The sequence below is a fragment of the Streptomyces sp. NPDC020742 genome, from assembly GCF_040641675.1.
Lineage (GTDB): Bacteria > Actinomycetota > Actinomycetes > Streptomycetales > Streptomycetaceae > Streptomyces.
In genome coordinates this window covers 397,253-454,327 of the sequence record NZ_JBFAEA010000003.1, presented here as the reverse complement: position 1 = coordinate 454,327, position 57,075 = coordinate 397,253, and the positions used below count along the sequence as shown (strand labels likewise).

The 57,075-nt window shown below is 72.2% G+C and carries 52 protein-coding genes (1 of these 52 running past the window's edge); 44 read left to right on the top strand and 8 right to left on the bottom strand.

The genetic code is table 11. The annotated features are described in order from the left end of the window. Nucleotides 1-184: 184 nt before the first annotated feature. On the bottom strand, nucleotides 185-1,414 hold the full coding sequence (locus AB0G84_RS09455; protein ID WP_361317815.1) for a DUF349 domain-containing protein: 1,230 nt from the start codon (nucleotides 1,412-1,414) through the stop codon (nucleotides 185-187). 261 nt (nucleotides 1,415-1,675) lie between these two features. Beyond that, nucleotides 1,676-2,509, bottom strand: coding sequence for a peptidylprolyl isomerase (locus tag AB0G84_RS09450; RefSeq protein ID WP_361317813.1), 834 nt, complete (start codon nucleotides 2,507-2,509; stop codon nucleotides 1,676-1,678). A gap of 161 nt (nucleotides 2,510-2,670) precedes the next feature. On the opposite strand from AB0G84_RS09450, the gene AB0G84_RS09445 reads away from it, so the two are divergent. The 4 genes from AB0G84_RS09445 (at nucleotide 2,671) to AB0G84_RS09430 (ending at nucleotide 6,959) form a co-directional block, all read left to right on the top strand. Beyond that, nucleotides 2,671-3,384 carry an MBL fold metallo-hydrolase gene (locus AB0G84_RS09445; RefSeq protein WP_361317811.1) on the top strand — a complete coding sequence of 238 codons (714 nt, stop codon included), beginning with the start codon at nucleotides 2,671-2,673 and terminating at the stop codon, nucleotides 3,382-3,384. A gap of 11 nt (nucleotides 3,385-3,395) precedes the next feature. Then, nucleotides 3,396-4,658: a histidine--tRNA ligase gene (gene hisS, locus AB0G84_RS09440; RefSeq protein ID WP_361317809.1), complete on the top strand. Its 1,263-nt coding sequence runs from the start codon at nucleotides 3,396-3,398 to the stop codon at nucleotides 4,656-4,658. A 193-nt stretch (nucleotides 4,659-4,851) separates the two neighbouring features. Continuing rightward, entirely contained in the window at nucleotides 4,852-5,493 is a 642-nt protein-coding gene (locus AB0G84_RS09435; protein ID WP_361317806.1) for a vitamin K epoxide reductase family protein, read from the top strand. Nucleotides 5,494-5,588: 95 nt separating this feature from the next. Further along, nucleotides 5,589-6,959, top strand: coding sequence for a replication-associated recombination protein A (locus AB0G84_RS09430; RefSeq protein WP_361317803.1), 1,371 nt, complete (start codon nucleotides 5,589-5,591; stop codon nucleotides 6,957-6,959). Nucleotides 6,960-7,034: 75 nt separating this feature from the next. Here AB0G84_RS09430 and AB0G84_RS09425 read toward each other — a convergent pair whose 3' ends face one another. Next, a complete protein-coding gene (locus AB0G84_RS09425) occupies nucleotides 7,035-7,787 on the bottom strand; it encodes a DUF2470 domain-containing protein (protein WP_361317800.1) in 753 nt (250 codons plus the stop codon). 185 nt (nucleotides 7,788-7,972) lie between these two features. Here AB0G84_RS09425 and rpsD point away from each other — a divergent pair, with 185 nt between their 5' ends. Then, nucleotides 7,973-8,584 carry a 30S ribosomal protein S4 gene (gene rpsD, locus AB0G84_RS09420; protein ID WP_361317797.1) on the top strand — a complete coding sequence of 204 codons (612 nt, stop codon included), beginning with the start codon at nucleotides 7,973-7,975 and terminating at the stop codon, nucleotides 8,582-8,584. Between the two features lie 24 nt (nucleotides 8,585-8,608). On the opposite strand, the gene AB0G84_RS09415 is transcribed toward rpsD, so the two are convergent. Next, nucleotides 8,609-10,795 (bottom strand): AAA family ATPase, encoded by a 2,187-nt coding sequence (locus tag AB0G84_RS09415; RefSeq protein ID WP_361317794.1) that lies wholly within the window; start codon nucleotides 10,793-10,795, stop codon nucleotides 8,609-8,611. Nucleotides 10,796-10,973: 178 nt separating this feature from the next. On the opposite strand from AB0G84_RS09415, the gene AB0G84_RS09410 reads away from it, so the two are divergent. The 14 genes from AB0G84_RS09410 (at nucleotide 10,974) to nusB (ending at nucleotide 24,594) form a co-directional block, all read left to right on the top strand. After that, nucleotides 10,974-11,420, top strand: a complete 447-nt coding sequence (locus tag AB0G84_RS09410) for a DUF948 domain-containing protein (protein ID WP_361317791.1) — start codon at nucleotides 10,974-10,976, stop codon at nucleotides 11,418-11,420. 8 nt (nucleotides 11,421-11,428) lie between these two features. Further along, nucleotides 11,429-11,770, top strand: a complete 342-nt coding sequence (locus AB0G84_RS09405) for a DUF6167 family protein (protein ID WP_361317788.1) — start codon at nucleotides 11,429-11,431, stop codon at nucleotides 11,768-11,770. Next, complete coding sequence (alaS, locus tag AB0G84_RS09400; RefSeq protein WP_361317785.1) at nucleotides 11,770-14,439, top strand: alanine--tRNA ligase; 2,670 nt, start codon at nucleotides 11,770-11,772, stop codon at nucleotides 14,437-14,439. The genes AB0G84_RS09405 and alaS overlap by 1 nt, the downstream gene beginning before the upstream one ends. Before the next feature lie 14 nt (nucleotides 14,440-14,453). Beyond that, nucleotides 14,454-14,918 carry a Holliday junction resolvase RuvX gene (gene ruvX / locus AB0G84_RS09395; RefSeq protein ID WP_361317869.1) on the top strand — a complete coding sequence of 155 codons (465 nt, stop codon included), beginning with the start codon at nucleotides 14,454-14,456 and terminating at the stop codon, nucleotides 14,916-14,918. A gap of 128 nt (nucleotides 14,919-15,046) precedes the next feature. Next, the gene (gene mltG / locus AB0G84_RS09390) at nucleotides 15,047-16,858 is read left to right on the top strand and encodes an endolytic transglycosylase MltG (protein WP_361317783.1); all 1,812 of its coding nucleotides are present in this window, start codon (nucleotides 15,047-15,049) and stop codon (nucleotides 16,856-16,858) included. 10 nt (nucleotides 16,859-16,868) lie between these two features. Beyond that, nucleotides 16,869-17,696, top strand: coding sequence for a shikimate dehydrogenase (locus AB0G84_RS09385; protein WP_361317780.1), 828 nt, complete (start codon nucleotides 16,869-16,871; stop codon nucleotides 17,694-17,696). 218 nt (nucleotides 17,697-17,914) lie between these two features. After that, a complete protein-coding gene (gene aroC, locus AB0G84_RS09380) occupies nucleotides 17,915-19,099 on the top strand; it encodes a chorismate synthase (RefSeq protein ID WP_361317777.1) in 1,185 nt (394 codons plus the stop codon). Then, a complete protein-coding gene (locus AB0G84_RS09375; protein WP_361317775.1) occupies nucleotides 19,096-19,653 on the top strand; it encodes a shikimate kinase in 558 nt (185 codons plus the stop codon). Before aroC ends, AB0G84_RS09375 begins: the two co-directional genes overlap by 4 nt. Continuing rightward, entirely contained in the window at nucleotides 19,650-20,741 is a 1,092-nt protein-coding gene (gene aroB, locus AB0G84_RS09370) for a 3-dehydroquinate synthase (protein WP_361317772.1), read from the top strand. Before AB0G84_RS09375 ends, aroB begins: the two co-directional genes overlap by 4 nt. After that, on the top strand, nucleotides 20,738-21,229 hold the full coding sequence (aroQ, locus tag AB0G84_RS09365; RefSeq protein WP_361317769.1) for a type II 3-dehydroquinate dehydratase: 492 nt from the start codon (nucleotides 20,738-20,740) through the stop codon (nucleotides 21,227-21,229). Before aroB ends, aroQ begins: the two co-directional genes overlap by 4 nt. Nucleotides 21,230-21,470: 241 nt before the next feature. Then, complete coding sequence (locus AB0G84_RS09360) at nucleotides 21,471-22,340, top strand: Pro-rich N-terminal domain-containing protein (protein WP_361317766.1); 870 nt, start codon at nucleotides 21,471-21,473, stop codon at nucleotides 22,338-22,340. Between the two features lie 79 nt (nucleotides 22,341-22,419). Continuing rightward, the gene (locus AB0G84_RS09355) at nucleotides 22,420-23,526 is read left to right on the top strand and encodes an aminopeptidase P family protein (protein WP_361317764.1); all 1,107 of its coding nucleotides are present in this window, start codon (nucleotides 22,420-22,422) and stop codon (nucleotides 23,524-23,526) included. Nucleotides 23,527-23,590: 64 nt separating this feature from the next. Then, nucleotides 23,591-24,157 (top strand): elongation factor P, encoded by a 567-nt coding sequence (efp, locus tag AB0G84_RS09350; protein WP_361317761.1) that lies wholly within the window; start codon nucleotides 23,591-23,593, stop codon nucleotides 24,155-24,157. A gap of 2 nt (nucleotides 24,158-24,159) precedes the next feature. After that, the gene (gene nusB, locus AB0G84_RS09345; protein WP_361317759.1) at nucleotides 24,160-24,594 is read left to right on the top strand and encodes a transcription antitermination factor NusB; all 435 of its coding nucleotides are present in this window, start codon (nucleotides 24,160-24,162) and stop codon (nucleotides 24,592-24,594) included. A 281-nt stretch (nucleotides 24,595-24,875) separates the two neighbouring features. On the opposite strand, the gene bldD is transcribed toward nusB, so the two are convergent. Then, complete coding sequence (gene bldD, locus AB0G84_RS09340) at nucleotides 24,876-25,376, bottom strand: transcriptional regulator BldD (protein WP_361317756.1); 501 nt, start codon at nucleotides 25,374-25,376, stop codon at nucleotides 24,876-24,878. Between the two features lie 219 nt (nucleotides 25,377-25,595). On the opposite strand from bldD, the gene pyrR reads away from it, so the two are divergent. The 14 genes from pyrR to AB0G84_RS09270 all read left to right on the top strand — a co-directional run bounded on the left by pyrR (nucleotide 25,596) and on the right by AB0G84_RS09270 (nucleotide 42,444). Continuing rightward, the gene (gene pyrR / locus AB0G84_RS09335; RefSeq protein ID WP_361317754.1) at nucleotides 25,596-26,186 is read left to right on the top strand and encodes a bifunctional pyr operon transcriptional regulator/uracil phosphoribosyltransferase PyrR; all 591 of its coding nucleotides are present in this window, start codon (nucleotides 25,596-25,598) and stop codon (nucleotides 26,184-26,186) included. A gap of 93 nt (nucleotides 26,187-26,279) precedes the next feature. After that, entirely contained in the window at nucleotides 26,280-27,302 is a 1,023-nt protein-coding gene (locus AB0G84_RS09330; protein ID WP_361317751.1) for an aspartate carbamoyltransferase catalytic subunit, read from the top strand. 5 nt (nucleotides 27,303-27,307) lie between these two features. After that, nucleotides 27,308-28,594, top strand: a complete 1,287-nt coding sequence (locus tag AB0G84_RS09325; protein ID WP_361317749.1) for a dihydroorotase — start codon at nucleotides 27,308-27,310, stop codon at nucleotides 28,592-28,594. Beyond that, nucleotides 28,591-29,241, top strand: a complete 651-nt coding sequence (locus tag AB0G84_RS09320) for a hypothetical protein (RefSeq protein ID WP_361317746.1) — start codon at nucleotides 28,591-28,593, stop codon at nucleotides 29,239-29,241. The genes AB0G84_RS09325 and AB0G84_RS09320 overlap by 4 nt, the downstream gene beginning before the upstream one ends. Further along, a complete protein-coding gene (gene carA / locus AB0G84_RS09315; RefSeq protein WP_361317743.1) occupies nucleotides 29,238-30,392 on the top strand; it encodes a glutamine-hydrolyzing carbamoyl-phosphate synthase small subunit in 1,155 nt (384 codons plus the stop codon). Before AB0G84_RS09320 ends, carA begins: the two co-directional genes overlap by 4 nt. Then, on the top strand, nucleotides 30,385-33,693 hold the full coding sequence (gene carB / locus AB0G84_RS09310) for a carbamoyl-phosphate synthase large subunit (protein ID WP_361317740.1): 3,309 nt from the start codon (nucleotides 30,385-30,387) through the stop codon (nucleotides 33,691-33,693). Before carA ends, carB begins: the two co-directional genes overlap by 8 nt. Nucleotides 33,694-33,757: 64 nt before the next feature. Then, nucleotides 33,758-34,867: a quinone-dependent dihydroorotate dehydrogenase gene (locus AB0G84_RS09305; protein ID WP_361317738.1), complete on the top strand. Its 1,110-nt coding sequence runs from the start codon at nucleotides 33,758-33,760 to the stop codon at nucleotides 34,865-34,867. After that, complete coding sequence (pyrF, locus tag AB0G84_RS09300) at nucleotides 34,864-35,745, top strand: orotidine-5'-phosphate decarboxylase (protein WP_361317736.1); 882 nt, start codon at nucleotides 34,864-34,866, stop codon at nucleotides 35,743-35,745. Before AB0G84_RS09305 ends, pyrF begins: the two co-directional genes overlap by 4 nt. 206 nt (nucleotides 35,746-35,951) lie before the next feature. After that, complete coding sequence (locus tag AB0G84_RS09295) at nucleotides 35,952-36,275, top strand: integration host factor (RefSeq protein WP_361317733.1); 324 nt, start codon at nucleotides 35,952-35,954, stop codon at nucleotides 36,273-36,275. A gap of 38 nt (nucleotides 36,276-36,313) precedes the next feature. Then, nucleotides 36,314-36,934 carry a guanylate kinase gene (gene gmk, locus AB0G84_RS09290; RefSeq protein ID WP_361317730.1) on the top strand — a complete coding sequence of 207 codons (621 nt, stop codon included), beginning with the start codon at nucleotides 36,314-36,316 and terminating at the stop codon, nucleotides 36,932-36,934. A gap of 105 nt (nucleotides 36,935-37,039) precedes the next feature. Then, a complete protein-coding gene (gene rpoZ, locus AB0G84_RS09285; RefSeq protein WP_005319902.1) occupies nucleotides 37,040-37,312 on the top strand; it encodes a DNA-directed RNA polymerase subunit omega in 273 nt (90 codons plus the stop codon). Nucleotides 37,313-37,454: 142 nt separating this feature from the next. Beyond that, on the top strand, nucleotides 37,455-38,678 hold the full coding sequence (coaBC, locus tag AB0G84_RS09280) for a bifunctional phosphopantothenoylcysteine decarboxylase/phosphopantothenate--cysteine ligase CoaBC (RefSeq protein WP_361317727.1): 1,224 nt from the start codon (nucleotides 37,455-37,457) through the stop codon (nucleotides 38,676-38,678). Nucleotides 38,679-38,958: 280 nt separating this feature from the next. Further along, a complete protein-coding gene (gene metK / locus AB0G84_RS09275; RefSeq protein ID WP_361317724.1) occupies nucleotides 38,959-40,167 on the top strand; it encodes a methionine adenosyltransferase in 1,209 nt (402 codons plus the stop codon). 105 nt (nucleotides 40,168-40,272) lie between these two features. Further along, a complete protein-coding gene (locus tag AB0G84_RS09270) occupies nucleotides 40,273-42,444 on the top strand; it encodes a primosomal protein N' (RefSeq protein ID WP_361317721.1) in 2,172 nt (723 codons plus the stop codon). A 246-nt stretch (nucleotides 42,445-42,690) separates the two neighbouring features. On the opposite strand, the gene AB0G84_RS09265 is transcribed toward AB0G84_RS09270, so the two are convergent. Further along, nucleotides 42,691-43,242 carry a hypothetical protein gene (locus AB0G84_RS09265; protein ID WP_361317718.1) on the bottom strand — a complete coding sequence of 184 codons (552 nt, stop codon included), beginning with the start codon at nucleotides 43,240-43,242 and terminating at the stop codon, nucleotides 42,691-42,693. Nucleotides 43,243-43,503: 261 nt separating this feature from the next. Between AB0G84_RS09265 and fmt the strand changes: the two genes are divergently transcribed. The 4 genes from fmt (at nucleotide 43,504) to AB0G84_RS09245 (ending at nucleotide 47,492) form a co-directional block, all read left to right on the top strand. Further along, complete coding sequence (gene fmt, locus AB0G84_RS09260) at nucleotides 43,504-44,442, top strand: methionyl-tRNA formyltransferase (RefSeq protein ID WP_361317716.1); 939 nt, start codon at nucleotides 43,504-43,506, stop codon at nucleotides 44,440-44,442. A gap of 117 nt (nucleotides 44,443-44,559) precedes the next feature. After that, the gene (locus AB0G84_RS09255; protein ID WP_361317713.1) at nucleotides 44,560-45,993 is read left to right on the top strand and encodes a transcription antitermination factor NusB; all 1,434 of its coding nucleotides are present in this window, start codon (nucleotides 44,560-44,562) and stop codon (nucleotides 45,991-45,993) included. Between the two features lie 43 nt (nucleotides 45,994-46,036). Next, nucleotides 46,037-46,291, top strand: coding sequence for a hypothetical protein (locus AB0G84_RS09250; protein ID WP_361317710.1), 255 nt, complete (start codon nucleotides 46,037-46,039; stop codon nucleotides 46,289-46,291). A 322-nt stretch (nucleotides 46,292-46,613) separates the two neighbouring features. Continuing rightward, nucleotides 46,614-47,492, top strand: coding sequence for a hypothetical protein (locus tag AB0G84_RS09245; protein WP_361317708.1), 879 nt, complete (start codon nucleotides 46,614-46,616; stop codon nucleotides 47,490-47,492). Nucleotides 47,493-47,636: 144 nt separating this feature from the next. On the opposite strand, the gene AB0G84_RS09240 is transcribed toward AB0G84_RS09245, so the two are convergent. Next, on the bottom strand, nucleotides 47,637-48,767 hold the full coding sequence (locus tag AB0G84_RS09240) for a pentapeptide repeat-containing protein (protein ID WP_361317705.1): 1,131 nt from the start codon (nucleotides 48,765-48,767) through the stop codon (nucleotides 47,637-47,639). A 670-nt stretch (nucleotides 48,768-49,437) separates the two neighbouring features. On the opposite strand from AB0G84_RS09240, the gene rpe reads away from it, so the two are divergent. The 7 genes from rpe to AB0G84_RS09205 all read left to right on the top strand — a co-directional run bounded on the left by rpe (nucleotide 49,438) and on the right by AB0G84_RS09205 (nucleotide 56,264). Beyond that, nucleotides 49,438-50,121 (top strand): ribulose-phosphate 3-epimerase, encoded by a 684-nt coding sequence (gene rpe, locus AB0G84_RS09235; protein ID WP_361317702.1) that lies wholly within the window; start codon nucleotides 49,438-49,440, stop codon nucleotides 50,119-50,121. Between the two features lie 218 nt (nucleotides 50,122-50,339). Further along, nucleotides 50,340-51,356, top strand: a complete 1,017-nt coding sequence (locus AB0G84_RS09230) for a sugar-binding domain-containing protein (RefSeq protein WP_361317867.1) — start codon at nucleotides 50,340-50,342, stop codon at nucleotides 51,354-51,356. 84 nt (nucleotides 51,357-51,440) lie between these two features. Then, the gene (locus AB0G84_RS09225) at nucleotides 51,441-51,905 is read left to right on the top strand and encodes a ribonuclease domain-containing protein (protein WP_361317699.1); all 465 of its coding nucleotides are present in this window, start codon (nucleotides 51,441-51,443) and stop codon (nucleotides 51,903-51,905) included. Continuing rightward, nucleotides 51,902-52,345, top strand: coding sequence for a barstar family protein (locus tag AB0G84_RS09220; protein WP_361317696.1), 444 nt, complete (start codon nucleotides 51,902-51,904; stop codon nucleotides 52,343-52,345). Before AB0G84_RS09225 ends, AB0G84_RS09220 begins: the two co-directional genes overlap by 4 nt. 119 nt (nucleotides 52,346-52,464) lie before the next feature. Continuing rightward, nucleotides 52,465-53,928: a GuaB1 family IMP dehydrogenase-related protein gene (locus tag AB0G84_RS09215; protein WP_361317693.1), complete on the top strand. Its 1,464-nt coding sequence runs from the start codon at nucleotides 52,465-52,467 to the stop codon at nucleotides 53,926-53,928. Between the two features lie 478 nt (nucleotides 53,929-54,406). Further along, complete coding sequence (locus AB0G84_RS09210; protein ID WP_361317865.1) at nucleotides 54,407-55,798, top strand: amino acid permease; 1,392 nt, start codon at nucleotides 54,407-54,409, stop codon at nucleotides 55,796-55,798. A gap of 10 nt (nucleotides 55,799-55,808) precedes the next feature. Beyond that, a complete protein-coding gene (locus tag AB0G84_RS09205) occupies nucleotides 55,809-56,264 on the top strand; it encodes an Lrp/AsnC family transcriptional regulator (protein WP_361317691.1) in 456 nt (151 codons plus the stop codon). On the opposite strand, the gene AB0G84_RS09200 is transcribed toward AB0G84_RS09205, so the two are convergent. After that, a protein-coding gene (locus AB0G84_RS09200) for an MFS transporter (protein ID WP_361317688.1) crosses the window boundary here: on the bottom strand, nucleotides 56,261-57,075 show its 3' portion. 697 nt of this gene lie beyond the right edge of the window; only the last 815 of its 1,512 coding nucleotides appear in the window; the start codon falls outside the window, past its right edge — the gene reads right to left on this strand; it ends in the stop codon at nucleotides 56,261-56,263. The genes AB0G84_RS09205 and AB0G84_RS09200 overlap by 4 nt on opposite strands.

Here is a 57,075-nt window from a genome sequence, read left to right as displayed (position 1 = left end):
CACGACCCCGAGCACCTGGCCACCGTCGCCGACCAGCTCAACCGACGCCCACGCAAAACGCTCGGCTGGGAAACCCCAGCCGAGCGCCTGCATAAACTGCTCGCGGCCTGATCAACACGACCACGTGTTGCGACGACCCCTAGAAACCGCCCGCGTACCGGGGCCCTTCCGTGCATGCGGCAGGTCAGCCGCCGAACTCCTCCAGGCCCTTCAGCGCCTGGTCCAGCAGCGCCTTGCGGCCCGCCAGCTCCTGGGCGAGCTTGTCGGCCTTGGCGTTGTTGCCGGCCGCCCGAGCCGTGTCGATCTGCTTCTCCAGCTTGTCGACGGCGTCCTGGAGCTGGCCGGTCAGCCCGGCGGCACGGGCCCGTGCCTCAGGGTTGGTCCGGCGCCACTCGGCCTCCTCGGCCTCCTGGATGGCGCGCTCGACGGCGTGCATCCGGCCCTCGATCTTGGGGCGGGCGTCCCGCGGCACATGGCCGATGGCCTCCCACCGCTCGTTGATCGAGCGGAACGCGCTCCGCGCCGCCTTCAGGTCCGAGACCGGGAGCAGCTTCTCGGCCTCGACGGCCAGCTCCTCCTTGCGGGTCAGGTTCTCCCGCTGCTCGGCGTCGCGCTCCGCGAAGACCTCGCCGCGGGCCTGGAAGAAGATGTCCTGGGCGCCACGGAAGCGGTTCCACAGGTCGTCCTCGTGCTCGCGCTGGGCGCGGCCGGCGGCCTTCCAGTCCTGCATCAGCTCGCGGTAGCGGGCCGACGTCGCGCCCCAGTCCGTCGAGTTCGACAGCGACTCGGCCTCCGCGACCAGCTTCTCCTTGGCCTTGCGGGACTCCTCGCGCTGGGCGTCCAGCGAGGCGAAGTGTGCCTTGCGCCGCTTGGAGAACGCCGAGCGGGCGTGCGAGAAGCGGTGCCACAGCTCGTCGTCGGTCTTGCGGTCCAGCCGCGGCAGGCCCTTCCAGGTGTCGACCAGCGCACGCAGCCGCTCACCGGCCGCCCGCCACTGCTCGCTGGCGGCCAACTCCTCGGCCTCGACGACCAGCTTCTCCTTGGCGTGCCGGGCCTCGTCGCTCTGCTTGGCCTTCTGCGCCTTGCGCTCCTCGCGGCGGGCCTCGACGGCCTCGACGAGCTTGTCCAGCCGCTTGCCGAGCGCCTGCAGATCGCCCACCGCGTGGTGTTCGTCGATCTGCTGGCGCAGGTGGTCGATCGCGGTCGTGGCGTCCTTCGCCGACAGGTCGGTGGTCCTGACCCGGCGTTCGAGGAGGTCGATCTCGACGACCAGGCCCTCATACTTGCGCTCGAAGTAGGCAAGGGCCTCCTCAGGGGTGCCCGCCTGCCACGATCCGACGACCTTCTCGCCATCGGCGGTACGCACGTACACGGTCCCCGTCTCATCGACGCGGCCCCACGGGTCGCTGCTCACAGCGCCTCCTCCACATGATGCCGACGAGGGCGTGCGGCCCCCCGGCATCGTCCACAGTTTCTGTCCGGCAGGGCCGCGCCCTGGCCGTCCGACGGGCGGTCTTGCGGGTGAGGGTGGCAGCCGTCGGAGCAGGCACCCTACACAACGCCAATCTAGGCGACCGGCGGTCGGCTGTCCGCATCCAGCACGACCGAAATTCCGCGGTTCGCGCGCGGGACCGCCGTGCCGGAGCACGTACCGCCCCCGCGCGCGCCGCGCCGGTCAGGACTTCCGCACGGTGGCCCGGTCGATCACGACCGTGGCGCGGGGCGCGGTGTTGTTGGTCTGCGGGTCCGCCGGCGTCGCTCCGGCGTCGGCGATCTTGCGCAGCACGTCCATACCGCCGGTGATGGTGCCGAACGGTGTGTAGTTCGGCGGCAGCTTGCTGTCCTGGTAGACGAGGAAGAACTGGCTGCCGCCGGAGTTGCGGGTCTTGTCGTTCCTGCCGTCGTAGCTGTTGGCCATCGCGACCGTCCCCGCCGGGTAGACCCCGCCCTTGAGCCGCGGGTCCTTGAGGTTCTCGTCCGGGATCGTGTAGCCGGGGGAGCCGCTGCCGGTGGCCGTCGGGTCGCCGCACTGCAGGACGTGGATCCCCTCGTCGACCAGGCGGTGGCACCTGCTGTGGTCGAAGTAGCCCTGACGGGCCAGGAAGTCGAAGGAGTTGACCGTGTGCGGCGCCTTGCCGGCGTCCAGCTTCAGCTCGATCGTGCCGCAGGTCGTCGACAGCTGCACGGCGTAGGACGCCGAGGTGTCGACCGACATCGCCGGCTCCTTCTTCCAGGTCTTCTTCGACGGGGCGCCCTGAGCGGGCCTGCCGCACGGGTCGGCGGCCCTGCTGGGCGTTCCGTCGGCGGCCCGGTCGGACGGCCGGTCGTCGCCGCCGGCGAAGCCGACCGAGGCGTACGCGGCGAGGCCCGCGGCCAGCGCGACGGCCACGACGGACGCGATGATCACGGTGCGGCGCTTGGCCTTGTGCCGGGCCACCGACCGCCGTGCCTGCTGACGCTCGAACTTCTCCCGGGCGAGCTGCCGCCGCCGCTGATCCTTGCTGACCACCGGTCGTCTCCTTGTCCGATCACCGATCGCTGTGGGTGCGCCGTGGCCGTACCGTATACGGGTTCGCCCTGCCGGGAGTCCCGCCGGTAGGCTCTGGAGCTGCCGAGATGTCCGGGAGCGGCCCTCCGGTCCGCCCGCCATACCGACCCTTAAGGACGAACGTGCTGATTGCCGGGTTCCCCGCCGGGGCCTGGGGCACCAACTGCTACTTGGTCGCCCCCGCCGCCGGCGAGGAGTGCGTCATCATCGACCCGGGCCACCAAGCGGCCCAAGGCGTCGAGGAGGCGGTCAGAAAGCATCGGCTCAAGCCCGTCGCGGTCGTCCTCACCCACGGCCACATCGACCATGTCGCCTCGGTCGTCCCCGTCTGCGGTGCGCACGACGTCCCGGCCTGGATCCACCCCGAGGACCGCTACATGATGAGCGACCCGGAGCGGGCCCTGGGCCGTTCCATCGGTCAGCAGCTCATGGGCGAGCTGACGGTGGGGGAGCCGGACGACGTCAAGGAGCTGACCGACGGCGCCGCCCTGCAGCTCGCCGGGATGGAGTTCTCCGTCGCGCACGCACCGGGCCATACCAAGGGGTCGGTGACGTTCGGGCTGCCCGAGCAGGCGGACATTCCGCCGGTCTTCTTCTCGGGCGACCTGCTGTTCGCCGGCTCCATCGGACGTACCGATCTGCCGGGCGGCGACCACGCCGAGATCCTCAAGTCGCTGGCACGCGTGTGCCTGCCGCTGGAGGACTCGACCGTGGTCCTCTCCGGCCACGGCCCCCAGACCACCATCGGCCGCGAGCGCGCCACCAACCCCTTCCTGCGGGAAGTGGCCGCCGGCCGCGGAGACGGCGTCGACGCCGCTCCACGACGAGGAATGTGACGAGAGCTTCCGTGAGCACCTTCCGGGCCCCCAAGGGCACCTACGACCTGATTCCGCCGCAGTCCGCTACCTACCTCGCGGTGCGTGAGGCGATCGCCGCGCCGCTGAAGAACTCCGGGTACGGCTACGTCGAGACGCCCGGCTTCGAGAACGTCGAGCTGTTCGCGCGCGGTGTCGGCGAGTCCACCGACATCGTGACCAAGGAGATGTACGCCTTCGAGACCAAGGGCGGCGACCGGCTCGCGCTGCGCCCCGAGGGCACCGCCTCCGTCCTGCGCGCCGCGCTGGAGGCCAACCTCCACAAGGGCGGCAACCTGCCGGTCAAGCTGTGGTACTCCGGCTCGTACTACCGCTACGAGCGTCCGCAGAAGGGCCGCTACCGCCACTTCTCCCAGGTCGGTGCCGAGGCCATCGGGACCGAGGACCCGGCGCTGGACGCCGAGTTGATCATCCTGGCCGACCAGGCCTACCGCTCCCTGGGGCTGCGGAACTTCCGCCTCCTGCTGAACTCCCTGGGGGACAAGGAGTGCCGCCCCGTCTACCGGGCCGCGCTGCAGGACTTCCTGCGCGGCCTGGACCTGGACGAGGACACCCGGCGCCGGGTCGACATCAACCCGCTGCGGGTCCTGGACGACAAGCGCGAGGCCGTCCAGCAGCAGCTGACCGGGGCGCCGCTGCTGCGCGACTACCTCTGCGAGGCCTGCAAGGCCTACCACGAGCAGGTGCGCGAGCTGCTGACCGCGGCGGGCGTGGCCTTCGAGGACGACGAGAAGCTGGTGCGCGGGCTGGACTACTACACCCGCACCACCTTCGAGTTCGTCCACGACGGCCTGGGCTCGCAGTCCGCGGTCGGCGGCGGCGGGCGCTACGACGGCCTGTCGGAGATGATCGGCGGCCCGGCGCTGCCGTCCGTGGGCTGGGCGCTGGGTGTCGACCGCACGGTGCTGGCGCTGGAGGCCGAGGGCGTCACGCTCGACCTGCCCGCGGTGACCTCCGTCTTCGCGGTCCCACTGGGCGAGGAGGCCCGCCGGGTGCTGTTCGCCAAGGTCACCGAGCTGCGCCGGGTCGGTGTCGCCACCGACTTCGCGTACGGCGGCAAGGGCCTGAAGAACGCCATGAAGTCCGCCAACCGCTCTGGTGCGCGGCTGGCGCTGGTGGCCGGTGAGCGGGATCTGGCCGAGGGCGTGGTCCAGCTCAAGGACCTGCAGAGCGGCGAGCAGACCCCGGTCGCGCTGGACGCGGTGACCGACGAGGTCCGGCGCCGGCTGGTCTGAGAGCGGGTGGACGGCGCCACGATCGGGTGGCGCCGTCAACCGTCCGCAGCCAGCACGCCCCCTTCGGCTGCCGCCTCTTTATGCGCAGCGAACGGTGGGCCGTCGCCGGGTTGGGGCACAATGAAGGCCGCGCCCGCGGGACGGACCGCGGGCCCGCCAGGCGCCCCTTCCCACCCACCGACGGAACGGCCACATGACGACGACAGCGGTTGACGACGTGTCCCTCGACGACGACCACGCGAGCGGCGCGGGCACCATCGGTTCCGGCCGCGGCCTGGGCCTGCTCCTGGTGATCACCGGGGCGCTGGGCATCCTGGCCGCCTGGGTCATCACGCTGGACAAGTTCGAGCTGCTGAAGGACCCGAACTTCAAGCCGGCGTGCAGCCTGAACCCGATCATCTCCTGCGGCAGCGTCATGCAGAGCGCCCAGGCGGAGGTCTTCGGCTTCCCGAACCCGATGGCGGGCCTGGTCGGCTTCGGCGTGGTGGTCGCGATCGGCATGGCCCTGTTGGCCGGTGCCCGCTTCCGCCGCTGGTACTGGATCGGGCTGAACATCGGCACCGGACTCGCCGCGGTCTTCTGCATGTGGCTGATGGGCCAGTCGCTGTACAGCATCAACGCCCTGTGTCTGTGGTGCACGCTGACCTGGTGCGTCACCATCCTGATGTTCTGGTACACCACCGCCCACAACATCAAGCACGGCATCATCCCGGCCCCCGCGGGACTGCGGTCCGCGGTGGTGGAGTTCCACTGGGTGGTACCGGTCCTCTGGTTCGGCGTGATCGCGCTGCTGATCCTCACCCGCTGGTGGTCGTACTGGAGCGGCCTCCTGTGAGGAGCGCCCCGCATCCCGCGTGAGCGCGCCCGCGCCCCGGCCCGTCGACGACGGCGGCCGGGGCGTTGTCAGTGGGGTGGCTTAGGCTCGTGATCGTGGAGCCCGACCTGTTCACCGCCGCCGCCGAAGACCGCCAGGAGAAGGACCCCGCGCGGTCGCCGCTCGCCGTGCGGATGCGTCCGCGCACCCTCGACGAAGTCGTGGGCCAGCAGCACCTCCTCAAGCCGGGGTCGCCGCTGCGGCGGCTGGTGGGTGAGGGCGAGGGGGGCCCGGCGGGGCCGTCGTCGGTGTTCTTGTGGGGACCGCCCGGCATCGGCAAGACCACGCTGGCGTACGTCGTCAGCCAGGCGACGAACAAGCGCTTCGTGGAGCTCTCCGCGATCATCGCCGGGGTCAAGGAGGTCCGTGCGGTCATCGACGGCGCCCGGCGCGCCTCGGGCGGCTACGGCAAGGAGACCGTCCTCTTCCTCGACGAGATCCACCGCTTCAGCAAGGCTCAGCAGGACTCCCTGCTGCCGGCCGTGGAGAACCGCTGGGTCACCCTGATCGCCGCGACCACCGAGAACCCGTACTTCTCGGTGATCTCCCCGCTGCTCTCCCGCTCGCTGCTGCTGACCCTCGAACCCCTCACGGACGACGATCTGCGCGGGCTGCTGCGCCGCGCGCTGACCGATGCCCGCGGGCTGGCCGGCGCGGTCACCCTTCCCGAGGACACCGAGGGGCATCTGCTGCGGATCGCCGGCGGCGACGCCCGGCGGGCGCTGACGGCCCTGGAGGCCGGGGCAGGATCCGCGCTGGCCAAGGGGGAGAAGGAGATCACCCTCCAGACTCTGGAGGAGTCGGTCGACCGGGCGGCGGTGAAGTACGACCGGGACGGCGACCAGCACTACGACGTGGCCAGCGCGCTGATCAAGTCGATCCGCGGTTCGGACGTCGATGCCGCGCTGCACTACCTGGCGCGGATGATCGAGGCGGGGGAGGACCCACGGTTCATCGCCCGCCGGCTGATGATCTCCGCGAGCGAGGACATCGGCCTGGCGGACCCCACCGCCCTGCAGACCGCGGTCGCCGCCGCGCAGGCGGTGGCGATGATCGGCTTCCCGGAGGCCCGGATCACGCTGAGCCAGGCCACCATCGCGCTCGCCCTGGCCCCGAAGTCGAACGCCGCGTACACCGCGATCGACGCCGCCCTGGCGGACGTCCGGGCGGGCCAGGCGGGTGCGGTGCCGCCGCAGCTGCGCGACAGCCACTACAAGGGCGCCCAGAAGCTCGGCCACGGCCAGGGCTACCAGTACCCGCACGACCTCCCCGGCGGTATCGCCGCCCAGCAGTACGCACCGGACGAGGTGCACGGCAGGCGCTACTACGAGCCCACCCGGCACGGCGCCGAGGCACGCTACGCGGACGTGGCCGAGCGGGTGCGCGCCCGGCTGCGCGGCGGGGCCGGCGAGGGCGCCGCGGAGTAGCCCGGCGTCCCCGGCGTCCCCGCGGGATCCGGCCGGTCGTGCCCGCCGTCCGCGTGCGTCCGGACCGTCCGGCGGCTATTCGGCCGCCGCCTCGAAGAGCTGGTGCATCGCCCGGCGCAGCTCCGCCACGTCCCGTACCGGGTCGGGGAAGTCGAAGCGGGCGTCGAAGCAGTGCTGCTCGGCGTCGATGAAGCGGACCCGCAGGCCGAAGCGGTCCAGGCTCACCGGCACCGCCCGGTCGCCCAGCCCGCAGAACCCGCTCCGCTCGCCCAGCAGCGAGCACAGCCCGCGCACCTGGTCGCGGTGTGCCGCGTGCAGATGCTGCAGCAGCTCCGCCTCATGTGCGGCCAGCGGGTCGGGCGCGGCGGCGGCGAAGTCGTCCGGCTCGATGGACTCGGCGCCCCACAGGTCGTCCACCGCGCCCTCGCCGACCTCCAGGCGCAGCACCATCCAGGCGGGTCGCCCGAACGTGCCCGGTGTCGGGTCCGGCTGCAGCGCCTCGCCGATGCCGAGCAGCTCGCCCACGGGGTGCCGCTCGGCGAGCAGCACCGCCGCCCGGGTGCGCTGGTCATTGCGTACCGGGGTCAGCCAGCCGGCGACCCAGGCCCGTCCGCGGATGCGATGGGGCATCGAAACCGGCGCCACATCCGTGATCTCCATCACGGCTGTCAGATCGTCGTCCTGGGCGTGCGCGGCCGCTCTGGCCGCCGCAGAGTCCCCAGGAACCAGCACCAGCACGTCTCCCTCTGGTGTCACGGTCCGGCAGACCGGCGCCGAGAGCCCGGTCTCGTCGGGGTCCTCGACTCCGGGGACGCTCAGGGACGCCATAGCATGGGACTCAACGAGGGTTCGTGCGCGCTCGGCGGCGGTGGGCTGCTGGGCGTCTTCCACGGGACGCGGCTGACCCGACCCGGCGCTCTGAGCGGCACCGGGCAGGGGGATCCCAGGTCGAAACATGCGTTCTCCTCGCGCTAAGGTAAGCCTCACCTAACTTACATGGAGGAATGTTCCACGTGAACCAGTCGCGTCCCAAGGTCAAGAAGTCGCGCGCACTCGGCATCGCGCTGACGCCCAAGGCCGTCAAGTACTTCGAGGCCCGTCCCTACCCGCCCGGCGAGCACGGCCGGGGCCGGAAGCAGAGCAGTGACTACAAGGTCCGTCTGCTGGAGAAGCAGCGTCTGCGCGCTCAGTACGACATCAGCGAGCGTCAGATGGTGCGTGCCTACGACCGCGCTCGGAAGGTCGAAGGCAAGACCGGCGAAGCGCTGATCATCGAGCTTGAGCGCCGTCTGGACGCGCTCGTCCTGCGTTCGGGCCTGGCCCGGACGATCTACCAGGCCCGTCAGATGGTCGTCCACGGCCACATCTCGGTGAACGACCGCAAGGTCGACAAGCCGTCCTTCCGCGTCCGCCCCGGCGACGTGGTGATGGTCCGCGAGCGCAGCCGCGAGAAGCACCCCTTCCAGGTGGCCCGTGAGGGTGGCTACGCCCCCGACGGCGAGACCCCCCGCTACCTGGAGGTCAACCTCCAGGCGCTGGCGTTCCGCCTCGACCGGGACCCCAACCGCAAGGAGATCCCGGTGATCTGCGACGAGCAGCTCGTCGTCGAGTACTACGCCCGCTAAGCACCACCGCAGGGCAGCAGTGCTTCAGCCCGCCGTCTCCCCGCCGCTCGCGGAGGGGGAGGCGGCGGGCTCGTGCGTGGCGGGCGGGCCGATCCGCACCGCAGGGCGCCGTGCGGGCAGCACACCGCCGGACGGCAGGACCCGGGCCGCCGCCGCGTCCAGATCGAGCCCGCTGCCCACCCGCAGCGCACGCTCGTAGCCCGCATCGCCCAGCAGCCCGCGTGCCTGCTGCTCACACCGGGCGTGCGGCAGGCCGAAGTGCCGCGAGCCGAACCGCGGCAGCCCCACCGAGGGCCAGATCCGCCCCGCGGCGCCCTGCAGCACGGCCGCCTCCTCCGCATCGCCCTCGTCCAGCGCCACCAGCGCCACCAGCTCGATCGCCAGCGCCACACCCAGCAGGTCGTGGAAGGCGTGGTGGATGCCCAGGCACTCCTCCAGCAGCCCCCGCGCCCGGCCGGTCTCCCCGCCCGACCACGCCGCAAAGGCCAGCACGAAGAGCGCATACGCCCTGGTCCAGCGCTCGCCGTGGTCCTCGCACACCTCCAGCACGTCCTGGCACAGCCGGGCCGCGTCCGCTAGCTCACCGCGGAAGGCCACCGCCATCGCCAGCTCGACCTGCCCCAGCAGCACGGTGCTGTTGAGCTCACCGATCTCCCGGTAGCGGGCCAGCGCCCCGCGCAGCAGCTCCTCGGCCCGCGGCATGTCGTCCCGGACCAGTGCCAGACACCCGGTGCGGTGCAGCGCATAGGCCGCCGCGGTGGCGTTGCCGGTCCGCTCGGCCCCCTCGCTGCACTCCTGCAGCGCCGCCAGCGCGGCGACGGTGTCCCCCTGGAGCACCGCCACATAGCCGGCCACCCACAGCGCCTTCAGCCGGGCGTCGTCGTGGTCGCCCTCCAGCTCCAGGGCCCGGTCCAGCCAGTGCCGCCCCTCCGACAGTCGCCCGCAGCCCACCCAGTAGAACCACAGGGTGCCCGCCAGATACTGGCCCAAATAGGTCTCCGAGGCGCTCTCCAGGCTCTGCTCCAGCGCGATCCGCAGATTGGGCAGGTCGGCTTCCACCCGGGCGGCGATCTCGGCCTGCCGGGAGCTGAACCAGTCCAGCTCGCACCAGGTCGCCAGCCCCAGGTACCAGTCGCGGTGCCGACGTCGCAGCCGCTCACCGTCCTGCGCCGCGGCCAGCCAGTCCGCGCCGTAGGCCCGTACGGTGTCCAGCATCCGGTAGCGCACCCCGGCCGCGGTCTCCTCCCGCACCAGCACCGACTGGGCCACCAACTCCTCGATGACGTCCAGGAGTTCCTCGGCCGGTAGCTCCGGGCCCGAGCAGACGTACTCGGCCGCCTCCAGGTCGAACTGCCCCGCGAAGACCGACAGTCGCGCCCACAGCAGCCGCTCCCGTGCCGTGCACAGCTCGTGGCTCCAGCCGATCGCACAGCGCAGCGTCTGGTGGCGGGGCAGCACCCCGCGGGCGGTGCCGGTCAGTAGCCGGAAGCGGTCGTCGAGCCGGTGCAGCACTTGCTCGACCGAGAGCGCGCGCAGCCGGCCGGCGGCCAGTTCCAGCGCCAGCGGAATGCCGTCCAGGCGCCGGCAGAGCTCGCCGACCGCCTGCGCGTGGGACGGTCCGACGGTGAAACCGGCGACGACGGCCGCGGCGCGGTCGGCGAACAGCTCGGCGGCGTCGGTGGCGTTCATCGGCGCCAGCGGCACCACCTGCTCGCCGGGGACCTCCAGCGGGCGCCGGCCGGCGGCCAGCACCCGCAGCCCGGGCGCCCGGCGCAGCAGCTCCGCGACCAGCCCGGCGCAGGCGTCAACCAGGTGCTCGAAGCCGTCCAGGACGAGCAGCAGCTCCCGGCCGGCGAGGTGGTCGCCGAGCGCGGCGCGCACCGGACGGCCGCTGTGGTCGGCGACCGCCAGGGCCTCGGCGACGGCGTGGTCGAGGAGGTGCGGCTCGCGCAGGGCGGAGAGTTCGACCAACCGCACCCCATCGCAGAAGCGATCCTGCAAGATCGCTGCGCCGTGCAGGGCGAGCCGTGACTTCCCCACGCCGCCCACCCCGGTGAGGGTGACCAGTCGGGCCGATGCCAGCCGACCGGTCAGGGCGGCCAGTTCGGCCTCGCGGCCGATGAAGCGGTTGAGTTCCGAGGGGAGGGAACCCGGCGCGGCGGGTGCCGGCGGGGGACCGGAGGCGGTGCCGGAGCGCGTGAAGCGTCGCATGGCACACGGAGCGTACTCGGCAGGATGCGGACCGTACAATCACGCCTTCCGGTTCCGCCCGGCTCCGGCCCGCGGCGCCGGGAACGGGGTACGGACGGACAGTCACGGCGCGATAAGGTCAAGGTTGCCGTTCGAGCAGGACGAGAGAAGACCGAACCGGTCGGAGAGTGGAGCCAACGTGTCCGGTGGAGAGGTGGCCGGGATCCTCGTGGCCGTCTTCTGGGCGATCCTTGTGTCGTTCCTGGCCCTGGTGCTGGCGAGGCTCGCGCAGACGCTGAAGGCGACCACGAAGCTGGTGGCCGAGGTGTCCGAGCAGGCCGTTCCCCTCCTGGCCGACGCGTCCGCAACGGTCCGCTCCGCGCACAGCCAGCTGGCCCGCGTCGACGCCATCGCCGCCGACGTCCAAGAGGTCACCGCCAACGCCTCCGCGCTCTCCTCGACCGTCTCCTCCGCCTTCGGTGGACCGCTGGTCAAGGTGGCCGCGTTCGGCTACGGCGTACGCCGCGCGATCGGCAAGAAGGGCGAAGCAGACCCTGCCGCCGGGCGCGCACAGCGCACCGTCGTCGGCCGTACCCTGCCCGGCGCCCGCCGTGGCGGGCGCCGCAACCGCCGCTCCAAGGACTGATCACCGCGATGTTCCGCCGTGCCTTCTGGTTCACCACCGGCGCCGCCGCCGGCGTGTGGGCCACCAACAAGGTCCACCAGAAGCTGCGCAAGCTGCAGCCCGACAGTCTCGCCGCACAGGCCGCGGACAAGGCCGTCGAGACCGGACAGCGGCTGCGTCAATTTGCATTGGACGTACGCGCCGGAATGGCGGACCGTGAAGAGCAGCTGCACGACGCCCTCGGCCTGAGTCCGGCCGAGGTGCGCGAGCTGCCCGCACCGCGCCGCGCGGTGCTCGAACCGCAGTACCGAACCACGAGAACAACCGGACCGCACGGTCTGACCGGACCGACTGGAAAAGAGGACCACTGATGGAGTCGGCTGAAATCCGCCGCCGCTGGCTGCGCTTCTTCGAGGAGCGCGGGCACACCGTCGTGCCGTCGGCGTCGCTCATCGCGGACGACCCGACGCTGCTGCTGGTCCCCGCGGGCATGGTGCCCTTCAAGCCGTACTTCCTCGGCGAGGTCAAGCCCCCCTTCAAGACCGCCACCAGCGTGCAGAAGTGCGTGCGTACGCCGGACATCGAAGAGGTCGGCAAGACCACCCGGCACGGCACGTTCTTCCAGATGTGCGGCAACTTCTCCTTCGGCGACTACTTCAAGGAAGGCGCCATCAAGTACGCCTGGGAGCTGCTGACCGGCTCGCAGGCCGACGGCGGCTACGGCCTTGACCCGGAGCGCCTCTGGATCACCGTCTATCTGGACGACGACGAGGCCGAGCGCATCTGGCACGAGGTCATCGGCGTGCCCAAGGAGCGCATCCAGCGCCTGGGCAAGAAGGAGAACTACTGGTCCATGGGCGTCCCGGGCCCCTGCGGCCCGTGCTCCGAGATCAACTACGACCGCGGTCCCGACTTCGGCGTCGAGGGCGGCCCGGCCGTCAACGACGAGCGGTACGTGGAGATCTGGAACCTGGTCTTCATGCAGTACGAGCGCGGCGCGGGCATCGGCAAGGAGGACTTCGAGATCCTCGGCGACCTGCCCAGCAAGAACATCGACACCGGCCTCGGTCTTGAGCGCCTGGCGATGATCCTGCAGGACGTGCGCAACATGTACGAGACGGACACCCTGCGGGTCGTGATCGACAGGGCCACCGAGCTCACCGGAGTCCGCTACGGCGCCGCCGAGGGCTCCGACGTCTCGCTGCGCGTGGTCGCCGACCACATGCGGACGTCCACGATGCTGATCGGCGACGGCGTCACGCCCGGCAACGAGGGCCGCGGCTACGTCCTGCGCCGCATCATGCGCCGCGCCATCCGCAACATGCGCCTGCTCGGCGCCACCGGCCCGGTCGTCGCCGAGCTGCTGGACGTGGTCATCAAGACCATGGGCCAGCAGTACCCGGAGCTGCTGGAGGACCGCCGACGGATCGAGACCGTCGCCCTCGCCGAGGAGGCCGCCTTCCTCAAGACGCTGAAGGCCGGCACCAACATCCTCGACACCGCCGTCACGGACACCAAGGCCACGGGCTCCACGGTGCTGCCCGGCGAGAAGGCCTTCCTGCTCCACGACACCTGGGGCTTCCCGATCGACCTCACCCTCGAAATGGCCGCTGAGCAGGGCCTGTCGGTGGACGAGGACGGCTTCCGCCGCCTGATGAAGGAGCAGCGGGAGCGCGCCAAGGCCGACGCCCAGGCCAAGAAGAGCGGCCACGCCGACCTGTCCGCCTACCGCGAGGTCGCCGACCGCTCCGGCACCACGGAGTTCACCGGCTACAGCGCCACCGAGGGCGAGGCCACCCTCGTCGGCCTGGTGGTCAACGGCGTACCGGCCCCCGCCGCCCACGAGGGCGACGAGGTCGAGGTCGTCCTGGACCGCACCCCGTTCTACGCCGAGGGCGGCGGCCAGCTCGCCGACACCGGCCGGATCAAGCTGGACTCCGGCGCCGTCGTCGAGGTCCGCGACGTCCAGCAGCCGGTGCCCGGCGTCACGGTGCACAAGGGCGTCGTCCAGGTCGGCGAGGTGGTGCTGGACTCCACCGCGTACGCCACGATCGACATCGCCCGCCGGCGCGCCATCGCCCGTGCCCACAGCGCCACCCACCTCACCCACCAGGCGCTGCGCGACGCCCTGGGCCCGACGGCCGCCCAGGCCGGTTCGGAGAACTCCCCGGGCCGCTTCCGCTTCGACTTCGGCTCGCCGACCGCGGTGCCCGGTTCGGTGCTCACCGACGTCGAGCAGAAGATCAACGACGTGCTCGCCCGTGAGTTGGACGTGCACGCCGAGGTCATGAGCATGGACGAGGCCAAGAAGCAGGGCGCCATCGCCGAGTTCGGCGAGAAGTACGGCGACCGGGTCCGCGTGGTCACCATCGGGGACTTCTCCAAGGAGCTGTGTGGCGGCACTCACGTCCACAACACCGCCCAGCTGGGCCTGGTGAAGCTGCTCGGCGAGTCCTCCATCGGCTCCGGCGTCCGCCGGGTCGAGGCCCTGGTGGGCGTCGACGCCTACAAGTTCCTGGCCCGTGAGCACACCGTCGTCTCCCAGCTCACCGAGCTGGTCAAGGGGCGCCCGGAGGAGCTGCCGGAGAAGATCTCCGGTGTCCTGGCCAAGCTGAAGGACGCCGAGAAGGAGATCGAGAAGTTCCGCGCCGAGAAGGTGCTGCAGGCCGCCGCCGGGCTGGCCGAGGGCGCCAAGGACGTCCACGGCGTGGCGCTGGCCGTCGGCCAGGTCCCGGACGGCACCGCCGCCGACGACCTGCGCAAGCTCGTGCTCGACGTGCGCGGCCGGATCCAGGGCGGACGCCCCGCCGTGGTGGCCCTGTTCTCGGTGGCCAACGGCCGCCCGGTGACGGTGATCGCCACCAATGAGGCCGCCCGCGAACGCGGCATCAAGGCCGGTGACCTGGTCCGTACCGCCGCCAAGACGCTCGGTGGCGGTGGCGGCGGCAAGCCGGACGTCGCCCAGGGCGGCGGCCAGAACCCCGCCGCGGTGCCCGAGGCCATCGAGGCCGTCGAGCGCCTGGTGGCTGAGGCGGCCTGACGCACGTGAGCGAGATGCGACGTGGCCGACGCCTCGCCGTGGACGTCGGGGACGCCCGTATCGGGGTCGCCTCGTGCGACCCCGACGGGGTCCTCGCCACCCCGGTGGAGACCGTGCCGGGGCGTGACGTCCCGGCGGCGCACCGCCGGCTGAAGGCGATCGTCGAGGAGTACGAGCCGCTCGAGGTCGTGGTCGGCCTGCCCCGCTCCCTCAGTGGGGGAGAGGGGCCGGCCGCGGCCAAGGTCCGGGCCTTCGCCCAGCACATGGCACAGAACATCGCACCCGTAGGGGTCCGGCTGGTCGACGAGCGGATGTCGACGGTCACCGCGACCCAGGGCCTGCGGGCCTCCGGGGTGCGCAGCAAGAAGGGCCGTTCGGTGGTCGACCAGGCCGCCGCGGTGGTCATTCTGCAGAGCGCGTTGGAGACCGAGCGCCTCTCGGGGGAGCCGCCGGGCGAGAGCGTCGAAGTGGTCATCTGATCGCGATACGGTAACGTGCCGCGCGATGTGGCGGTGGTTCGAACAGCCGCACGTGCAAGTAGAGGCGGATCGATACAGCAAGCGCGCTGCCGGTACGGAGCGCACCGTCTCTCGGCTCTAGGGGATCGATGACCGAGTATGGCCGGGGCTACGGCTCCGAACCGTGGCACCCCGAGGACCCGCTCTACGGAGACCAGGGTCCTCACGGAGGCCAGGCCCAGCAGCCGCAGTGGGGCGACCAGCAGTCCGCCCCACAGCAGTCCGGCTATCCCCAGCAGCAGTACGACGGCAGATGGGACGGCACCGGCTCGGCACCGTCTCCGTACGACCCGTACGACCCCTATGGGCAGCAGCAGCCGGCCGACCCGTACGGGCAGCAGGGACACGACCCCTACGGTCACCAGGGCGCGTACCAGCAGCAGACCCAGCAGATGCCGCCGGTGCCCGGTCACCAGCAGGGCCAGACCCAGCAGATGCCGCCGGTGTCCGGTCACCAGCAGGGTCAGACGCAGCAGATGCCGCAGGTGTCCGGGCACCCGCAGCAGTACGCACCGCCGCAGTACGACCAGCAGCCGGCACCGCACTACGACGACGCTCCGACCGGCGACGACTGGCGGGCCGATCCGGAGCCGCGGCGCGAACCCGAGCCGGATCACCCGTTCTTCGCGGAGGAGCCGGGCGGGCCGTACGACGACGGCCGGGGCGGGCGCAAGGGCCGGGACGGCCGCGGAGGTCGCGAGGACGACTACGGCGACGACTACCCGGACGACCACGCCGACGAGGATGACGAGCGCGGCTCCGGCCGCGAGCGTCGCGGCAAGAAGGACAAGAAGAACAAAAAGAAGAAACGTCGCAGCGGGACCGCCTGTCTGGTCGTCACGCTGGTCTTCGCCGGTGCGGTCGGTGTGGTCGGCTACTTCGGCTACGACTTCTTCATGGCCCACTTCGGGTCGTCGCCCGACTACGAGGGCGAGGGTTCGGGTGCGGTCCAGGTCGAGATCCCGAACGGTTCGCCGATCGGGGAGATGGGCCAGATCCTCGCGAAGAAGGGCGTGATCAAGAGCGCCGGCGCCTTCACAGAGGCGGCCGACGGCAACAAGAAGGCCACGCTCCTCCAGCCCGGCACCTACTCGTTGCGCAAGCAGATGTCGGCGGCCGCGGCCCTCGAGCTGATGGCGGACCCCAAGAGCCGCAACGGCCTGACGATCCGCGAGGGGCTGCGGGCGGGAGCGGTCTACTCGCTCATCGACCAGAAGCTCAAGCTCAAGGCGGGCACCACCAAGGACATCGCCAAGCGACAGCTCAACTCCCTCGGGCTGCCGGACTGGGCCAACGACAGCAAGAAGATAAAGGACCCGCTCGAAGGCTTCCTCTACCCCTCGACCTACAGCGTCGGGGGCAATGCCAAGCCGGAAGACGTCCTCAAGCAAATGGTCGGGCGAGCCACTCAGGAGTACGCCAAGTACGACCTGGCGGCGAATGCGAAGAAATTCCACCTCACCTCACCGCTGCAGCTGCTGACCGTCGCCAGCCTCACCCAGGCCGAAGGCATGACGCACGACGACTTCCGCAAGATGGCCGCTGTCGTCTACAACCGTCTCGCCCCGAGCAATACGGACACCAATCAGAAGCTCGAATTCGACTCGGCCTTCAACTACCTGAAGAACCAGAGCAAAATCAACATCAGTACGCACGAGATCCGGAACTACGACGATCCGTACAACACGTACTTCTATCGGGGTCTGCCGCCGGGGCCGATCGGAAATCCTGGCGAGGACGCACTGAAGGCGACCATCAACCCCGACAACACCCGGAAGTGGCTCTACTTCATCTCGGTCGACGGGAAGAAGACGGACTTCACCACGAATCTCAACGACCATATGAAGCTCGTCCGGAAGTTCAACGAGCGCCAGAAGACGCAGAAGCAGAGCGGGAACTGAGAGAAGCACCGTGTCCGACACCAGAAGGGCAGCCGTCCTCGGCTCGCCCATCGCGCACTCCCTCTCCCCGGTCCTGCACCGTGCCGCCTATCGCGAACTCGGCCTGACCGGCTGGGAGTACGACCGGTTCGAGGTCGATGAGGCCGCGCTGCCGGCGTTCCTGGAGCAGCTCGGTCCGGAGTGGGCGGGGCTCTCCCTGACCATGCCGCTCAAGCGCGCGGTGATCCCGCTGCTCGACGAGGTCAGCCCCACCGCGGCCTCGGTGGAGGCGGTCAACACCGTCGTCCTCGCCGCGGACGGGCGGCGCCTCGGTGACAACACCGACATCCCGGGAATGCTGGCCGCGCTGCGGGAGCGGGGGGTGCAGCAGGTCGAGCGGGCCGCGGTGCTGGGCGCCGGTGCCACCGCCTCCTCGGCACTCGCCGCGCTCTCCCGCATCTGCACCGGCGAGGTCACCGCGTACGTCCGCAGCGACGCCCGCGCCGATGAGATGCGGGGCTGGGGCGAGCGGCTGGGCGTCGCGGTCCGCACCGCCCCCTGGGCGGACGCCGCCGAGGCCCTGACGGCGCCGCTGGTCATCGCCACCACCCCGGCGGGCACCACCGACGCGCTCGCCGCGGCCGTACCGGACCGGCCCGGGACGCTCTTCGACGTCCTCTACGAGCCCTGGCCGACCGCCCTGGCCACCGCCTGGGCCGAGCGCGGGGGCGCGGTGGTCGGCGGCCTGGACCTGCTCGTCCACCAGGCGGTGCTCCAGGTCGAGCAGATGACGGGGTGCGGACCGGCGCCGCTGGGCGCCATGCGCCGGGCCGGAGAGGCGGCCCTGGCCGCTCGCTGAGCCCCCTACCTCCGCTCAAGGCCCCTACGGTGCCCGGGCCCGCTGCCTGCGGCCCGGGCACCGCCGTTCACCGGACCCCCGGGCGGTCCGCGCCCGGCGGCCGGTCCGCGCCCGCCCGGCGGCCGGTCCGCTCCCTGGACTGGGCGCCGCTCCTCCCGCGCGACGTGGGAGGATCGGGGGGAGACCGTACGCGGATGAGCAGTACATGAGGAGCACCGTTGAGCAGGTTGCGCTGGCTGACGGCGGGGGAGTCGCACGGCCCCGCACTGGTGGCGACGCTGGAGGGCCTTCCGGCCGGGGTCCCGATCACCACGGAGCTGGTGGCGGACGCCCTGGCGCGCCGCCGGCTGGGCTACGGCCGCGGTGCCCGGATGAAGTTCGAGCAGGACGAGGTCACCTTCCTGGGCGGCGTGCGGCACGGCCGTTCCATGGGGTCGCCGGTCGCCGTGATGGTCGGCAACACCGAGTGGCCCAAGTGGGAGCAGGTGATGGCGGCCGACCCGGTGGACGAGGAGGAGCTCGCCGCGCTGGCCCGTAACGCGCCGCTGACCCGCCCGCGCCCCGGCCACGCCGACCTCGCCGGTATGCAGAAGTACGGCTTCGACGAGGCCCGCCCGATCCTGGAGCGCGCCTCCGCGCGGGAGACCGCGGCACGGGTGGCGCTGGGCGCGGTGGCCCGGTCGTTCCTGAAGGAGGCCGCCGGCATCGAGATCGTCTCGCACGTCGTCGAGCTGGCCGCGGCCAAGGCGCCGTACGGGGTGTACCCCAAGCCGTCCGACGTGGCGAAGCTGGACGCTGACCCGGTGCGCTGCCTGGACGCGGACGCGAGCAAGGCGATGGTCGCGGAGATCGACCAGGCGCACAAGGACGGCGACACCCTGGGCGGTGTGGTCGAGGTGCTGGCGTACGGCGTGCCGGTGGGCCTGGGTTCGCACGTCCACTGGGACCGCCGCCTCGACGCCCGGCTGGCTGCCGCGCTGATGGGCATCCAGGCGATCAAGGGCGTCGAGGTCGGCGACGGCTTCGACCTGGCCCGGGTGCCGGGGTCCAAGGCGCACGACGAGATCGTCGCTACCGACCAGGGCATTCGGCGCAGCTCGGGCCGCTCCGGCGGTACCGAGGGCGGGCTGTCCACCGGTGAGCTGCTGCGGGTACGGGCCGCGATGAAGCCGATCGCGACGGTGCCGCGGGCGCTGGCCACCGTGGACGTCACCACCGGCGAGGCGGCCAAGGCGCACCACCAGCGCTCGGACGTCTGCGCGGTCCCGGCGGCCGGCATCGTCGCCGAGGCGATGGTGGCCCTGGTGCTGGCCGACGCGGTGCTGGAGAAGTTCGGCGGCGACAACGTGGCCGAGACCCGCCGCAACGTCCAGGGCTTCCTCGACAACCTGGCGATCACATGACCTCGCCGGTCGTCGTGCTGGTCGGCCCGCCCGGCGCCGGCAAGTCCACGGTGGGGGCGCTGCTCGCCGAGCGGCTGGGCGTCGGCTACCGGGACACCGACGCCGACATCGTCGCCACGGCCGGCAAGCCGATCTCCGAGATCTTCATCGACCAGGGCGAGCCGCACTTCCGTGAGCTGGAGCGGGCGGCGGTGCGCCAGGCGCTGGAGGACCACCCGGGCGTGCTCGCGCTCGGCGGCGGCGCGGTCCTCGACGAGGGCACCCGGGCGCTGCTGACCGGGCTGCCGGTGGTCTTCCTGGACGTGGAACTGGCCGACGCGGTCAAGCGGGTGGGGCTCGACGCGCCCCGCCCGCTGCTGGCCGTCAACCCGCGCAAGCAGTGGCGCGAGCTGATGGAGCGGCGCCGCCCGCTGTACACCGAGGTCGCCCGCGCCGTGCTCGCCACGGCGGAGCGCACCCCCGCCCAGGTCGCCGAGGCGATCATGGACGCATTGGAGCTACGGCCGGCCGCGGGAAGCGCCCCGCGGGCCGCCCACAGGGAGGAACAGGCATGACGGAGCAGGTCACCCGCATCCAGGTCGGCGGCACGGCGGGCACCGACCCGTACGAGGTGCTCGTCGGGCGGCAGCTGCTCGGTGAACTCCCGGGCCTGATCGGCGAGGGCGCCAAGAGGGTCGCCGTGCTGCATCCGGAGGCGCTGGCCGCCACGGGTGAGGCGCTGCGCGAGGACCTGGCCTCCCAGGGCTACGAGGCGATCGCCGTCCAGCTCCCGAACGCCGAGGAGTCCAAGACCGCCGAGGTCGCCGCGTACTGCTGGAAGGCGCTGGGCCAGTCCGGCTTCACCCGCAGCGATGTGATCGTCGGCGTCGGCGGCGGCGCTACCACCGACCTCGCCGGGTTCGTGGCCGCGACCTGGCTGCGCGGGGTGCGCTGGATCGCCGTACCGACCACCGTGCTCGGCATGGTGGACGCCGCGGTCGGCGGCAAGACCGGCATCAACACCGCCGAGGGCAAGAACCTCGTCGGCGCGTTCCACCCGCCGGCCGGTGTGCTCTGCGACCTGGCCGCCCTGGACTCGCTGCCGGTCAACGACTACGTCTCCGGCCTGGCCGAGGTCATCAAGGCCGGCTTCATCGCCGACCCGGTGATCCTCGACCTGATCGAGTCCGACCCGGAGTCCGCCAAGCGCCCGGACGGCGCGCACACCGCCGAGCTGATCGAGCGGGCCATCCGCGTCAAGGCCGAGGTGGTCTCCGCGGACCTCAAGGAGTCCGGTCTGCGGGAGATCCTCAACTACGGCCACACCCTGGCGCACGCCATCGAGAAGAACGAGCGCTACAACTGGCGGCACGGCGCCGCCGTCTCCGTCGGCATGGTCTTCGCCGCCGAACTCGGCCGGATCGCCGGCCGCTTGGACGATGCCACCGCCGACCGGCACCGCGCCGTCCTGGCGTCCGTGGGGCTGCCGCTGACCTACCGCGGCGACCAGTGGCCCAAGCTGCTGGAGACCATGAAGGTCGACAAGAAGTCCCGCGGCGACCGGCTGCGCTTCATCGTCCTGGACGGCCTGGCCAAGCCGACCGTACTGGAGGGCCCGGACCCGGCGATGCTGCTCGCCGCGCACGCGGAGATCGCGGCATGAGCGCGGGCGGCGCGGCCGACGGGGCGCAGCCGGCGCAGCGGCCCGGCACCGCCCGGCGGGTGCTGGTCCTCAACGGCCCCAACCTCGGCCGGCTGGGCTCGCGCGAACCCGACGTCTACGGCGCCACCTCCTACGCCGGGCTGGTCGAGGAGTGCACCCGGCTCGGCAAGGAGCTGGGCTTCGCGGTCGAGGTCCGGGAGACCAACGACGAGGGGGAGATGATCCGCTGGCTGCACGAGGCCGCCGACGGATCGCTCCCGGTGGTCCTCAACCCCGGTGCCTTCACGCACTACTCGTACGGCATGCGGGACGCGGCGGCCCAGCGCACCGCCCCGCTCATCGAGGTGCACATCTCGAACCCGTACGCGCGCGAGGAATTCCGCCACAACTCGGTCATCGCGGCCATCGCCAGCGGCACGGTCGCCGGCTTCGGCATCGGCTCGTACCGCCTGGCGCTTCGGGCGCTGGCCGAGGAGCTCGGCAACTGAGGCCCCACCAGGGGCACTTCGGCCCCACCCCGACGCGTTCAGGTGGCAGGCGCCGGGGGTAGGGGCCCTCCCGGCGGTGTCCGGGCGGGTACCGTTCGCAGCGGTACCCTCACACCGACGACGGCGGTGGGGCACACCGGCCGCCCGGGGCCGGTGGGTCATGCCGCACGACGCACCGGGCAGCCGCACCCGGCGCCGCGTCACCGCACCACGTCGACCGCACGAGACGGAGAGCCACCGGATGCAGTACGCAGTGGGGGCTCCGCTGCCGCCCCACGGGCCGGCATCAGGACCCGGGGCCGGCGGCCACTGGACGCCCCAGCCGGGACAGCCCGCGCCGGCCGCCCCGCCGGCCCCGTCCGCCCCGCCACCGGCCCCCGCGCCGCCGCTCCCGCAGCCCGCCGCGCAGCAGGGCTGGCACGGGCCCGCGCCCCAGCAGGCCCCGCCCACGGGCCCCAGCACCACGGACATCACCGGCCATGTCCAGCTGCCCCCGGGCGCCCCGGTGCCGCTGCCCAGCCCGCCCGCCGACCACTCGGCGCCGGACGCCGCACACGCGGCCGTCGCGGTGCTGCTCATCGGGCCGGCCGGCGCCGGCAAGACGAGCGTCGCCCGCCACTGGGCGGACACCCGCCGGGTGCCCACCGCCCACATCAGCCTCGACGACGTCCGGGAATGGGTCCGGGCCGGCTTCGCCGATCCGCAGTCCGGCTGGAACGACCACTCCGAGGCGCAGTACCGCCTCGCCCGCCGCACCTGCGGCTTCGCGGCCCGCAACTTCCTCGCCAACGGCATCTCCTGCATCCTCGACGACGCCGTCTTCCCCGACCGCCCGGTCGTCGGCCTGGGCGGCTGGAAGCGCCATGTGGGCCCCGGCCTGCTGCCGATCGTGCTGCTGCCGGGCCTGGAGATCGTCCTGGAGCGCAACGCCCGCCGCACCGGCAACCGCCGGCTCTCCGACGAAGAGGTGGCCAGGATCCACGGCCGGATGGCCGGCTGGTACGGCTCCGGCCTGCCGATCATCGACAACTCCCAGCACGACGTCGCGACCACCGTCCGGGCCCTGGACGAGGTCGTCGCGCGCTCCATCGCCAGCCCGCCCACCTGGTAGCGACCCGCGGCCGCCGGCGGCTCCCCCGGGCGGCGGCGCTCGACCGGCCGCCTCGGTGGAGCCGCCGTACCCTGGCGATATGTCCGAGTTGTACGCGGCCCGACGCGCGCAGCTGCGCGAGCGCTGCGCCGCAACCGGAAGCACCGCCGCCCTGATCTCGCGTCCCGCGAACGTCCGCTACCTCACCGGATGCGCACCGCCGGGCGGCGCCCTGCTGCTGTCCCCGTCCGACGACGTGCTGCTGTGCGGCACCCCGCTGAGCGGCGATCCGGCCGAGGGGCGACCGGTCGACGACGTGCGGGTCTCGGTGCTGCCCACCCGCGGCGGCGACACGGTGGTGGCCGGTGCCGACCTCGCCGCGAAGGCCGGCGCAGACACCCTCGCCGTCGAGGAGCACCACCTCACCGTCACCCGGCACCGGGCGCTCGCCCAGGTCGCGCCCCGGCTGCGGCTGGCCGACCTGGCCTGCGCGGTCGAGGCGCAGCGGTTGGTCAAGGACGACGACGAGATCGCCTGCCTGCGGATCGCCGCCGAGATCGCCGACCAGGCACTGGGCGAGCTGCTGGAGTCGATCCTGGTCGGCCGCACCGAGCGGCATCTCGCGCTGGAACTGGAGCGCCGGCTGGTCGACCACGGGGCGGACGGCCCGGCCTTCCCCACCTCCGTCGCGACCGGCCCGAACGCCGGCCGTCCCGGGCACCTGCCCACCGACCGGCGGGTCGAGGAGGGCGACTTCCTCAGCGTCGGCCTGGGCGCCAACTACCGCGGCTACCGCTGCGAGATCGGCCGCACCTTCGTCATCGGCACCACCCCCGCGGACTGGCAGATCGAGCTGTACGATCTCGTCTTCGCAGCCCAGCGGGCCGGGCGGGAGGCGCTGGCGCCGGGCGTGGAGTGCCGTGAGGTGGACCGGGTGACCCGCCTGGTGCTCGACTCCGCGGGATACGGAGAGCGGCTCGGTCCGTGGACCGGGCACGGCGTTGGACTCGAAATCGACGAGGACCCGCAGTTGTCCCCGGCCGCCATGGGTAAACTGGACGCTTGCGTGCCGGTCACCGTCGAGCCGGGGGTTCACATCCCGGGCCGTGGGGGTGTCCGCATCGACGACACACTCGTCGTTCGTCCCGAGGCGGACGGCGGGCCCGAGCTACTCACGATCACGACCAAGGAGCTCCTCGCACTCTGAGCCGCAGTGCTCGGTGGGCGTCGCTCCCGGTCCCACCACCTGCAGTCCAGGAGATTCCGCAACCGTGGCATCCACGAACGACCTCAAGAACGGCATGGTGCTCAAGCTCGACGGCGGCCAGCTCTGGTCCGTCGTCGAGTTCCAGCACGTCAAGCCCGGCAAGGGCCCGGCCTTCGTCCGCACCAAGCTCAAGAACGTGCTGTCCGGCAAGGTGGTGGACAAGACCTTCAACGCCGGCGTGAAGGTCGAGACGGCCACCGTCGACAAGCGCGACATGCAGTTCTCCTACATGGACGGCGACTACTTCGTCTTCATGGACATGGAGACCTACGACCAGCTGCACATCGACCGCAAGGTCGTCGGTGACGCCGCCCACTTCCTGATCGAGGGCTTCGAGGCCACCGTCGCGCAGCACGAGGGCGAGGTGCTCTTCGTCGAGCTGGGCGCCGCCGTCGAGCTCGTCGTCCAGGAGACCGAGCCGGGCGTCCAGGGTGACCGCTCCACCGGTGGCACCAAGCCCGCCATCCTGGAGACCGGCCACCAGATCCAGGTGCCGCTCTTCATCACCACCGGCGAGAAGATCAAGGTCGACACCCGCACGAGCGACTACCTCGGCCGGGTGAACAGCTAACCGTGGCTGCCCGCACCAAGGCCCGCAAGCGCGCGTTCCAGATCCTCTTCGAGGCCGATCAGCGCGGAGCCGACGTGCAGTCCGTGCTCGCGGACTGGATGCGTCACGCCCGGACCGACCCCCGGCAGCCGCCGGTGAACGAGTACACCCTGCAGCTGGTCGAGGGGTACGCGGACCACATCGCCCGGATCGACGAGCTGATCGCCACCTACGCGGTCGACTGGGACCTGGACCGGATGCCGGCGGCCGACCGCTCGATCCTGCGGCTCGGCTCCTTCGAGCTACTGTGGATGGACGAGACGCCGGACGCGGTGGCGATCGACGAAGCCGTGCAGCTCGCCAAGGAGTTCTCCACGGACGACTCCCCGGCCTTCGTCAACGGACTGCTCGGCCGGCTCAAGGAGCTGAAGCCGGGGCTGCGCCGCGAGTCGCAGTAGACGGTCGACAGAGCGTACGAACGGGCCCGGGGTGGTGTGCAACCACCCCGGGCCCGTCGCATGCCCGCAGAGCGCCGCTCGGGGCCGCCCCCGGCCCCGAGGCGCCCCCACCCTGACCGCCCCCGTGCCGTGAGCGGCGGCTTTCGCCCCGACCGGCCCGGCCGGGGCGAAAGCCGCCGACCGGCCCGGTCGGGTCCGCTCCGGCGCTCCCGGGGCGGACAACAGAAACGCCGCCCCGGAAGTGCCGGAGCGGCGGTACGTTTCTGCAGGTGAGGCCGGAGTCAGAGCTCCTCGTGCGTCACCGCGCGGCGGGCGTCGGCGTCGAGCACGCCCCAGCTGATCAGCTGCTCGGTCAGGACCGAGGGCGACTGGTCGTAGATCACGGCGAGGGTGCGCAGGTCGTCCTGGCGGATCGAGAGCACCTTGCCGTTGTAGTCGCCGCGCTGGCTCTGGATCGTGGCGGCGTAGCGCTGCAGCGGGCCGGCCTTCTCCTGCGGGACGTGGGCCAGGCGCTCGAGGTCGAGCACCAGCTTCGGCGGCGGCTCGGCGGCTCCACCCGGCGTCGTGCCCGGCAGCAGTTCCTGCACCGGAACGCCGTAGAAGTCCGCGAGCTCGGCGAGGCGCTGCACGGTCACGGCACGGTCGCCGCGCTCGTACGAACCCACCACCACGGCCTTCCAGCGGCCCTGGGACTTCTCCTCGACGCCGTGGAGGGAGAGGCCCTGCTGGGTGCGGATGGCGCGGAGCTTGGCCCCGAGCTGTTTGGCGTATTCGCTGGACATATGGCTCCCCGGACGCTGTGTCGATATGCGGCTCAGCCGCGGGCTGGTAACTCACTGTGAGGTTACGCAGCGTAATCTGACTTCGTCAAGCGGAATGGGTCAGACCATCGCCCGTCAGGGGTGCGGACCGGCTCTGATGGGGGTGCTGCTAACCTGACTGCGTAATTTCGACGTCCTTTAAGGTCCGTCCCGTGAGGCGGAGAAGGAGGTCCGTTTCGTATGGACGCAAACAGCTCTGACGCGGGAGTGCAGCTCCCCGCGCGGCCGGTGCTCGAAGGCCCGGACATCACGCGCATGCTCACCCGTATCGCCCACGAGATCGTCGAGCGCGCCAAGGGCGCGGACGACGTGGTGCTCCTCGGAATCCCCACCCGCGGCGTCTTCCTCGCCCAGCGGCTGGCCGCCAAGCTGGAGGAAATCACCGGCCGCGCGGTCCCGGTGGGCTCGCTCGACATCACGATGTACCGCGACGACCTGCGCCTGGGCCCGGCCCGCGCACTGGCCCGTACGGACATCCCCGGTGACGGCATCGAGGGTCGACTGGTCCTGCTCGTCGACGACGTCCTCTTCTCTGGCCGGACGATCCGCGCCGCGCTGGATGCCCTCGGCGACATCGGCCGGCCGCGCGCCGTGCAGCTCGCGGTGCTGGTCGACCGCGGCCACCGCGAACTCCCGATCCGCGCCGACTACGTCGGCAAGAACCTCCCCACGTCGCTGCGGGAGACGGTCAAGGTGCAGCTCACTGAGGAGGACGGCCGGGACGCCGTGCTGCTCGGCGCCAAGGCCCCCGCCCCGGCCGGCGAGCGCTAGCGCACCGCATCCGGACCCGGTGACCCCGGGCCCGCAGGCATGCCTGCTCAACGGACATACCCGTACACCTCCATCACTCACGGAGAAAACCGGATGAAGCGTCACCTCATCTCGGCCGCCGACCTCACCCGCGACGACGCCGTCCTGATCCTCGACACCGCCGAGGAGATGGCTCGGGTCGCCGACCGGCCGATCAAGAAGCTCCCCACCCTGCGCGGACGCACGGTCTGCAACCTCTTCTTCGAGGACTCGACCCGGACCCGGATCTCCTTCGAGGCCGCCGAGAAGCGGCTCTCCGCGGACGTGATCAACTTCGCGGCGAAGGGGTCCAGCGTCTCCAAGGGCGAGTCCCTCAAGGACACCGCCCAGACCCTGGAGGCGATGGGCGTGGACGCCGTCGTCATCCGGCACAGCGCCTCCGGCGCCCCCTACCGGCTCGCCACCTCCGGCTGGATCGACGCTCCGGTCATCAACGCAGGTGACGGCACCCACCAGCACCCCACCCAGGCCCTGCTCGACGCCTTCACCATGCGCCGCCGGCTCATCGGGCCGGACGCCGGGCTCGGCCAGGACCTCGCCGGCCGGCAGATCACCCTGGTCGGCGACGTCCTGCACAGCCGGGTCGCGCGCTCCAACGTCGACCTGCTGCACACCCTGGGCGCCGAGGTCACCCTCGTCGCGCCGCCCACCCTGGTGCCGGTCGGGGTGGAGAACTGGCCGTGCGAGGTCTCCTACGACCTCGACGCGGTGCTGCCCAAGTCCGACGCCGTGATGATGCTGCGGGTGCAGCGCGAGCGGATGAACGCCGCCTTCTTCCCGACCGAGCGGGAGTACTCGCGCCGCTACGGCCTGGACGGCGAGCGGATGGCACGGATGCCCGAGCACGCCCTCGTGATGCATCCCGGCCCGATGGTCCGCGGCATGGAGATCACCGCCGAGGTCGCCGACTCCGACCGCTGCACGGTCGTCGAGCAGGTGGCCAACGGCGTCTCCATCCGGATGGCCGTCCTCTACCTGCTCCTGGGCGGCAACGAGCCCGCCCACCCGTCGCCCGCCACCACCCAGCGATCGAGGCGCTTCGCGTCGCCGTCCGATTCCCGTACCGAGGAGAAGTAAGAACCATGAGCAAGATCCTGATCCGCGGTGCCAAGGTGCTGGGTGGGGAGCCCCAGGACGTCCTGATCGACGGGGAGTTCATCGAGGCCGTCGGCACCGGGCTGAGCGCCGAGGGCGCCGAGGTCGTCGAGGCCGACGGCAAGGTCCTGCTGCCCGGGCTCGTCGACCTGCACACCCACCTGCGCGAGCCCGGCCGCGAGGACTCCGAGACGGTGCTCACCGGCACCCGGGCCGCCGCCTCCGGCGGCTACACCGCCGTGTTCGCCATGGCCAACACCTTCCCGGTCGCCGACACCGCCGGCGTCGTCGAGCAGGTCTACCGGCTCGGCAAGGAGCACGGCTACTGCGACGTGCAGCCCATCGGCGCGGTGACCGTCGGCCTGGAGGGCAAGAAGCTCGCCGAGCTGGGCGCCATGCACGAGTCCGCGGCCGGCGTCACGGTCTTCTCCGACGACGGCAAGTGCGTCGACGACGCCGTGATCATGCGCCGGGCCCTGGAGTACGTGAAGGCCTTCGGCGGGGTCGTCGCGCAGCACGCCCAGGAGCCGCGGCTGACCGAGGGCGCCCAGATGAACGAGGGCGTGGTCTCCGCCGAGCTGGGCCTCGGCGGCTGGCCGGCCGTCGCCGAGGAGTCGATCATCGCCCGCGATGTGCTGCTCGCCGAGCACGTCGGCTCGCGGGTGCACATCTGCCACCTGTCGACGGCCGGGTCCGTGGAGATCGTGCGTTGGGCCAAGTCCCGCGGCATCGACGTGACCGCCGAGGTCACCCCGCACCACCTGCTGCTGACCGACGAGATGGTGCGCAGCTACAACCCCGTCTACAAGGTCAACCCGCCGTTGCGCACCGAGCGCGACGTGCTGGCCCTGCGCGAGGCGCTGGCCGACGGCACGATCGACATCGTCGCCACCGACCACGCCCCGCACCCGCACGAGGACAAGGACTGCGAGTGGGCCGCCGCCGCCATGGGCATGGTGGGCCTGGAGACCGCGCTCTCCGTCGTCCAGCACACCATGGTCGATACCGGCCTGCTGACCTGGGCGGACGTCGCGGAGCGGATGTCCTTCGCGCCGGCCCGGATCGGTGGCGCGGCCGGTCACGGCCGCCCCGTCTCGGCTGGTGAGCCCGCCAACCTCACCCTGGTCGATTCCGCTTACCGTGGAGAGGTGGACCCCGCGGGCTTCGCCTCCCGCAGCCGTAACACCCCCTACGAGGGCCGTGAGCTGCCAGGACGCGTCACCCACACCTTCCTGCGGGGCCGGGCAACGGTCGTCGACGGGAAGCTGGCGTGACTCCTCCACTGTTCCACCTGGCCGCCGAGCAGCACTCCGCGCCGGTCACCGACTGGGCCGGGCGGATCGCCTGGGTCGTCGGGCTGCTGGTCTTCGTGGCCTTCGTCTACTGGCTGATGCGGCAGGGCTGGAAGTGGCGCGGCACGCTCCAGGGCGACCTGCCCGAGCTGCCGGCCCGGCCCGCGCCCGAGGCACTCGGCGAGCCGACCCTGACGGCCGGCACCTCGCCCGCCACCGCCCCGGGCGGAGGCGGCAATCCGCCGCTGACTCTGTCCGGCCGGTACCACGGCTCCACCACCGCCGGGCAGTGGCTCGACCGGATCGTCGCCCACGGCCTGGGCACCCGCAGCCGCGTCGAGCTGACCCTGACCGACCAGGGCCTGGACGTCGTACGGCCGGGCGCCACCGACTTCTTCGTGCCGGCCGCCGCCCTGCGCGGCGCCCGCCTCGACAAGGGCATCGCCGGCAAGGTCCTCACCGAGAACGGCCTGCTGATCGTCACCTGGCGGCACGGCGAGAAGGAGATCGACTCCGGTTTCCGCTCCGACCGGGCGGGCGAGCACGCCGCCTGGGTCGAGGCCCTCACCGCCCTGAGCACCGACAACACCACCAGCACCACCAAGCACGAAACGGAAGGCGCACGATGACGACCTCCACCAGGGGTACCGCCCACGGCACAAGGGGGCTGCCCGCCGTACTCGTCCTGGAGGACGGCCGCAGCTTCCGTGGTCGCTCCTACGGGGCCGTGGGGGAGACCTTCGGCGAAGCGGTGTTCTCCACCGGCATGACCGGCTACCAGGAGACGCTGACCGACCCCTCGTACCACCGCCAGGTCGTCGTCATGACCGCCCCGCACATCGGCAACACCGGCGTGAACGACGAGGACCCCGAGTCGCAGCGGATCTGGGTCGCCGGCTACGTGGTCCGCGACCCCGCCCGCATCCCGTCCAACTGGCGCTCGGTGCGTTCCCTGGACGAGGAGCTGGTCGCCCAGGGCATCGTCGGCATCAGCGGTGTCGACACCCGCGCGCTCACCCGCCACCTGCGCGAGCGCGGCGCGATGCGGGTCGGCATCTTCTCCGGCGACGCGCTGCCCGACGAGGGCACCATGCTCGCCAAGGTGCGCCAGACCGCCGAGATGAAGGGCGCCGACCTCTCCGCCCAGGTCGCCACGGACGAGCCGTACGTCGTCCCGGCGATCGGCGAGAAGAAGTTCACCGTCGCCGCGATCGACCTGGGCATCAAGGGCATGACCCCGCACCGCATGGCCGAGCGCGGCATCGAGGTGCATGTGCTGCCCGCCACCGCCACCGCCGAGGACGTCTACGCGGTGAACCCGGACGGGGTGTTCTTCTCCAACGGGCCGGGCGACCCGGCCACCGCCGACCACCCGGTGTCCGTGATGCGCGAGGTGCTCTCGCGGAAGACCCCGCTGTTCGGCATCTGCTTCGGCAACCAGATCCTGGGCCGCGCCCTGGGCTTCGGTACGTACAAGCTCAAGTACGGCCACCGCGGCATCAACCAGCCGGTGCAGGACCGTACGACCGGCAAGGTCGAGGTCACCGCGCACAACCATGGATTCGCCGTCGACGCCCCGCTCGACAAGGTTTCCGACACCCCCTTCGGCCGTGCCGAGGTCTCCCACGTCTGCCTGAACGACGACGTGGTGGAGGGCCTGCACCTGCTCGACCAGCCGGCCTTCAGCGTCCAGTACCACCCTGAAGCCGCCGCGGGTCCGCACGACGCCGCGTACCTCTTCGACCGCTTCGTTTCCCTGATGGAGGGCCAGCGTGCCTAAGCGCACCGATATCCAGTCCGTCCTGGTCATCGGCTCCGGCCCGATCGTCATCGGTCAGGCCGCCGAGTTCGACTACTCCGGCACCCAGGCCTGCCGGGTCCTCAAGTCCGAGGGCCTGCGCGTCATCCTGGTGAACTCCAACCCGGCGACGATCATGACCGACCCGGAGATCGCCGACGCCACGTACGTCGAGCCGATCACCCCGGACTTCGTCGAGAAGATCATCGCCAAGGAGCGCCCCGACGCGCTGCTGCCGACCCTGGGCGGCCAGACCGCGCTGAACACCGCGATCTCGCTGCACGAGGCCGGCACCCTGGACAAGTACGGCGTCGAGCTGATCGGCGCCAACGTCGAGGCGATCCACAAGGGCGAGGACCGCGACCAGTTCAAGGAGGTCGTGAAGGCCGTCAACGCCAAGATCGGGTACGGCGAGTCCGCCCGCTCGGTCATCTGCCACTCCATGGACGACGTGCTCGCCGGCGTCGAGGAGCTCGGCGGCTACCCCGTCGTCGTCCGCCCCTCCTTCACCATGGGCGGCGCCGGCTCCGGCTTCGCCCACGACGAGCAGGAGCTGCGCCGGATCGCCGGCCAGGGCCTCACGCTCTCCCCGACCACCGAGGTGCTCCTGGAGGAGTCCATCCTCGGCTGGAAGGAGTACGAGCTGGAGCTGATGCGCGACAAGAACGACAACGTCGTGGTCGTCTGCTCCATCGAGAACTTCGACCCGATGGGCGTGCACACCGGTGACTCGATCACCGTCGCCCCGTCGATGACGCTCACCGACCGGGAGTACCAGGTCCTGCGGGACATCGGCATCGCGGTGATCCGCGAGGTCGGCGTCGACACCGGCGGCTGCAACATCCAGTTCGCGGTCAACCCCGTCGACGGCCGGGTCATCGTCATCGAGATGAACCCCCGGGTCTCCCGCTCCTCCGCGCTGGCCTCCAAGGCGACCGGTTTCCCGATCGCGAAGATCGCCGCCCGGCTCGCCGTCGGCTACACCCTCGATGAGATCCCCAACGACATCACCGAGCAGACCCCGGCCTCCTTCGAGCCGACGCTCGACTACGTCGTCGTCAAGGTGCCCCGCTTCGCCTTCGAGAAGTTCCCGGCTGCCGACGCCACGCTGACCACGACCATGAAGTCGGTCGGCGAGGCCATGGCGATCGGCCGCAACTTCCCCGAGGCGCTCAACAAGGCGCTGCGCTCGCTGGAGAAGAAGGGCAGCCAGTTCGACTTCGTGGCCGAGCCGGGCGACAAGGCGGAGCTGCTGGCGCGCGCCCAGGTCCCGACGGACGGCCGGATCAACACCGTGATGGCGGCGATCCGGGCCGGCGCCACCCCGCAGGAGGTCTTCGACGCCACGAAGATCGATCCCTGGTTCGTCGACCAGCTCTTCCTGATCAAGGAGATCGCCGACGAGATCGCCGACGCGGACCAGCTCGGCCCCGACATCCTTGCGGACGCAAAGCGCTACGGCTTCTCCGACGCCCAGATCGCCGCCCTCCGCGGGCTGCGCGAGGACGTCGTCCGCGAGGTCCGGCACGCCCTCGGCGTCCGCCCCGTCTACAAGACCGTGGACACCTGCGCCGCCGAATTCGCCGCGAAGACGCCGTACTTCTACTCCTCCTACGACGAGGAGACCGAGGTCGCGCCCCGCGAGAAGCCGGCCGTGATCATCCTCGGCTCCGGCCCCAACCGCATCGGCCAGGGCATCGAGTTCGACTACTCCTGCGTCCACGCCTCGTTCGCGCTCAGCGACGCCGGCTACGAGACCGTGATGGTCAACTGCAACCCGGAGACCGTCTCCACCGACTACGACACCTCCGACCGGCTCTACTTCGAGCCGCTCACCCTGGAGGACGTGCTGGAGATCGTGCACGCCGAGACCCTGGCCGGCCCGGTCGCCGGTGTGGTCGTCCAGCTCGGTGGGCAGACCCCGCTGGGCCTGGCGCAGGCGCTCAAGGACAACGGCGTGCCGATCGTGGGCACTTCGCCCGAGGCGATCGACCTCGCCGAGGAGCGCGGCGCCTTCGGCCGGGTGCTCACCGAGGCCGGGCTGCCGGCCCCCAAGTACGGCACCGCCTTCTCCTTTGACGAGGCCAAGCGGATCGCCGCCGAGATCGGCTACCCGGTGATGGTCCGCCCGTCGTACGTCCTCGGCGGCCGCGGCATGGAGATCGTCTACGACGAGCCCTCCCTGGGCGCGTACCTGGAGCGGCACGCGGGTCTGATCTCCGAGCACCCGGTCCTGATCGACCGCTTCCTCGACGACGCCATAGAGATCGACGTCGACGCGCTCTACGACGGCCACGAGCTCTACCTCGGCGGCGTGATGGAGCACATCGAGGAGGCCGGCATCCACTCCGGCGACTCCGCCTGCGCGCTGCCCCCGATCACCCTCGGCGGCTTCGACATCAAGCGGCTGCGCGCCTCCACCGAGGCCATCGCCAAGGGCGTCGGCGTCCGCGGCCTGATCAACATCCAGTTCGCGATGGCCGGCGACATCCTCTACGTCCTGGAGGCCAACCCCCGCGCCTCCCGTACGGTGCCCTTCACCTCGAAGGCCACCGCGGTGCCGCTGGCCAAGGCCGCCGCCCGGATCTCGCTCGGCGCCACCATCGCCGAGCTGCGCGCCGAGGGCATGCTGCCCAAGGCGGGCGACGGCGGCACGCTGCCGCTGGACGCGCCGATCTCGGTCAAGGAAGCCGTGATGCCCTGGTCGCGGTTCCGCGACGCCTCCGGCCGCGGCGTGGACACCATCCTCGGCCCGGAGATGCGCTCCACCGGCGAGGTCATGGGCATCGACTCGGTCTTCGGCACCGCCTACGCCAAGTCGCAGTCCGGCGCGTACGGGGCGCTGCCCACCAAGGGCCGGGCCTTCGTCTCCGTCGCCAACCGGGACAAGCGCTCGATGATCTTCCCGGCCCGTGAGCTGGTCGCGCACGGCTTCGAGCTGCTCGCCACGTCCGGCACCGCCGAGGTGCTGCGCCGCAACGGCATCAACGCCACCGTGGTGCGCAAGCAGTCCGAGGGCGAGGGCCCGAACGGCGAGAAGACCATCGTCCAGCTGATCCACGACGGCCAGGTCGACCTGATCGTCAACACCCCCTACGGCACCGGGGGCCGGTTGGACGGCTACGACATCCGCACCGCGGCGGTGGCCCGTTCCGTACCCTGCCTGACCACGGTCCAGGCCCTCGCGGCCGCCGTCCAGGGCATCGAGGCGATGAACCGCGGCGATGTCGGCGTCAGGTCACTCCAGGAACACGCGGAACACCTGACCGCGGCCCGCGACTAGCAGCCCGTGAGGGGGACACAGCGACACGCTCGCGGTGTCCCCCTCTTCATGAGGACACCACACCATGTACCAGCTCTTCTTCCGGCTCTTCTTCACGCGCATGGACCCCGAGCGGGCCCACCACCTGGCCTTCGGCTGGATCCGGCGCGCCGCGCGCATCCCGGTGCTGCGCACCTTCCTCGCCGCCGTGCTCGCGCCGCGCTTCAAGGAGCTGCGGGTCGAGGCGTTCGGCCGCCGGATGCACGGTCCGTTCGGGCTCGCCGCGGGCTTCGACAAGAACGCCGTCGCCATCGACGGCATGACCATGCTCGGCTTCGACCACGTCGAGATCGGCACCGTCACCGCCCAGGCGCAGCCCGGCAACCCCACCAAGCGCCTGTTCCGGCTCGTACCGGACCGCGCGCTGATCAACCGGATGGGCTTCAACAACGACGGCTCGGCCTCCGTCGCGGCCCGTCTGGCGGCCCGGAACCCGGTCTTCCGTACCACCCTCGGCGTCAACATCGGCAAGACCAAGATCGTCCCGGAGTCCGAGGCGGTCGCCGACTACGTCACCTCCACCGAGCGGCTGGCCCGGCACGCCGACTACCTGGTCGTCAACGTCTCCTCCCCGAACACCCCGGGCCTGCGCAACCTCCAGGCCACCGACCACCTGCGGCCCCTGCTGACCGCCGTCCGCGCGGCGGCCGATGCGACGGTCACCGACCGTCGGGTCCCGCTCCTGGTCAAGATCGCCCCGGACCTGGCCGACGAGGACGTCGACGCGGTCGCCGACCTCGCCGTCGAGCTGGGCCTGGACGGCATCATCGCCACCAACACCACCATCGCCCGCGAGGGCCTGGGCCTGACCTCCGACCCGAAGCTGATCGCCGAGACCGGCGGCCTGTCCGGCGCGCCCGTCAAGGAGCGCTCCCTGGAGGTGCTGCGCCGCCTCTACGCCCGCGTCGGTGACCGGATCACCCTGGTCGGGGTCGGCGGCATCGAGACCGCCGAGGACGCCTGGCAGCGCATCCTCGCCGGCGCCACCCTCGTCCAGGGCTACAGCGCCTTCATCTACCAGGGCCCGTTCTGGTGCCGGGCGATCCACAAGGGTCTCGCCGCCCGGCTGCGCAACAGCCCCTACGCCACCCTCGCCGACGCCGTCGGCGCCGAGCACAAGAAGGTGACCGCATGACCGCCGGCCCCTCGCCCGACCCGCGGCCCACCGCCCCGGCCGAGCCCTTCGGCGCCCGGCTGCGCCGCGCCATGGACGAGCGCGGCCCGCTCTGCGTCGGCATCGACCCGCACGCCTCGCTGCTGGCCGACTGGGGCCTGAACGACGACGTGGCGGGCCTGGCCCGCTTCACCCGCACCGTCGTCGAGGCGCTCGGCGAGCACGTCGCCGTCTTCAAGCCACAGGCGGCGTTCTTCGAGCGCTTCGGCTCGCGCGGCCTGGCCGTCCTGGAGACTGCGGTGGCCGAGGCGCGCGAACGCGGCGCGCTGGTCGTGATGGACGCCAAGCGCGGCGACATCGGCTCGACCATGGCCGCGTACGCCGAGGCCTTCCTGCGCACCGACTCCCCGCTGTTCTCGGACGCGCTGACGGTCTCCCCGTACCTCGGCTACGGCTCGCTCCGGCCGGCCGTCGACCTCGCCCGCGAGAGCGGCGCCGGGCTCTTCGTCCTCGCCCTCACCTCCAACCCGGAGGGCGCCGAGGTCCAGCGGGCGGTGCGGGAGGACGGCCGCACCATCGCGGCGACCGTGCTGGGCCACCTCGCCGCCGAGAACGACGGCGCCGCGCCGCTGGGCTCCTTCGGCGCGGTGGTCGGCGCCACGCTCGGCGATCTCTCCTCGTTCGACCTGGCGATCAACGGCCCGCTGCTCGCCCCCGGCATCGGTGCCCAGGGCGCCACCCCCGCCGACCTGCCGACGGTCTTCGGGAACGCCGTACGCAACGTCGTCCCGAGCGTCAGCCGGGGGGTGCTGCGACACGGTCCGGACCCCTCGGCGCTGCGCGCCGCGGCGGCGCGATGCACCGACGAAGTGCGTACCGCGCTCGCTGAGGCACCGTAAGACGGGGAGTTTGGTCCTGAATTGTCCTGGTCAGCAGAGTCTGACCAGGACTTTTCGTCTGTTCTCGCTGACTCCGGCGCCCTTGGCCGCTAGTCTCCGACGAGAGCACTGCACGTAAGCGCGTTGCTCGTTGCTCCGCAGATGCGGGGCGACTAGGTTCCACACCGGTCCTTATCCGACAGTTCGACATCCGAGGTGACGTAGGCGTGGCTCTTCCGCCCCTTACCCCTGAACAGCGCGCTGCCGCGCTCGAAAAGGCCGCCGCGGCTCGCCGGGAGCGCGCCGAGGTCAAGAATCGACTCAAGCACTCCGGAGCCTCCCTCCACGAGGTCATCCAGCAGGGCCAGAAGAACGACGTCATCGGCAAGATGAAGGTCTCCGCTCTGCTGGAGTCCCTGCCCGGCGTCGGCAAGGTCCGCGCCAAGCAGCTCATGGAGCGGCTCGGGATCTCCGAGAGCCGTCGCGTGAGGGGCCTCGGCTCCAACCAGATCGCGGCGCTGGAGCGTGAGTTCGGCGGCGGCCCGGCCTGAATTTTCCGGCATCGCCGGGAAGCTGGAATAATCGCTGCATGAGTTCAGCAGTCTCCCGGGGGACGACCCCCGTGCCCTCGGCCAGACAACCGCGGCTGACCGTGCTCTCCGGCCCCTCGGGGGTCGGCAAGAGCACGGTCGTCGCGCATCTGCGCAAGGTCCATCCGGAGGTCTGGCTCTCCGTCTCGGCCACGACCCGCAAGCCGCGCCCCGGCGAGCAGCACGGCGTCCAGTACTTCTTCGTCGACGACGAGGAGTTCGACAAGCTGGTCGCCAACGGTGAGCTGCTCGAATGGGCGGAGTTCGCGGGCAACCGCTACGGCACCCCCCGCAGGGCGGTGCTGGACCGCCTGGAGTCCGGCGAGCCGGTCCTGCTGGAGATCGACCTGCAGGGCGCCCGCCAGGTCCGGGAGTCCATGGCGGAGGCCCACCTGGTGTTCCTGGCCCCGCCGAGCTGGGACGAGCTGGTCCGCCGGCTCACCGGCCGGGGCACCGAGGCGCCGGAGGTCATCGAACGCCGCCTGGAGGCCGCCAGGGTCGAGCTGGCGGCGGAGAAGGAGTTCGATGTGACGCTCGTCAACACCTCCGTCGAGGACGTCAGCCGTGAGCTGCTAGCCTTGATGCTGCATCGATCCGAGGAGCGGAACACCGGCGGCTGACCCCGCGGAGCGACCACCACCCCCGGACCTGCCACAGACTGTGCGCCTCTCCGTGCCACACCAGGCGCATCACACCAGGCTTCATCCCCTTTCGGAAGGTAGAGAGTGTCCTCTTCCATCACCGCACCCGAGGGCATCATCAACCCGCCCATTGATGAGCTTCTCGAGGCCACCGACTCGAAGTACAGCCTCGTGATCTACGCGGCCAAGCGCGCCCGCCAGATCAACGCGTACTACTCGCAGCTCGGCGAGGGCCTGCTGGAGTACGTCGGCCCGCTCGTCGACACGCATGTGCACGAGAAGCCGCTGTCGATCGCGCTCCGCGAGATCAACGCCGGTCTGCTGACCTCCGAGGCCATCGAGGGCCCCGCGCAGTAAGCGGCAGAGCACGTCACAAGGGCCCGGCGGAGCTCCCCCAGCTAACGCTGGGAGGGGCCCAGCCGGGCCCTTGGTGTGTCATAGGGGCAGGTGGGCCACCGGGCGCACCGACCGGACCGGAAGCTCGGGGAGCGGGGAAGCGATGGACAAGCGGGAGCAGCGGCGGCCCAGGGTCGTCCTGGGCGTCAGCGGCGGGATCGCCGCGTACAAGGCGTGTGAGCTGCTGCGGCGGCTGACCGAGTCCGGGCACGACGTACGGGTGGTGCCGACCGCCTCGGCGCTGCACTTCGTCGGCGAGGCCACCTGGTCGGCGCTCTCCGGCCACCCGGCCACCACCGAGGTCTGGGAGTCCGTTCACGAGGTCCCGCACGTCCGCATCGGCCAGGCCGCCGACCTGGTCGTGGTCGCCCCCGCCACCGCCGACATGCTGGCCAAGGCCGCCCACGGCCTCGCCGACGACCTGCTGACCAACACGCTGCTGACCGCCCGGTGCCCGGTGGTCTTCGCCCCGGCGATGCACACCGAGATGTGGGAGAACCCGGCCACCCAGGAGAACGTCGCCACCCTGCGGCGGCGGGGTGCGGTGGTCGTCGAGCCCGCGGTGGGCCGGCTGACCGGCGTCGACACCGGCAAGGGCCGCTTCCCCGACCCGGTGGAGGTCTTCGAGCTCTGTCGCCGGGTGCTGGCCCGCGGTGCCGAGGGCGGCACCGTCGCCGACCTGGCCGGCCGCCGGGTCGTGGTCACCGCCGGCGGCACCCGCGAGCCCCTGGACCCCGTCCGCTATCTGGGCAACCGCTCCTCCGGGAAGCAGGGCTACGCGCTGGCCGCCACCGCCGCCGCCCGGGGTGCGCAGGTCACCCTGATCGCGGGCAACACCGAACTGCCCGATCCGGCCGGGGTGGACGTGCTGCACGTCGGGACCGCCCGCCAGCTGCGGGAGGCCACGCTCAAGGCCGCGGCGGACGCCGATGCCGTGGTGATGGCCGCCGCCGTCGCCGACTTCCGTCCCGCCGCCTACGTCACCGGCAAGATCAAGAAGGTCGAGGGCCAGGAGCCGGAGCCCCTCGCCCTGGTCCGAAATCCGGACATCCTCGCCGAGCTCTCCGCCGACCGGGCCCGCCCGGGCCAGGTCGTCGTGGGATTCGCCGCCGAGACCGACGACGTGCTCGCCAACGGGCGCGCCAAACTCGCCCGCAAGGGCTGTGACCTGCTGGTCGTCAATGAGGTCGGGGAGCACAAGGCCTTCGGGTCGGCCGAGAACGAGGCGGTCATCCTCGCGGCCGACGGCAGCGAGACCCCGGTCCCGTACGGCCCCAAGGAAGCCCTGGCCGATCGGGTCTGGGACCTGGTCGCACCGCGCCTGTAGCGGGGCCGCCCCCGGCCCCGCGCGATACGGCCGAGAAACGCCCCCCGGTCACCCCTTCAGCCCGGCAAAAAGGGGCGCGTCCCCTTGACCCAGATCACAGTCAAGGTGATCGTCCTATCCGTGAGGCGTGGTGTCCCAGGTCACGAGGGGTCCAGAAATCGAGACCGCGTGCCCGAACGCCACATCCGACCGATAAACTGGCGAGTGGATCGGGCCGAGCGCAGCTCTCGGCCCTTCCGCCAATGATCAGCCAGCAGCCGCTGCAACCCCAGGGAGCGATGTGTCCCGCCGCCTGTTCACCTCGGAGTCTGTGACCGAGGGCCACCCCGACAAGATCGCTGACCAGATCAGCGACACCATCCTCGACGCGCTCCTCAAGGAGGACCCGACCTCCCGGGTCGCCGTCGAGACGCTGATCACCACCGGCCTGGTCCACGTGGCCGGTGAGGTGACGACCAAGGCGTACGCCGACATCCCCAACCTCGTCCGCAACAAGGTCCTGGACATCGGCTACGACTCGTCCAAGAAGGGCTTCGACGGCGCTTCCTGCGGCGTCTCGGTGTCCATCGGCGCGCAGTCCCCGGACATCGCCCAGGGCGTCGACACCGCCCATGAGTACCGGGTCGAGGGCGACGACGACGAGCTGGACCGGCAGGGCGCCGGCGACCAGGGCCTGATGTTCGGCTACGCGTGCGACGAGACGCCCGAGCTGATGCCGCTCCCGATCAACCTCGCGCACCGCCTGTCCAAGCGCCTGTCCGAGGTCCGCAAGAACGGCACCATCCCCTACCTCCGCCCCGACGGCAAGACCCAGGTCACCATCGAGTACGACGGCCACAAGGCCGTCCGCCTCGACACCGTCGTGGTCTCCTCCCAGCACGCCAGCGACATCGACCTCGACTCGCTGCTCGCGCCCGACATCCGCGAGTTCGTCGTCGAGCACGTCCTGGGCCAGCTCGTTGAGGACGGCATCAAGCTGGACACCGAGGGCTACCGCCTGCTGGTCAACCCGACCGGCCGCTTCGAGATCGGCGGCCCGATGGGTGACGCCGGCCTGACCGGCCGCAAGATCATCATCGACACCTACGGCGGTATGGCCCGCCACGGCGGCGGTGCCTTCTCCGGCAAGGACCCGTCCAAGGTCGACCGCTCGGCCGCCTACGCCATGCGCTGGGTCGCCAAGAACGTCGTCGCCGCCGGCCTCGCGGCCCGCTGCGAGGTCCAGGTCGCCTACGCCATCGGCAAGGCCGAGCCGGTCGGTCTCTTCGTCGAGACCTTCGGCACCGCCACCGTCGACACCGACAAGATTGAGCAGGCGATCGGCGAGGTCTTCGACCTCCGCCCGGCCGCGATCATCCGTGACCTGGACCTGCTCCGTCCGATCTACGCCCAGACCGCCGCCTACGGCCACTTCGGCCGCGAGCTGGAGGACTTCACCTGGGAGCGCACCGACCGCGTGGAGGCCCTGAAGAAGGCCGTGGGCCTGTAAGCCCCGATCCACTCGGCCAACGGCCCCGGACCGCCCGCCGCGGTCCGGGGCCGTGGCATGTGCGGACCCCGGCCGCTGTCGGTCCCATCTGCTAAGACTGGGACTGTGAGCAGGGAGAACGGGCGGCCGGAGGCGGGTGTGGGGGAGTCGGGGGCGGGGGAGCAGCTGGCGCTGATCCGGGAGGCCGTACGGGAGAAGAAGACCGGGCGGGCGAAGCCGCGGACGTGGCGGGGGGCCGAGCTGGCGGCCGGGCTGCCGGTGGCGCGGGTGCTGGTGGACAAGGGGCTGGTGCACCTCGACCGGTACTTCGACTATGCGGTGCCGGCGGCGATGGACGCCGAGGCGCAGCCGGGGGTCCGGGTGCGGGTGCGGTTCGGCGCCGGGGAGAAGGGCGGCCGGCGCGAGGGCGGCAAGTTGGTCAGCGGCTTCATCGTGGAGCGGGTGGCGGAGAGCGAGTACCGCGGGGTGCTGGCGCCGATCGCGCAGGTGCTGTCGACGGAGCGGGTGCTGACGCCGGAGCTGCTGGGGCTGTGCCGGGCGGTCGCCGACCGGTACGCGGGGACGCTGGCGGATGTGGTGCAGCTGGCGGTGCCGCCCCGGCGGGCGGCGGCCGAGGCCAAGCCATCACCGGCGCCGCTGCCGCCCAATGCCCTTCCGGATGCCGGGAGTTGGAGCCGTTACGGGGCGGGGCCCGGCTTTCTGGCGGCGCTGGCCCGGGGCGATGCGCCGCGGGCGGTGTGGACGGCGCTGCCGGGGGCGACCTGGCCGCAGGAGCTGGCCCGGGCGGCCGCGGCGGCGCTGGCCGGCGGGCGCGGCGCGCTGGTCGTGGTGCCCGACGGGCGGGCCGCGGCGCGGGTGGACGCGGCGCTGACCGAGCTGATCGGGTCGGAGCGGCATGTGCTGCTGACCGCCGATGCCGGGCCCGAGGAGCGCTACCGCCGCTGGCTGGCGGTGAGCCGGGGCTCGGTGCGGGCGGTGATCGGGACCCGGGCGGCGATGTTCGCACCGGTCGCCGATCCGGGTTTGGTGGCGCTGTGGGACGACGGGGACGGCAGCCACAGCGATCCGCACGCCCCGCAGCCGCATGCGCGGGAGGTGCTCATCCAGCGGTCGGTGACCGAGGGCGCCGGGTTCCTCCTGGGCGGACTGGGCTGCACGGTGGAGGCGGCGCAGCTGGTGGAGAGCGGTTGGGCGCGGCCGCTGACCGCCGAGCGCGAGCAGGTCCGGGCCGCGGCGCCGCTGGTGCGTACGGTCGGTGAGGGCGATGAGGCACGGGACGCCGCTGCGCGGGCCGCCCGACTGCCCACGATGGCCTGGCAGGTGGTCCGGGACGGGCTGCGGCGCGGCCCGGTGCTGGTCCAGGTGCCGCGCCGGGGATATGTGCCCCGGCTCGCGTGTGAGCGGTGCCGTACGCCGGCGCGCTGCCGGGCGTGTGCCGGTCCACTGGAGTCCCTGCGGGCGGGGGAGCTGGCCTGCGGGTGGTGCGGACGGCCGGAGCCGGACTGGCACTGCGCGGAGTGCGGCGGCGCCCGGCTGCGGGCCCAGATCGTCGGGGCGCGGCGGACGGCGGAGGAGCTGGGGCGGGCGTTCCCGGCGGTTCCGGTGCGTACGTCGGGCCGCGACCATGTGTTGGCCACCGTGCCGGACGCGCCGGCCCTCGTGGTGAGCACGCCCGGCGCGGAACCGGTGGCCGAGGGGGACGGGTACGCCGCCGCGCTGCTGCTGGACGGCTGGGCGCTGCTGGGGCGGCCGGACCTCCGGGCCGGGGAGGAGGCGCTGCGCCGCTGGCTGGGTGCCGCCGCGCTGGTCCGGGGGCAGGCGGAGGGCGGCACGGTCGCAGTGATCGCGGAGCCCACTCTGCGGCCGGTGCAGGCGCTGGTGCGCTGGGACCCGGTCGGTCATGCGGTCCGCGAGCTGGCCGAGCGGGCCGAGCTGGGCTTCCCGCCGGTGTCCCGGATGGCTTCGGTGGCCGGCCGCGGGGAGGACGTCGCGGAGCTGCTGCGGTCCGCCGAACTCCCGCCCGGAGCCGAGGTGTTGGGGCCGGTTCCGATGCCGGCGCCGGACCCCGGGCGGCCCCGTCGGCCCGGTGATCCTCCTGCGGCCTCCGGCCGGGGGAACCCCGCTCCCGGCGAGGAGTGGGAGCGCGCGCTGGTGCGGGTCCGCCCGGGGCAGGGGGCGGCGCTCGCCGCGGCGCTCAAGGCGGCGCGGGCGGCCCGGCTGGTCAAGCGCGAGGGGGAGGCGGTGCGGGTGCGGATCGATCCGCCGGACCTGGGGTGAGCGGCGCTGACGTGGGTGAGCCGCCCGAGGCGGGCGGGTCCGCGCCGGCGGGTGGCGGTGCGGCGCCGGTCCTCCGGCGTTCACGGCCCGGCCGGCATGGGCGCGTTGGACCGTCCGGCGTCCGTGGCCCGGCTGCTTCGGCGTGCGGCCGCCCAGGGACACGGCGCCGCCCCGGGGCGGTGGTCTGGCGTTCCCCGGGGCGTTGGCGAGCGGTGCACGGCGAGCCGTGCCCGGTGGGTGACGGCGTCAGCCGTTGCGGGGGCCGGGGAAGGCGCCCGGGCGGCTCGGTTCGTCGCGGGGGACCGGGGCGGGCCGGTCGGGCATGGAACGGGCGGCGGGGACGGACGGCGCTCCGGGCAGCCCGGTGGTCATCGTCACCGCGCGGCCCGCGGCAGCGTCCGACGCGCGCACCGCGCTCTCGCCGCCGCCGTCCGCGACGGGTTGGCTGGAGGCCCGGCGGGCACCGTAACGGCGGTGCACGGCCTGCTTGGTGACCCCGAGCGCCGAGCCCACCGCGTCCCAGGAGAAGCCCAGCGAACGGTCGAAGTCGACCGCCGCCGTGACGAGGGTCTCGACGCTGTCGCGCAGCTCCTGGGCGAGGCGCACGGTGGGGGCGGGCGCGCGTCCGTAGACGACGAAGCCCGCGGAGGGGCCCGTACGCCGCGGGCGGTAGACGTTGCCGAGCTGAGCGGTCAGTGTGCGCAGCGCGTCCACCTGCCGGCGGACCCGCTCGATGTCCCGCACCAGGAGATGCAGGCTGGCGCGCGCCTGGGCGTCGTGGGTTGCGTGGTCGGCCATGAAACAAGCCTCTCGAACCGGCGTGGAAAGGTATGGGTGCAGAGGTGGTGAAAGCGAGCGGGCCGCCAAGGCGGCCCGTTCCAGGTCAATGCTTTTTGACCAACGCGACAGCAGCGGCTGTGGTCACGGTATGGGGGCGCGCGAACTTCTGCAGGAGGCGCGGGGAATGTTGTGCGCCCCCTTGTTCCGCCGCCATGGCCTGGGACGGGCCCCATAGACTGGTGTGTCGTTCCGCAGCGTGTGAGAGGTAGATCGCCACCCATGAGGCTTGTCTTCGCCGGCACCCCCGAGGTCGCCGTACCCGCCCTCGATGCCCTGATCGCCTCGGAGCGGCATGACGTCGTGGCCGTCGTGACCCGGCCCGACGCGCCCGCGGGGCGTGGCCGGCGGCTGGTCGCCAGCCCCGTCGCGGAGCGCGCGGCGGAGGCCGGCATCGAGGTGCTCAAGCCCGTCCGGCCGCGTGACGAGGACTTCCAGGCCCGACTGCGGGAGATCGCGCCGGACTGCTGCCCGGTGGTCGCCTACGGCGCGCTGCTGCCGAAGTCCGCGCTGGACATCCCCGCCAGGGGCTGGGTGAATCTGCACTTCTCGCTGCTGCCCGCATGGCGTGGCGCGGCGCCCGTCCAGCACGCGGTGCTCGCCGGCGACGAGGTCACCGGAGCCTCCACCTTCCAGATCGAGCAGGGCCTGGACTCCGGCCCGGTCTACGGGGTGTTGACCGAGCAGGTCCGGCCGACCGACACCAGCGGCGATCTGCTCACCCGGCTGGCGTTCGCCGGCTCCGGGCTGCTCGTCGCCACGATGGACGGCATCGAGGACGGCACCCTCACCGCGGTGCCGCAACCGGCCGACGGCGTCACCCTCGCGCCGAAGATCGAGGTCGAGGACGCCAAGGTGGACTGGACCGCACCGGCGCTCCGCATCGACCGGCTGGTCCGCGCCTGTGCGCCGGCCCCCGGCGCCTGGACGGTCTTCCGCGGCGAGCGCCTCAAGCTGATGTCGGCGTCCCTTGCCGAGGGCCACACCGAGCCCGCCCTCGTGCCCGGCGCCCTCGCCGCCACGAAGAAGGCGGTGTACGTCGGCACCGGCAGCCACCCGCTCGAACTGGGCTGGGTGCAGCCGCAGGGCAAGAAGCCGATGAAGGCGGCGGACTGGGCCCGTGGCGTCCGCATCGAGGCGGGGGAGCGGCTGGGCGGCTGACGGTGCGGCGGGGGCCGTTGGGGCGCGCGACCGACCGTCCGGCCGTGCGCGCTCCCGTCACCGGCCCCGCGTAGGCTGGGACGGCACCCTTCCTCTCGTATCCGGAGCACCTTTTCTGTGAGCCAGCAGCCCAGCCGTCGCCCCAGCAAGCCCCATCGCCGGCCGAAGAAGGACCCGGTACGGATCCTGGCGTTCGAGGCGCTGCGGGCCGTGGACGAGCGGGACGCCTACGCGAACCTGGTCCTGCCGCCGCTGCTGCGCAAGGCGCGCCAGGCCGGCGACTTCGACAGCCGGGACGCGGCGCTGGCCACGGAGCTGGTCTACGGGTCGCTGCGACGGCAGGGCACCTATGACGCGGTCCTCGCGCAGTGCGTGGACCGCCCGCTGCGGGACGTGGACCCGCCGGTCCTGGACGTCCTGACGCTCGGCGCGCACCAGCTGCTCGGTACCCGCATCCCCAGCCACGCCGCGGTCAGCGCCACCGTCGAGCTGGCGCGGGTGGTGCTGGGCGACGGCCGGGCCAAGTTCGTCAACGCGGTGCTGCGCAAGGTCGCCGCCCATGACCTGGACGGCTGGCTGGAGCGGGTCGCGCCGGACTACGACGAGGACCCCGAGGACCACCTCGGCATCGTGCACGCCCACCCCCGCTGGGTGGTCTCCGCGCTGTGGGACGCCCTCGGCGGTGGCCGCGCCGGGATCGAGGACCTGCTGGAGGCGGACAACGAGCGCCCCGAGGTGACGCTGGTGGCGCGGCCCGGCCGGTCGACCGCCGAGGAGCTGCTGGACGCGGCCGGCGAGCAGGGCGCGCTGCCCGGGCGCTGGTCGCCGTGGGCGGTCCGGCTCGCGGAGGGCGGCGAGCCCGGTGCGCTGGACGCGGTCCGCGAGGGGCGGGCGGGCGTCCAGGACGAGGGCAGCCAACTGGTCGCCCTCGCGCTGGCGAACGCACCGGTCGACGGCTCCGACCGGCTCTGGCTCGACGGCTGTGCGGGCCCCGGCGGCAAGGCGGCGCTGCTAGGCGCCCTGGCGGCCCAGCGTGGCGCGGCCCTGTTGGCATCGGAGCGGCAGCCGCACCGCGCCCGTCTGGTGGCCCGGGCGCTGGACGGCAACCCCGGCCCGTACGCGGTGATCACCGCCGACGGCACCCGCCCGGCCTGGCGGCCCGGCAGCTTCGACCGCGTCCTGGTGGACGTCCCCTGCACCGGCCTGGGCGCGCTGCGCCGCCGCCCGGAGGCCCGCTGGCGCCGCCGCCCCGAGGACCTGGACGGCTTCGCCCCGCTCCAACGCGACCTGCTGCGCCAGGCGCTGGCCGCGGTCCGGGTCGGCGGAGTGGTCGGCTACGCCACCTGCTCCCCGCACCCGGCCGAGACCCGCGCCGTGGTCGAGGACGTCCTCAAGGGCCGAGGTGGCCCGGCGGTCGCGGCGGACTGGGTCGACGCCCGCCCCCTGATGCCCGGCGTCCCCGCCCTCGGCGACGGCCCCGACGTCCAGCTCTGGCCGCATCTGCACGGCACGGACGCGATGTACCTGGCCCTGCTCCGCCGGACGGGGTGAGCGCGGGGCCAAGGGCGGCAGCCGCACCTCACACCCGGAACTGGTGCTCTTCCAGACATGGGGCGAACATCAGGACCACGCCGAACATGATCCCTCCGGAGGCGAGCTGCTGCCCTTGGTCGAACTCGTCGACGAACGCGGCGGCGACGCCGTTCTCACCGCGCTAGACCGGATCGTCGACGAAGCCCACGCCGAGGTCATGGACTCCACCGCCCGCAAGGCTCAGGGACGGGAAGGGCCACAAGTGAAGATCGTCAATGGCTTCCCCCTCCGGGCAGGGCAGCGACGAATGCGATGAGTACGGCCGGCCCGTACCCGGGCCGGCGGGACGTCTCGGAGCCAGAGCGGCTCACGGGCGGGCTGAGCGCGATTCGCCCCCGGACAGCGGCCGGTCCCGGAGGTCTGGGGGCCGGCTTCACCCCTTCGGGGCTGTTTCGTGGCCGTGGCCGGTGGTGTTCAGGATGCGTTCAGGTTGCGGTTGGAAGCGTGGGGCGGCGTGCGACGTGATCACTGCGCGCGGTGCACCTCGTACCTGACATCTGCCGCCACTGTGCGCACTTCGTAAGGACCCGCGACACGACGTGAGGTGCTGCGGAGGCGCCACCCAGGAAGGATCGACATTGCCTGAGCCCGAAGTCCTGGCCGACATGGACGTCGCCGGCACCGACAGGTACGTGCTGCGGAAGCTGCCGGAGGTCACACTGGCCTTCTGGGTCATGAAGACCGCCGCGACGACCCTCGGTGAGACAGCAGGCGACCTCTTCGCCCAGACCCTCAAGCTCGGCTACTTCCTGACCACCATCGCGTTGTTCTTGATCTTCGTGGTCACGCTGGTCGTGCAGCTCCGGTCCCGGCGCTACAACCCGTTCTTCTACTGGACGGTCATCCTGTCCACGAGCATGGCCGGCACCACGATGTCCGACTTCATGAACCGGGACGCCAGCGCCAAGTTCCTCACCGACGGCGCGAAGTCGCTCGGCTGGGGACCGCAGGGCCTCGGGTTGGGCTACCCCACCGGGGCCGCCATCCTGATCTCGCTGCTGATCGTCATCTTCGTCATCTGGAAGTGCACCGGGCTGACGTTCGCCATCCGCGACATCGTCTCCTTCCGCGCGGAGGCCCTCTTCTGGGCGGCGATCCTCGTGTCGAACACGCTCGGCACCTCGATGGGTGACTTCCTCTCCGACAGCTCCGGACTCGGTTACGCGGGCGGCGCCCTGTTCGTGACCGGTGTACTCGCCGTACTCGTCGCCCTTATGCGGGTGCCGGCCGTGCCGAACGTGGTGCTGTTCTGGATCGCCTTCGTGCTCACCCGGCCCCTCGGGGCGACCGCCGGTGACTTCCTCACCAAGCCGCTCGCCAAGGGCGGCCTCGACCTCGGCACGGCGGGCTCGTCGGCGGTGCTCCTCGCGGTGCTGCTCTGCCTCATGGGGTACGCCCACGTTCAGGAGCGCCGGACCGATGCGTCCCGGGACAGGACCCTCACGGGCGTTTCCTGAGCACCACCGTGATCGTGGCTTTCCCCGGGGGCTTCGAGCGCGCCGGCGAGCCGACGCAGTACGCCCATGGCGTCCGCGGTTCCGAGCTGTGAGCGGCGGCGTTCGCTTCGATCGTGGAGTGTGATCTGGCCGGGGCCTGCAAGATCAGCGCGGGCCGGCGGAGGGCGGTAGTCCGCGAGCCCCGTTGGCCTTGGCTCTGGTGAGCTTGGCTCCGGTCAGCTGCGCCCCTCGCAGGTCGGCGTTGGTGAGGTTGGCTCCGGTCAGGTTCACACCGCGCAGGTCAGCGCCCGTCAGGTCGGCGCCGGTCAGGTCGGCGTTCGCCAGGTTCGCGCTGTCCGTGACGGTGCCAGAAATGACCTTGGCTTGCAGGGACTTGTCGGCCGCGCTGAGCTGTGCGCCGTGTAGGTGCGCCCCGGCCAGGGTTGCGCCCGTGAGGTTGGCGTCAGCCAGGATCGCCCCGGTCAGATCCGTCCCGGCAAGGCTTGCTCCTGTGAGGTCCGCATCCCAGAGCACCGCACGGGTGAGACGGGACGGTCCGGTGCGGACCGGCGCGTCCGGCGCCCCCAGTACCGTCTCGTGCAACTTCGCGCTGCTGAGGTCTGCCCCGGTCAGATCCGTCTCAAGAAGCCCCGCGCGGGTCAGGTCCGCTCCGTCCAGTTGGGCATTGGTCAGGCCTGTGCGCAGGAGTGTTGCTCCGCTCAGATTGACCTCGCTGGCGAACGCGTTGCGCAGGTCTACTCCCGCGAGCACGGCATGTCGCAGGTCTGCCCCCTCCATGTTCGCGTAGCCGAACGAGGAATGCGTGCGGGGGAGTTCACCGCCCTTGGGGATCTTCGCGAGGTCTTTGACGCCCCAGGTGGACAGCGTCAGGCCCCGGAGGTCTGTGCGGTTCCAGTCGAGCTGCGCACCTCCGTCGTGGCCGGGTGGGCGGCGGGCCAGCACATTCATCACGGCCGCCACGTCAGTGGACGGGCGGCGTTTGAGGGTCTGCTCGAGGTCCTTGGGCTCCTTTGCGAAGCCGCTTGCCGGAACGGGTGCGTGACGTCGTACGTATGCCGACAAGACCGAGATGATCCTGGGCTGGTCGCGAGGCGAGTCCTGCATGATGCGCTCCAGCGCGTAGATCCCCCCGAAGCGCACGTCCAACGACCGCGACCCGAGGTTGGTGATCGCGTCGTTGAACCGGCTGGTGAGCTGCCCCTGTTCGGCGACCTGTACTTCCCGCCAGGTGAACAGCAGCGCCAACGCTGCGGCCAGGCCGGGCAGGGCGGCCACCGTGAGCCCTAACCACTGGGCCCGGCCCAAGCCGCCGGCACCGTGCGCATCGGCTCCGCGGCGGCGCCGTTGTCTGGCCGCGCGCCTGTGCGCGATCCGGCTCAGCCGTCCACCGCGCGTATGGCTCCTCACCTTGTCCATGGCAATCGACAGACGTCGAACCGGGCTGACGCCACTCCGTCGAGGCACCCGATCGCCGCAGTGATCCGCAGGCTGCGTGGCGACGGCGGCGGCGCTCTGCCCGGACCGTTCCGCCCGGACCGTTCAGGCGGTCTCGTTCACCATCGGGGGTGCGCATGCCGCCGGGGACGAGGCGGTGACCAGCCGGTGCCGCAGCTACCGTTCCTCCTCCGCGCGGTCCGTGGGGGAGGAGCCCCGCCAGACCACCGAGCTGCCCAGGGCCGCCGCCACAGGGGTGCGGTGAGGCCGGCCCGCACCGCGTACGCCTCCACCGTGCCTTCGGCGAGCATGCGCAGGCCGTGGGGCGTCCGGCCGTTCGCGGTGGGGACGCCGCGCGGCCAGTCGGGGTTGCAGGCCCAGTACGGGCGGTCGTGGTCGTCACGGCAGACGGCGGCCCCCGCGGCCCCCGGGGTGCCGCCGGGGAGGGGCCGGGGAGGGGCCGGGACGTCCCGCCTCCGGGTGGCGTCGGGCGGCGCGCCATACTGGGGGCATGGCCTTGATCAACCCCAGCATCCTGTCCGCCGACTTCGCCCGGCTCGCCGAGGAGGCGAAGGCCGTCGAGGGCGCCGACTGGCTGCACGTCGACGTCATGGACAACCACTTCGTCCCGAACCTCACGCTCGGCGTGCCGGTGGTCGAGTCGCTGCGCAAGGCGACGGACATCCCGCTCGACCTGCATCTGATGATCGAGGACCCGGACCGCTGGGCGCCGCAGTACATCGAGGCCGGTGCGGGGTCGGTGACCTTCCACGCGGAGGCGGCGGCGGCACCGGTGCGACTGGCGCGGGAGATCCGGGCCAAGGGGGCGCGGGCCTCGATGGCGCTGAAGCCGGCCACGCCGATCGAGCCGTACGAGGACCTGCTGCCCGAACTGGACATGCTGCTGATCATGACGGTGGAGCCCGGATTCGGCGGCCAGGCGTTCCTGGACATCATGCTGCCGAAGATCCGCCGCACCCGTGAGCTGATCTCGAAGCACGGCCTGGAGCTGTGGCTCCAGGTGGACGGCGGGGTCTCCGACGCCACCATCGAGCGCTGCGCCGAGGCCGGCGCCGATGTGTTCGTGGCTGGCTCCGCGGTCTACGGCGCGGACGACCCGGCCAAGGCGGTGCGGGAGCTGCGCGCCAAGGCCGAGACGGCGTCCGCGGCGGCGGGCTGGGGCTGCGCCCACTGACGCCGGGGGCCGCGGCGGGTGGCCGGGCGGTTTTCCGCCGGGCGTTCCCGCCGGGGCGCGGCCGGAGCCGTACGTTGCCCGTGGCGCAACCCAGCGTTCACGAGCGTCGGAGCCCCGCCGGTCCCCGTTGACCGCGGGTTTCTGAAAGGATGAGCAAAGACTCGATCAGATGCGCAAAAGGGGAGAATTTCGTGGTAGCCAGCCGCCCACAGTCCGGAATGGGCCCCGCCGAGCTGGTGCAGGCTGCGGCCATGGCCCGTCGCTTCTATCTCGAGGGCAAGTCGAAGATCCAGATCGCGGAGGAATTCGGCGTCAGCCGGTTCAAGGTGGCACGGGTGCTGGAGACCGCGCTGGAGCGTGATCTCGTACGCATCGAGATCCGGGTGCCCTCCGAACTCGACGCCGAACGCTCCGACGCCCTGCGGGCCCGCTACGGCCTGCGGCACGCCGTGGTCGTGGAGTCGCCGGCGGACGCTCCCCCCGCCTTCGGCGGTCAGACCCCGCCCGAGGACGCCGCCGATCCGGAGAACCTCGGCGAGGTCGCCGCGGACCTGCTCGGCGAGCTGGTCACCGAGGGCGATGTGCTCGGGCTCGCCTGGGGCCGTTCGACCATCCACATGGCGGCCGCGCTGCACCGGCTCCCGCCGTGCACCGTCGTGCAGTTGACCGGGGTCTACGACGCCGGCACCGCCGACCGCGGCTCGGTCGAGGCGGTCCGCCGCGCGGCCGACGTCGCCGGGGGAGAGGCGCACCCGATCTACGCGCCCATGCTGCTGCCCGATTCGGCCACCGCCGAGGCGCTGCGCCGGCAGACCGGGATCGCCCGGGCCTTCGAGTACTTCGACAAGGTCACCGTCGCCTGCGTCTCCATCGGCTCCTGGGAGCCGGGCGTCTCGACGGTCTACGACATGCTGTCGGAGGACGAGCGGGAGCACTACGCGTCGCTGGGCGCGGCCGCCGAGATGTCCGCCCACCTCTTCGACGCGGAGGGCCGCCGGATCGGCCGGGACCTGGGCGAGCGGTGCATTACCGTCGAGGCGGACCGGCTGCGCCGGATCCCCGAGGTCGTCGCCATCGCCGGCGGCCGGCGCAAGGCCGCGGCGATCGGCGCGGTGCTGCGCTCCGGCCTGGTGACGAGCCTGGTCACGGACACCGCCGCCGCCGACCACCTGCTGCTGGAGACCGGCCCGGGGCCGCGCCCCGCTCTGGACCGCGCCGACCCTGACGGGTCGTGACACCGGGTGGCCGGCGGTCCGCCGGCCACCCCTGGGGCGCCCACCGGCGGGCAGGACGCCCCGCCCTGTGACAGCATCGGCGCCATGGTGATCCGCTCCGCCCCGCGCCGGGCCGCCGCCGTCCTCGGCGCGCTGCTCGCCGGGCTGCTGCTGGTCCTGACCGGCTGCACCACCGGTGGCGGTCAAGGGAGTTCACCCGCGCCGGCGCGGGCCACCGCCACCGGCGTCGCCGGTACCCCGCGTCCTTCCGGCGTCCCGGACTGGGCCGGCGGCCTGCGGGTCGTCACGGTCGGCGCGCTGCCGCCGCAGGTCCGAGACACCCTGCGGCGGATCGACGCCGGCGGGCCCTTCCCGTACCGCCAGGACGGCACCGTCTTCGCCAACCGCGAGGGCCTGCTGCCCCGTCAGGTGCGCGGCTTCTACCACGAGTACACGGTCCCCACCCCCGGTGCACCCGACCGCGGCGCCCGCCGCCTGGTCACCGGGCGGGGGCCGGAGACCTACTACACAGGCGACCACTACCGGACCTTCAGGGCGGTGTTGCGATGACGGAGGCGGTGCCCCGGCCACTGGCGGCGGTGCTGGACGGTAGTACGCCCGCGGGCGTACTGACCTGGCCGGCCGACCGGCCGGTGGCGGATGCGCTGGCGGCGGCCGAGCGGGCCGGGTGGCACGGAGCGGCTCTGGGTCTGGAGGACGTGGCGGACAAGGCCGCGTTCATGGAGCGGTGCGCCACCGCGCTCCGGCTGCCGGAGTGGTTCGGCCGGAACTGGGACGCGCTCGCCGACTGCCTCACCGACCTGTCCTGGTGCCCGGCCGGCCGGGGCCGGCTGCTGGTCGTCACGGGCTGGCAGGGCTATGCGGCGGCGGCGCCGGACGACTGGAGCGTGGTGGAGTCGGTGCTGGCCGACGCGGTGGGCCACTGGCGGGACACCGACACCGGACTGGCCGTGATCATGGCCAGGGGGCGGGCCCGGCGGGGGGTGTGACGGCCCGGCCGCCAGGCGCCGGGGCCCGGCGTTCCGCCGCCTTGGCGGATCGCACACATGGCTCGTACAGGTGCTCGGACCTTCCTATGAGGCCTGGTCAGGGCCCGTATCCTGGCCATATGCGATTCCTGAATCCGAAGAACGGCGCGCTCGAAGAGAGTTCTTCGGTGCCCTACGACCTGACCTACGACGACGTGTTCATGGTGCCCGGACGCTCCTCCGTGGGCTCCCGCCAGGGCGTCGACCTGGCCTCGCCCGACGGCAGCGGCACCACGATCCCGCTCGTGGTCGCCAACATGACGGCGATCGCCGGCCGCCGGATGGCCGAGACCGTCGCCCGCCGTGGTGGCCTGGTCGTCATTCCGCAGGACATCCCGATCGACGTCGTCACCGACGTCGTGACCTGGGTCAAGCGCCGTCACCTGGTGCTGGACACCCCGATCGTGCTGTCCCCGGTCGCGACCGTCGCCGATGCGCTGGCGCTGCTGCCCAAGCGGGCGCACGGCGCGGGCATCGTGGTCGACGGCGGCCGCCCGATCGGCGTGGTCACCGAACACGACCTGGCGGGTGTGGACCGCTTCACCCAGGTCGCCGAGGTCATGTCCAAGGACCTGCTGGTGCTGGACGCGGACATCGACCCGCGGGAGGCCTTCAACACGCTCGACGCCGCCAACCGCAAGCTCGCGCCCGCGGTCGACGACAACGGCATGCTGGTCGGCATCCTGACTCGCAAGGGCGCCCTGCGCGCCACCCTGTACACCCCCGCCACCGACGCCAACGGCAAGCTGCGGATCGCCGCCGCCGTGGGCATCAACGGCGATGTGGCCGGCAAGGCCAAGGCACTGCTGGACGCCGGCGTGGACACCCTCGTCGTGGACACCGCGCACGGCCACCAGGAGTCGATGATCAACGCGATCCGGGCCGTCCGGGCGCTGGACCCGCAGGTGCCGATCGTCGCGGGCAACATCGTCTCCGCCGCGGGCGTCCGGGACCTGATCGAGGCCGGCGCGGACATCATCAAGGTCGGCGTCGGACCGGGCGCGATGTGCACCACCCGCATGATGACCGGCGTCGGCCGCCCCCAGTTCTCCGCGGTGCTGGAGTGCGCCGCGGAGGCGAAGAAGTACGGCAAGCACGTCTGGGCCGACGGCGGGGTGCGCCACCCGCGCGACGTCGCCATGGCGCTCGCCGCCGGCGCCTCCAACGTCATGATCGGCTCCTGGTTCTCCGGCACCCTGGAGTCGCCCGGCGACCTCCAGCACACCGCCGACGGCCGCCCGTACAAGGAGAGCTTCGGCATGGCCTCGGCGCGTGCGGTGCAGCGCCGTACCAGCGAGGAGTCGGCCTACGACCGGGCCCGCAAGGGGCTGTTCGAGGAGGGCATCTCCACCTCGCGGATGTTCATCGACCAGGCGCGCCCCGGCGTCGAGGACCTGATCGACTCGATCATCGCGGGCGTCCGCAGCTCCTGCACCTACGCGGGCGCCGCCTCCCTGGCGGAGTTCGCCGAGAAGGCCGTGGTCGGCGTGCAGAGCGCCGCCGGCTACGCCGAGGGCAAGCCGCTGCACGACAGCTGGAGCTGAGCCGGCAGCCGCCCGGCAGCCGCCGTTCCCCCCGGCCCCGCACCCACCCGGTGCGGGGCCGGTCGCGTCTGCGGGCCCGCCGGTGCCACCGTCGCGCGGCAGCCGCGTCACCGGTCCGTCCGCATGGTGGGACACCTCACAGCCGACCGGACGATCCGAGCGCCGGTGCGCAATGATCCACCGCCCGCCGCACCGGCGCGCAACGATCGTCCATGGTTGCGCAAGGAACCTGCATTACGGCAGCTCAGCGGCGCCCCGTAAGGTGACGCGCTAGTACGTGGAGTGGCGGCGACCGCTTGCTCGGCGGTCCCCCCTGCGCAGGGTGCTTTCGCATGCCCGCGTACGGATCGTTGCTGGTCGCCGCCGCCCGACCGGCAGCAAGTAAGGAGCCACCCCAGTGTTGGAGCACGGCGCAGCCCCGCCCGCAGGGGACCGTGACACCCGGCCACCCGCCCCCGGAGGCTTCGGCACCCGGCTGATGCGGCGCAAGCCGGTCGAGCGGCTGGTCGCCGAGGGCGGCAAGGGGCAGGGCGGTGAGCTCCGCCGTTCCATGGGCGTCTGGCAGCTGACCATGATCAGCATCGGCGCCACGCTCGGCACCGGCATCTTCGTGGTGCTGGGCGAGGCGGTCCCGGACGCCGGGCCCGCGGTCGTCCTCTCCTTCGTCATCGCCGGCGTCACCGCGCTGTTCTCGGCGCTGTCGTACGCGGAGCTGGCCGGCAGCATCCCGGTCTCCGGATCCTCCTACTCGTACGCCTACGCCACCCTCGGTGAGCTGATCGCCTGGGTCTGCGGCTGGTGCCTGGTCCTGGAGTACGGCGTCTCGGTCGCGGCGGTCGCGGTCGGCTGGGGCGAGTACCTCAACGAGCTGCTCAACGGCGTCTTCGGGTTCACCATCCCGGACGCGCTGGCGCAACCGCCCGGTGACGGCGGCTACTTCAACCTGCCGGCGCTGCTGGTGGTGCTGCTGGCGATGGCGTTCCTGCTGGGCGGGGCCAAGGAGAGCGCCCGGGCCAACACCGTCATGGTGCTCGTCAAGATCGTGGCGCTGCTGCTGTTCTGCGGGGTCGCGGTCCAGGGCGTGCGGTCCGGCAACTACGCCAACTTCATGCCGATGGGCATGGCCGGCGTCAGCGCCGCCGGTGCCACGCTGTTCTTCTCCTACATCGGCTTCGACGCCGCCTCCACGGCCGGCGAGGAGGCCAAGAACCCGCAGCGCGACCTGCCGCGCGCGATCATGCTCTCGCTGGTGATCGTCACCGCGCTGTACTGCCTGGTCGCGGCGATCGCGGTGGGCGCGATGCCGTGGCAGAAGTTCAAGGGCTCGGAGGCTGCGCTGGCCGGGATCATGAAGTCGGTCACCGGCCAGGGCTACTGGGCGGTGCTGCTCGCCTTCGGCGCGGTCGTCGCCATCGCCAGCGTCGTGCTGACGGTGCTCTACGGCCAGACCCGGATCCTCTTCGCGATGTCCCGGGACGGCCTGATGCCCAAGGCGTTCTCCAAGGTGCACGCCGGGACCGGGGTGCCGCGGGTGAACACCGTGGTCGTCTCGCTGTTCTGCGGGGTGCTGGCCGCGGCGGTGCCGCTGGGCGAGCTGGCCGACGCCACCAGCATCGGCACGCTCTTCGCCTTCGCGCTGGTCAATGTGGCCGTGATCGTGCTGCGCCGCACCCGGCCGGACATGCCGCGGACCTTCCGCACGCCGCTGTCGCCGCTCTTCCCCGCGATCGGCTTCCTGCTGTGCCTCTACATGATGGGCAGCCTCGACGCGGTGACCTGGGTGGTCTTCGGCGGCTGGATGGCCGTGGGCCTTGTGGTCTACTTCGGATACGGCATGCGCCGCTCCCGATTGGCCACCGCAGAGAAGTGAACCACCCGCAGTGCGACTGAACGAACTCGACGAACGCATCGTCCACGCCCTCGCCGAGGACGCCCGCCGCAGCTATGCGGACATCGGCCAGGAGGTCGGCCTGTCCGCCCCGGCCGTCAAGCGCCGGGTGGACCGGCTGCGGGCGGACGGCGCGATCACCGGCTTCACCGTACGGGTGGACCCGGCCGCGCTCGGCTGGGAGACCGAGGGATTCATCGAGCTCTACTGCCGCCGCAACACCTCGCCCGAGGCGATCCACCGCGGCCTGTCGCGCTACCCGGAAGTGGCGTCCGCCTCCACCGTCACCGGTGAGGCGGACGCCATCGTCCAGGTCTTCGCCTCCGACATGCGCCACTTCGAGCGCGTGCTGGAGCGCATCGCCGGCGAGCCGTTCGTCGAGCGCACCAAGTCCGTGCTGGTGCTCTCGCCGCTGCTGCGCCGCTTCAGCTCAGGGGCGCCCGGCTAGGGCGCTTCTTTCGGATCTTCGTGGGCTCGCGGGGTCCGGCCGGAGTACGAGGGCGTCCGCCTACCGGCCCGCAGGCCGAGGACCACGGCCGCGCCCACCACCAGGACCGCCCCCGCGGCGATCCGGTAGCCCAGCGCCGCGGCGTCGGCGAACGCGGTCCCCAGCGCGGCACCGTGGCCGGTGCCCGAGGCCAAGCGCACCGACAGCACGGTGCCGACCACCGCGATGCCCAGTGCCGCGCCCAACTCCCGTGCCGCGCCCTGGAGTCCGGAGCCCATCCCGGAGCGGTCGGCCGGCACGGACGCCACGATCGCATGCGACAGCGTCGGCATCGCCAGGCCCGCGCCGGCCGCCATCGTCAGCAGGAACACCAGGTAGAGCGGGTACGGGGTGCCGGCGTCGGCGGTGGACAGCGCCAGCAGTCCGGCCGCGATCAGCGCCAGCCCCGCGCCGACCGTCCGGGCCTCACCGAACCTCCCCCAGCTGCCGCGGGGGGTACCCCCGGCCCAGCGCATCCCGTACTTGGTCACCGCCATCATCCCGAAGGCCAGCGGCACGATCGCCCAGCCGGTCTGCAGCGGGGAGTAGCCCTTGACGTACTGCAGGAACTGGGCGTTGACGTAGAAGAGCGCGAACATGCCGAAGAAGGCCACGGCGATGCCGAGGGAGCCGGCGCGCAGCCGCGGCAGCCGGAACAGCCGCGGGTCCAGCACCGGGTGCGCGGCCCGCAGCCCGTGCCGTACGAACAGCGCGAGCACCACCAGCGCCAGCGCGAAGGCGCCCAGCACCGCGGCGGAGGTCCAGCCCAGGT

Bases quoted from the DNA above. Each gene is read 5' to 3' on its own strand.
- AB0G84_RS09360 (WP_361317766.1), top strand. From the start codon at position 21,471: ATGCAGTACGCAGTGGGGGCTCCGCTGCCGCCCCACGGGCCGGCATCA.
- rpe (WP_361317702.1), top strand. From the start codon at position 49,438: ATGGCCTTGATCAACCCCAGCATCCTGTCCGCCGACTTCGCCCGGCTC.
- pyrR (WP_361317754.1), top strand. From the start codon at position 25,596: ATGGACGCAAACAGCTCTGACGCGGGAGTGCAGCTCCCCGCGCGGCCG.
- AB0G84_RS09265 (WP_361317718.1), bottom strand. From the start codon at position 43,242: ATGGCCGACCACGCAACCCACGACGCCCAGGCGCGCGCCAGCCTGCAT.
- AB0G84_RS09415 (WP_361317794.1), bottom strand. From the start codon at position 10,795: ATGCGACGCTTCACGCGCTCCGGCACCGCCTCCGGTCCCCCGCCGGCA.
- mltG (WP_361317783.1), top strand. From the start codon at position 15,047: ATGACCGAGTATGGCCGGGGCTACGGCTCCGAACCGTGGCACCCCGAG.
- AB0G84_RS09225 (WP_361317699.1), top strand. From the start codon at position 51,441: ATGGTGATCCGCTCCGCCCCGCGCCGGGCCGCCGCCGTCCTCGGCGCG.
- AB0G84_RS09215 (WP_361317693.1), top strand. From the start codon at position 52,465: ATGCGATTCCTGAATCCGAAGAACGGCGCGCTCGAAGAGAGTTCTTCG.
- fmt (WP_361317716.1), top strand. From the start codon at position 43,504: ATGAGGCTTGTCTTCGCCGGCACCCCCGAGGTCGCCGTACCCGCCCTC.
- bldD (WP_361317756.1), bottom strand. From the start codon at position 25,376: ATGTCCAGCGAATACGCCAAACAGCTCGGGGCCAAGCTCCGCGCCATC.
- AB0G84_RS09405 (WP_361317788.1), top strand. From the start codon at position 11,429: ATGTTCCGCCGTGCCTTCTGGTTCACCACCGGCGCCGCCGCCGGCGTG.
- ruvX (WP_361317869.1), top strand. From the start codon at position 14,454: ATGCGACGTGGCCGACGCCTCGCCGTGGACGTCGGGGACGCCCGTATC.
- coaBC (WP_361317727.1), top strand. From the start codon at position 37,455: ATGGACAAGCGGGAGCAGCGGCGGCCCAGGGTCGTCCTGGGCGTCAGC.
- aroB (WP_361317772.1), top strand. From the start codon at position 19,650: ATGACGGAGCAGGTCACCCGCATCCAGGTCGGCGGCACGGCGGGCACC.
- AB0G84_RS09425 (WP_361317800.1), bottom strand. From the start codon at position 7,787: ATGGCGTCCCTGAGCGTCCCCGGAGTCGAGGACCCCGACGAGACCGGG.
- alaS (WP_361317785.1), top strand. From the start codon at position 11,770: ATGGAGTCGGCTGAAATCCGCCGCCGCTGGCTGCGCTTCTTCGAGGAG.
- AB0G84_RS09330 (WP_361317751.1), top strand. From the start codon at position 26,280: ATGAAGCGTCACCTCATCTCGGCCGCCGACCTCACCCGCGACGACGCC.
- carA (WP_361317743.1), top strand. From the start codon at position 29,238: ATGACGACCTCCACCAGGGGTACCGCCCACGGCACAAGGGGGCTGCCC.
- AB0G84_RS09230 (WP_361317867.1), top strand. From the start codon at position 50,340: ATGGGCCCCGCCGAGCTGGTGCAGGCTGCGGCCATGGCCCGTCGCTTC.
- gmk (WP_361317730.1), top strand. From the start codon at position 36,314: ATGAGTTCAGCAGTCTCCCGGGGGACGACCCCCGTGCCCTCGGCCAGA.
- AB0G84_RS09220 (WP_361317696.1), top strand. From the start codon at position 51,902: ATGACGGAGGCGGTGCCCCGGCCACTGGCGGCGGTGCTGGACGGTAGT.
- AB0G84_RS09210 (WP_361317865.1), top strand. From the start codon at position 54,407: ATGCGGCGCAAGCCGGTCGAGCGGCTGGTCGCCGAGGGCGGCAAGGGG.
- AB0G84_RS09435 (WP_361317806.1), top strand. From the start codon at position 4,852: ATGACGACGACAGCGGTTGACGACGTGTCCCTCGACGACGACCACGCG.
- AB0G84_RS09355 (WP_361317764.1), top strand. From the start codon at position 22,420: ATGTCCGAGTTGTACGCGGCCCGACGCGCGCAGCTGCGCGAGCGCTGC.
- AB0G84_RS09305 (WP_361317738.1), top strand. From the start codon at position 33,758: ATGTACCAGCTCTTCTTCCGGCTCTTCTTCACGCGCATGGACCCCGAG.
- AB0G84_RS09325 (WP_361317749.1), top strand. From the start codon at position 27,308: ATGAGCAAGATCCTGATCCGCGGTGCCAAGGTGCTGGGTGGGGAGCCC.
- aroQ (WP_361317769.1), top strand. From the start codon at position 20,738: ATGAGCGCGGGCGGCGCGGCCGACGGGGCGCAGCCGGCGCAGCGGCCC.
- pyrF (WP_361317736.1), top strand. From the start codon at position 34,864: ATGACCGCCGGCCCCTCGCCCGACCCGCGGCCCACCGCCCCGGCCGAG.
- AB0G84_RS09375 (WP_361317775.1), top strand. From the start codon at position 19,096: ATGACCTCGCCGGTCGTCGTGCTGGTCGGCCCGCCCGGCGCCGGCAAG.